The following is a 54,931-nucleotide window of genomic DNA, read 5'->3' as shown; positions in this document are numbered from 1 at the left end:
ATGGACCACGAAACCGTCCGCCGCGAGGGTGTCGAGCAGGTGGTACGTCGTCGAGCGCGGCAGGCCCACGTCGCGGCTGATGGCGGCGGCGGGGACGGGAGCCGCCTGCCGCGCCAGATAGCGCAGCACGGCGAGGACCTGCGCGGCGGCCGGGACGATACCCATGGGACGAGAGTAGACCAGCGGTGCCGACCTCTCCCTGTCTGGTATCCCAGACAGTCGACCGCGGAACATCTGGGATACCAGACACCGACGGCGTCACTCCCCTCGCGGACCCGCACCTGCCCGCGGCTTCATTGATCCATGACCGTTGTTGTTGGTGTCGGCCCGCTCTCCGCCGACGAAGTCGTGTCCGTCGCCCGTCTCGGCACCCCGGTGGCCCTCGCCCCCGACGCGCTGGCGGAGATCGCCCGCAGCCGCGAGGTCGTCCGGGCCCTCGCCGACGACGCCAAGCCCCACTACGGCGTCTCGACCGGCTTCGGCGCGCTGGCCACCCGCCACATCCCCACCGAACTCCGCGCCCAGCTCCAGCGCAGCCTGGTGCGCTCGCACGCGGCGGGCTCGGGACCCGAGGTCGAGCGCGAGGTCGTCCGCGCGCTGATGCTGCTGCGGCTCTCCACGCTGGCCACGGGCCGCACCGGCGTACGGACGGAGACCGCGCAGGCGTACGCCGCGCTGCTGAACGCCGGCATCACCCCGGTCGTCCACGAGTACGGCTCGCTCGGCTGCTCCGGCGACCTCGCCCCCCTCGCGCACTGCGCGCTCGCCGTCATGGGCGAGGGCGAGGTCCGCACCGCCGACGGGGTGCGCAAGCCCGCCGCCGAGGCGCTCGCCGAGGCGGGCATCGCCCCGGTCGCGCTGGAGGAGAAGGAGGGCCTCGCCCTCATCAACGGCACCGACGGCATGCTCGGCATGCTCGTCCTGGCCGCCCACGACCTGCGCCGCCTGCTCCGCACGGCCGACATCGCCGCCGCGATGAGCGTCGAGGGCCAGCTCGGCACCGCCGCCGTGTTCGCCGCCGACCTCCAGGCGCTCCGCCCGCACCCGGGGCAGGCGGACAGCGCCGGCAACCTGCGCTCCCTGCTCGCCGGCTCGGACATCGTCGCCAGCCACGCCGGCCCGGACTGCGTCTATGTGCAGGACGCCTACTCGCTGCGCTGCACCCCGCAGGTGCACGGCACGGCCCGCGACACCCTCGCCCACGCCGAGCTGGTGGCCTCCCGGGAGCTGGCGAGCGCCGTGGACAACCCCGTCGTCACCCTTGACGGCCGGGTGGAGAGCAACGGCAACTTCCACGGCGCCCCGGTCGCCGCCGTGCTCGACTTCCTGGCCATCTCGGTCGCCGACGTCGCCTCGATCTCCGAGCGCCGCACGGACCGCTTCCTCGACCCCGCCCGCAACCGCGGACTCAACGCCTTCCTCGCCGACGACCCCGGTGTCGACTCCGGGCACATGATCGCGCAGTACACGCAGGCCGCGATCGTCTCCGAGCTGAAGCGGCTCGCCGCCCCCGCCTCCGTCGACTCGATCCCCTCCAGCGCGATGCAGGAGGACCACGTGTCGATGGGCTGGTCGGCCGCCCGCAAGCTGCGCCGCGCCCTCGACGGCCTGGGCCGGGTCCTCGCGGTGGAGCTGTGCACCGCCGCCCGCGCCCTCGACCTGCGCGCCCCGCTGACCCCGGGGCCGGCCACGGCGGCGGTGCGCGACGGGCTGCGCGAGACGGTCCCCGGCCCCGGCACGGACCGCTGGCTCGCCCCCGAGATCGAGGAGAGCGTGCGGTACGTCGTCTCCGGCCGCGCCCTGGCCGCCGCCGAGTCGGCCGCCGGCCCGCTGCGCTGACCCCTCGCGGGGGCCGCTCGGCAGGCCCCCGCGTCACACGCCCCGCGTGCGGACCAGTTCCACGAGGGCCGAGGCGGCGGGCCCCGAGGAGGCCGGGTTCTGCCCGGTGATCAGCAGGCCGTCCCGGACGACGTACGGCTGCCAGTCGTCGGTCTTGGTGTAGGTGCCGCCGAGGCGCTTGAGCTCGTCCTCGACCAGGAAGGGCACGATGTCGGTGAGGGCGACGCCGTCCTCCTCGGAGTTGGCGAACCCGGTGACGTCCCGGCCCCGGACGAGGGGCGTGCCGTCCTCGTTCACGGCGTGGCGCAGGACGCCGGGGGCGTGGCAGACCAGGGCGAGCGGCTTGCCCGCGCGCAGGGTGGACTCGATGAGCCGGACGGAGTCGGCGTCCTCGGCGAGGTCCCAGAGCGGGCCGTGGCCGCCGGGGTAGAAGACCGTGTCGAAGTCGTCGGCGGAGACGCCGTCGAGGCGGACGGTGTGGGCGAGGGCGGCCACGGCCTCCTGGTCGGCCTCGAAGCGGCGGGTCTCCTCGGTCCGGAAGCCGGGCTCGTTGCTCTTGGGGTCCAGCGGGGGACGGCCGCCCTCGGGGGAGGCCAGGGTGATGTCCCAGCCGGCCTCCTTGAAGCGGTAGTAGGGAGCGGCCAGTTCCTCCAGCCAGAAGCCGGTCTTCCGGCCGGTGTCGCCGAGCCGGTCGTGCGAGGTGAGGACGATGAGGACCTTCATGGTGGTGTCCTTCCGGTGAGCCAGTAGACCGGTCGTCTCTGGCTGGGTGGGCGGAAGCCCGAGCCGTGGGTCACGGCCGGGCGGGAACTGCCGGACTCAGAGGTGGAGCAGGTGCCGGGTGACGGTCAGGGCGGTGTCGAGGGGTGCCGGACCGCGGTGGATCTTGGCCATGACGCTCGCGCCGAGCCACATGTCGTACAGGGCCTGCGCGGTGCCGCGGGGATCGCCGTCCACCGTGATCGAACCGTCGGCGAGGCCGCCGGTGATGGCGCGCTCGAGCCGGTCGACTATGGCGTCGGTGCCCGTCTTCATGGCCAGCCGCATCGGCTCCGACAGGTCGGCCACCTCGGCGCCGAGCTTCACGGCGAGGCACTTTCCCTGGCACTCGTCGACGCTCTGCGTCTCCCGCCACTGCCGCCAGTAGGCCATGAGCCGCTCGGCGGCCGGTGTGCCGGGCCGCGCCAGGAGCCGGTCCATGTCGGAGACGTACTCGTCGAAGTACCGCTTCAGCAGGGCCTCGCCGAAGGCGTCCTTGGAGGCGAAGTAGTGGTAGAAGGACCCCTTCGGTACGCCGGCCTCCGCGAGCACCTCGTTGATGCCCACCCCGGAGTAGCCCTTGCGGGCCATGATCCGCTGAGCGGCGTCGAGGATGCCGCGACGGGTGGCGGCGCTGCGCGTGGTGGTGGGCATGACGGAAACGTAGCACGGCATTAGACCGGTCGTCTAGTAACCGCTGACCGCCGGGGGCTTCCGGCGTGCCCTCTCCTCGCCCTCCTCGCCGCCGGTGAACTGCGCCCCCAGGTCGCCGCGCACGTCCCGCTCACCGAGGTCGCCGAAGCCGTACGGCTGGCGGAGTCCGGCGCGGTGGTCGGCAAGGTCGTCCTCTGCCGTAGACCGGCGAGCCCGTGCCGGACGCACGGCAGTGGCCGTCCCTCTCGCCCGTGCCGGACACACGCGACCGCCGCCCCTCTCCTCCGGCAGGAGGGCGGCGGCGGCCACGCGCACCGGGCCCGGCCCCTACGGCCGCGGCTCCGACCGCCGGGACGCGAACGCCGTCGGTACGCAGGCGTCCAGCAGGTGTTCCTCGATCCGCTCCGCCGTGCGGAAGCCGCGGGGTCGGCCAGCTCGGCCGGGTCGCGGGCGGGGTCCTCGTACACCGTGCGCGCCAGGGTCACCGCCGGCGGCGAGCGCAGGGCTCGCGCCGGCCGGGCCGGCGGCGCCTCCGGCACCCGTGCCCAGGCACCGCCGCGCCCCGTGGCGCGCGTCAGGTACGCGCGTACGGCGGCGAGGTCCAGCGACCGCAGCCGTACCGCACGGGCGCCGGGCAGCACGCCGCCCCGCCGCACCGCGTCCGCCCAGGCGGCGGTGCGGCAGGTGAGCAGGCCGGAGTCGAGTTCGCGGGTGAGGGCGTGCAGCGCGGCCGGGCGCGCGGCCGGCGGGAGTTCGTCGAAGCCGTCGAGCACGGGCAGGACCGGACCGGCGTCCACCAACTACCGGGCGGGCGTACGGCCGGCCTCCGTCGCGGCGGCCGGTGAACCGCAGTCGGCGGCCAGCCAGCCAGCCGCGTCCCGTCCGGCACCCCGCCCGTCACCGCTTGAAGTCCCGCTCCTCCAGCCGCGTCTGCACGGTCCGCCCGCTCTCCCAGGAGTTGGCGCCCGGCGCCACGTCCGGCATCGGGATACCGGCGCGCTGCTCCCGCTTGCGGGACGAGGACACGCCGAGCCGCCGGTCGCGGTCCTCGACCAGCGCCTCGTCGATCTGCCCGTCCTCGGTGAGGCCCATCATCAGCTGCGGGATGCCGTAGGGGAAGTCGTCACGGTCGTACTGCCAGGTGTGGAAGGTCTTCCCGTACGTCGACACCAGGTCGGTGAAGTAGGCGTGCTCGGCCAGGTCGGGGATGCCCGGGGCGGTCAGGGTGCCGGACTTCACCTCGTAGTGGTGGCTGTGCCAGAGCCGTTTCTCGTCCTCGGGCAGGGCCCGGAAGCGCTCCTCGCCGATGATGTACTCGATGCCGATGAGCCGCGCGTCGGGCGCGTTCCGGTCGAAGATCACGCACTGGTGCAGGTCGTGCCGGAGGTGGACGCAGAAATGCGTGGCCTCGACCTGCCGGCCCATGTCGTCGGCGTACATGTGGAAGCCGTTGAGGTACGTGCTCATCGCGTCGAGCGGGTACTTCGGCTGGAGGGCGGCGGCGGCCAGGTCGAGCGCCCGGTGCTTGAGGGGGTGCCCCTTGCCGGTCCTGGCGAGGGCCAGTGCCTTGCGGGCGAGCAGCATGCCGCCGGCGGCGACCGCGCCGGCGGCGGCACCGACGGCGACCGGGCCGGCCGGCTTCCGGGCGGAGCGGTGGGTGAGCTTCATGGGCTCCGGGTCACCGGGCCTCGCGTTCCGAAACAGCGGCCCCCGGCGGCCGTCGCATCCCGTGGTCCGGGATGCGAGAACGGCCGGGTTCTCCTTGACGGCCCCGGCCGGGCGCTGTCAGCATCGAACCATGACCATGCGACTGGACCTCACGCGGCGACGCCATGTCGACCTCGCGCGTGTCTCCAGCGCCGCCTGTCGCTCCGCGGCCTGATCCCCGTATCCGCCGCCCCTTCTCCCGCGTCCCGCCCGTAGCCGCCCGGCCGTGTGCCGGCCCGTGTCCGGGCGCGCGGTGACGTCCCGTCGTTCCGCGACAGGGGTTCTCGTGTCCGTCCCGGACGGGTCCGCCACCGTGCCGGTCCGGCCCCCGGACCCTCCCCGCCCGTCTCCCTCCCCCTTCGGAAGAGGACCTCATGGCCACCGTCCTGTCCGTCTCCGGCAGCCCCTCCGCCACCTCCCGCACCCAGCGCCTGCTGCGCCACCTGGACCGGCGGCTCCTCGCCCAGGGCCACCGGGTGATACCGCTCGACGTCCGTACGATTCCCGCCGAGGCACTGCTCGGCGCGGACTTCCGGCACCCGGCGATCGTCGAGGCGACGGAGCTGTTCGCCCGCGCCGACGGCGTGGTCGTGGGCACCCCGGTCTACAAGGCCGCGTACTCCGGTGTGCTGAAGGCGCTCCTGGACCTGCTGCCGCAGTACGCCCTCACCGGGAAGACCGTGCTGCCGCTGGCCACCGGGGGCAGCACCGCGCACGTCCTCGCCCTCGACTACGCGCTGCGGCCCGTCCTGAACTCGATGGGCGCCGCGCACATCGTCCAGGGCTGGTTCACCCTCGACAAGGAACTGACGGTGCGTGAGGACGGCTCCCTCACCGTCGCGCCGGCCGCCGACGAGGCGCTCGGCCAGGTCGTCGACCAGTTCTCGGCAGCGCTCGGCCGGACCCCGCTGCTGGCCGCCGCGGGCTGACCGGGATGCCCGCCGGGCGCCCGGCCGCGGCCCGCTCCCGCCTCACCGACGGCACGGCCGCCGAGGTGTCCGTCGCGCCGGCCGCCGCCGATGCGCGGGCGGCGCGGGCGACCGGGGAGGTGTCCAGCGCCCTGTTCGAGGTGGCGGGCACCCGGTCCGCCCTCGCCTCCCCCGACCCGCACCGGCACGGGCGCGACGCCCCCGCCCCGCACGCCCCGGCCCGTCGGCAGATCCAGCACCTCGGCCGGTACGTCCTCGACGGCACCCGGCCGCCCCGCCACGGCCTGCTCCAGCCCTCCAGCCGCACCTTCCGGGAGACCCGCCATGCCCGCCCTCACGTTCCACTGGTTCCTGCCCACGACCGGTGACAGCCGGCACGTCGTGGGCGGCGGTCACGGGGCCGCCCCCGGTTCCGCCGCCGGGGACCGCCCGGCCTCGGTCGAGTACCTCGGCCAGATCGCCCGCACCGCCGAGCAGCTCGGCTTCGTCGGGGCGCTGACCCCGACCGGCGCCTGGTGCGAGGACGCCTGGCTGACCACGGCGATGCTCACCCAGGTCACCGAGCGGCTGAAGTTCCTCGTCGCCTTCCGCCCCGGCCAGATCGGCCCCACCCTGTCGGCGCAGATGGCCGCGACCTACCAGCGCCAGTCGCACGGCCGGCTGCTGCTCAACGTCGTCACCGGCGGCGAGTCCGCCGAGCAGCGCGCGTACGGCGACTTCCTCGACAAGGACCAGCGGTACGCCCGTACCGGGGAGTTCCTCGACATCGTGCGGCGGCTGTGGACCGGCGAGACGGTCGACCACCACGGCGCGCACCTGCGGGTCGAGGGCGCCCGGCTGAACCGGCTGCCCGAGCCCGCGCCCCTGATCTACTTCGGCGGCTCCTCGCCCGCGGCCGTCGAGGTGGCCGCCCGCCACACGGACGTCTACCTCACCTGGGGCGAGCCGCCGCGGCAGGTGAAGCAGAAGATGGACGAGGTACGGTCGCGGGCCGCCGCGCTGGGCCGCGAGGTGCGGTTCGGCATCCGGCTGCACACCATCAGCCGGGACACCTCGGCGCAGGCGTGGGCCGAGGCCGAGCGGCTGCTGGCGGCGATGGACCCCGACCGCGTCAAGGCGGTGCAGGAGGGCCTGGCGACCAGCGAGTCCGAGGGGCAGCGGCGGATGCGGGAACTGCACCGCGGCGGCGACACCTCGGACCTGGAGATCCACCCCAACCTGTGGGCCGGCGTCGGCCTGGTCCGCGGCGGCGCCGGCACCGCGCTGGTGGGCAGCCACACCGAGGTCGCCGACCTGATCGAGGAGTACCACCGCCTCGGCATCGAGGAGTTCGTGCTGTCCGGGGTGCCGCACCTGGAGGAGGCGTACTGGTTCGGCGAGGGCGTCCTGCCGGTGCTTCAGCGGCGCGGGCTGTGGGCCCACCCGGCGGCACCGCGCGCCCCGGAGGCGGGCACCGTCCCGTTCGCCGCCCCGGTGGAGGCCCGTCCGTGACCGGCTCCATGGCGAAGATCACCGAGTTAGCTTAGCCTTACCTTTCATGAGTTCCCGTACGCGCGCGGAGCGACGCGACCCGCGCCTGTTCCCCGCCACCGTCGTGTCCGGCACGCGCCTCACCCCGAACATGCAGCGCGTGACCGTTCGCGGCGAGGCGCTCGGCGCGTTCCCGTACCGCGGTTACGACCACTGGTTCCGGCTGTTCTTCCGGTGCCCGCACCAGGAGCGCTTCCACCCGCCCGAGGTGGCGGCCGAGACCTGGTGGAAGCCGTACCTCGCGATGCCCGACGAGACCCGGCCGTACTGCGCCAACTACACCGTCGCCGACTTCCGCGCCGGCGCCGGCGAACTCGACATCGACGTCGTCGTGCACCGGGGCGCCGACGGCTCGGTCGAGGGCGGTACGGCGATCTGGGCCTGCTCGGCGGAGCCGGGCGAGGAACTGGCCCTGCTCGACCAGGGCGTGCTGTACGAGGCGCCCGAGGACGCCTCCAGCGTGCTGCTCGTCGCCGACGAGAGCGGCCTGCCGGCCGTCGCGGGCATCCTGCGCTCGCTCCCCGCGGACACCGTCGGCCGGGTGCTCCAGGAGGTGCCGTCCGCCGCCGACCGCCGGGAGCCGGCCGGGCCGCCCGGGGTGCGGGTGGAGTGGATCGTGCGCGAGGACCCGCACGCCGTCCCCGGCACCGCCGCGCTCGCCGCGCTGCGCGGCCTGACCGACACCGACCCGGGCGGGTACGCCTTCGTGGTCGGCGAGCAGCGGCTCGCGACGGAGGGCCGCCGCCACCTGGTCGCCACCGGGATGCCGAAGGACCGCATCACCTTCTCGGGCTTCTGGAAGGCCGACCGCCCCTGACGCCCGCCGCCGCCCCTGACGCCCGCCGGGGCGGCGGGTCAGTCCGCCGGGCGGTGCGCCGCCGCCGCGCCGAGGTGGGAGCTGAGCAGGTGCGCGTCGAGCAGCGCGACGTCCGCGGTGCGGTCCGCCCGCGCGTAACCGGTCAGCATGCGCTTGGTCAGTACCAGCGCCTCCGGGGCGCGCCGGGCCAGCGCCCGCGTCCAGCCGTCGACGGCCCGGTCCAGCTCGCCCGCGGGCACGGCCTTGTGCAGCACGCCCAGCCGGTGGGCCGTCGCCGCGTCGAACACCTCGCAGGTCAGCATGAGTTCCCGGATACGGGCGACCCCCACCTCGGAGACCAGCCGGCCCATCGCCCCGCCCCAGGCCGGCGGCAGCCCCAGCCCGACCTCCGGCATCCGGAACCGGCAGGTGTCCGCGCCGGCCCGCAGGTCGCAGTAGGCGGCGAGGGCCAGCCCCGCGCCGATGACCTTGCCGTGCAGCCGGGCCACGGTGACGGCGTGGCACTCCTCCAGCGCCCGGCACAGCCGTTGCGCCTTGTCCAGCAGCCGCCGCAGCCCGGCCGCGCCGGCCGGGTCGCCGGAGAGGGCGGCCAGGTACTCCGTGCGGTCCGCGCCGGTGCAGAAGTCCGCGCCGCCCGAGGCGAGGACGAGGACGCGGATGTCGGGTCTCTCCCGCAGGCCGTCGAGCAGGGCGGTGAGATCGTCGACGACCGGGGTGCTCAGGGTGGGGTCCGTGCCGTCGGGGTCGAGCAGGACCCGCAGGACGGGGCCGTCCTGGGTGACGCGTACGGCCTTGAAGCCGGTGTGCGGGGCGAGGGTCGCTATGTCGTTCATGCGCGTATGTCCATCATGCGTAGGAGACGTCCAGGCTCAGCAGGCGGCGGAAGACCACGCGGGGCGCCATCGGGGGGCGCCGCACGAGGGCCAGGCGGGGGAGGCGGGTGACGAGGTGCCGCAGGAGGGTCTGGGCCTCCAGGCGGGCGAGCGGGGCGCCGAGGCAGTAGTGGGCCCCCGCGCTGAAGGCGAGGTGCTGGGTGGTGTCCCGGCCGGGGTCGAACCGGTCGGGGTCGGGGTACCTGGCCGGGTCGCGGTGGGCCGCGCCGACCATCAGGTGGACCATCTCGTCCGCGCGGACCTCGTAGCCGCCCAGCGTCAGGTCCTTTCCGGCCACCCGGCTGATCACATGGGTGGGAGGGTCGTAGCGCAACGTTTCTTCCACGAAGGCGGGCACCAGGTCGGGGCGTGCGGTGAGCAGGTCCCACCGCTCGGGTCTCTCCACCAGCAGCAGGGCCATGGTGGAGAGCAGGGTGGACGTGGTCTCCAGGGCCGCGAGGAGGACGAACAGGGCCAGGAAGTAGACGCCCTCGTCGGCCTGTTCGCGGTCGGGTTCCATCGCGTCCCAGGTGCGTATCCACCGGGAGACGGGATCGTCGCCCAGACGGTTACGGCGGTGCCGGATCAGGTCCATGAAGTACGTCCGCAGCTCCGCCATGGCCGCGTCGGAGCGGGCGAGCTGGCTGGCGGAGGGCAGCAACTCCTGGGTGAACACCTGCTCGTGCGTCAGGTCCCGCAGCCGCGCCCAGTCCGCCCGCGGCAGGGCCAGCCAGCTCCCGATGGTGGCGATCGGCAGCCGTTCGCTCACCAGGTCGGCGAAGTCGGCCTCCCCGTCGCGCAGCCGCTCGGCGAGCGTGTCGAGGAGGCCGTCCACGATCCCGCTCACCGTCCGGCCCAGCTCCTGGATGCTGGAGCGGTCGAAGGAACCGGCCGCCCGGCGCACCCGGGTGTGCTCCGGCGCGTTGAGCGCGGGCAGCGTGTTGCCTATCTCCCGCGCGGACGGGGCGTTCCAGCGGGTGCCTGACCCCTGCCGGGCCCGCCAGCCCCGGTCCGGCTCAAGCCAGTCCCCGCAGCGCAGCACCCCGGCGCAGAGGTCGTGGCCGGTGACGAGGTAACCGCCCCAGGGCGCCGGGGTGACCGCGCCCCTGGAGCGGAGCCGGGCGTACAGCGGGAAAGGATCGGCCTGGCCCTGCGGGGTACGCAGGCGGGAGAAGAGGGCGACCGCGGCGCGGCGGTCGGTGACGGGGGTGGTGGTGCTCCCCACGATGGCGGCTCCTTTCTCAGCAGCAGCCGCCATACGTACCCGAAAGTTGAATGCAGCATCCAATAACTCTGCGTTCTCAGGACGTTACTTACGTCACTCGCCCTTGATCCACGCGACGAAGCTGCTGAAAAGCCCCGATTTGCGCTGCGGGGCCGCCGAAGCCGCAGGTCGGTGCGGGGACGCGCCCGTGCGCGGCGCCGCTCCCGACGGCCGCGTCTCGGTGCGCGCCGGGCCGGCGGCGGTGGGCGCCGGACGTGGGGTGAACCGCACCGGCAGGGTCACCAGGGACCGGCTCCACGGCGCCGGGACCCAGGGCAGCTCCGCGAAGGGGACGCGCAGTTCGACGTCGGGCAGCCGGTTCAGCAGGGCCTCGACGGCGGTCACCGTCATCTGGAACGCCGGGTCCTTGGCGGGGCAGGCGTGCGGCCCGGCGCCGAAGGCCAGGTGCGCCTTGCTGAGCTGCTCGCGGTGGCGCTTCAGCTTGGGGTCGGTGTTGGCCGCGGCGAACGAGATCAGGATCGGGTCGCCGGCCCGCAGCGTCCGCCCGGCCAGCTCCACGTCGTGCGTCGGGTAGTGCCCGGCGTAGTTGGCGATCGGCGCGTAGTCCCACAGCGTCTGCACCACCGCGTCCTCCACCGGCAGGCCCGAGCGCCACTCCTCGCTGAGGTACAGCGCGGCACTGGTGCCGATGGCCGCCGTCAGGGGGGCGGTGCCGCCGGAGAGCAGCGTGACGAGCTGGTGCAGCACCTCCTCGTCCGACAGCTCGGCGGAATGCTGCATCAGACGGGTCGTCAGGTCGTCGCCGGGCTGGCGGTGCTTGAGGGCGATCAGCTCGGTCAGGGCGCCGGCCAGCACCTCGTCGGCACCGGCGGTGCCGTCGAAGATGCCGCTGATGCCGACGATGACCCGGTCGCCGATCTCGGGCGGGCAGCCGAACAGGTCGCTGAAGACGAGCAGCGGCAGCGGCTGGGCGTAGTCGGCCATCAGGTCCGCCTGGCCGCGCGGCAGCGCGCCGAAGCGGCCGATCAGGTAGTCGGCGGACTGCTGGGTCTGCCGGACGAACTGCAGCTCGTCGATGGTGGCCAGACTGTCGGTCACCGCCCGCCGCAGCCGGGCGTGCGCGGCGCCGTCGCTGAACAGCGCGTTGGGGCGGTAGCCCATCATCGGCAGGGCCGGGCTGTCCTCGGGGACGCGGCCCTCGTTCAGCGCGTTCCAGCGGCGCGCGTCGCGCACGAACCAGGCCGGGTTCTGGAGGAAGTACAGGGCCTCGTCGTAGCCGGTGACCAGCTCTACCTGGACGCCCGGCGCGATGTCGACGGGTGCGCTGGGTCCCATCGAGCGCAGGAGGTCGTAGTGGCGCTCGGGGTCGGAGCCGAACTCGTTGCCGAACAGCTCGATGTTTCCGTGTGCGGGGCAGCCGGGGGGTATGTCTCGGGGGGTGTTGGACTGCTGCATGCCGTGGCTCCTAGCCGAAATGGGTCATGAGGTGTTCCACGAGGGCGATGAGCGCCTTGGCCGACGACTGGCTGTCGCGGACGTCGCACTCCACGACCGGCGTCTCCACGGGCAGGTTCAGCGCCTCGCGCACCTCGTCGAGCGGGTAGCTGGCGGTGCCGTCGAAGCGGTTGACCGCGATGGCGTACGTCAGGCCGAACCGCTCGACCAGGTCGAGGACCGCGAAGCTCTGGTCGAGGCGGGAGGGGTCGACGATGACCAGCGCGCCGAGCGCGCCCCGGGACAGCGCCTCCCACATCTCCTTGAAACGCTCCTGGCCGGGCGTACCGAAGAGGTACAGGACGAGCGTGTTGCTGAGCGTGCGGCGGCCGAAGTCCATGGCCACCGTGGTGGTGGTCTTGTCGGGCAGGCCCGACAGGTCGTCGAAGCCCTCGCTGGCCTCGGTGATGGTCTCCTCGGTCCGCAGCGGCTCGATCTCGGAGATGCTGCCGATGTAGGTGGTCTTGCCGACCCCGAAGTGCCCCACCACGAGCACCTTCACCGAGTGGGAGACATCCGGGTTCAGGTACTCGGGTGAGTGCGGGGAACGGGAGACGGCAGCGGGTTGCAGGTTCACGGGTCACGCTCCGAATTGGTTTCTCAGGCCGTCCAGCACCGCGCTGAGCAGTTCGCGGTCGACCCGTTCGGCGCGCGGGATGGGCTTCCTCACGAGGAGGAGACCGTCGTTGTCGAGCTGGGCCACCAGGATGCGCACGATGCCCAGCGGCAGCCGGGTGTGGGCCGACACCTCGGCCAGGGACAGGAAACCGTCCGCGACCAGGTCGGTGACCTTGCGCGCCTCCGGGGAGAGCGTGCGGGCCGCGACGGCCGGGGCGTTCTGCGCGGTCACCAGGGTGGTGTGGTCGTACTCGTGGTCCGGGGGCAGCGCACGCCCCTCGGTGATCACGAAGAGGGGGACTAACGACCCCGTCAGCTCCGGTCCCTCGTCCGGTCCCTCAGACATGGCCCCGCCCCTCCGCGTACGTTCCCGCGCCCGTGGTCAGCGCGGGCACGGCCTCCGCCAGTCGTGCGGTGAAGTGGTCGATGTCGCAGTCGGGCGCGGCCGAGGCGGCCAGGAAGGCGCCGTCGCCGGCCGCGATCAGGAAGATCCACCCGTGTGCGAACTCGATGACCGTCTGCCGCCACTCGAAGTCCGGGTCGCCTACGAACTGGGCGGTGGCCCGGCTGTAGGCCTGGATGCCGGTCATGGCCGCCGAGATGGTGTCGGCGAGGTCCTGTCCCATGCCGGAGGTGGCGCCGCGCGGCAGCCCGTGCGAGCCGAGCAGCACCGCGTGCCGGGCGCCGGGGACCTCGGCGATCACCTTGTCCAGCTCCGGCAGCACGAAGCCCGCCGGGGGCGCGCCCGCCGGCGCCGACGCGCCGCCGTCGCCCTCCTCGGCGTACTCGCCGCTGACCCGCGGCGGCGCCGTGAGGTTCTCGCCCAGCCGGGCGACGAGGCGGTGCATCCGGAAGGAGATCTGCTGGAGGTCGACGTCGGGGTCGGCGGCGGCGGCCAGGTAGGCGCCCTGCCCGGCGCCGATCAGGAAGGCCCAGCCCTCCGAGAACTCCACCACCGTCTGGTTCCAGCGCCGTTCGGCCGCGGGGCCGGCGAAGTGGGCGGTGGCCTTGGACAGCGCCTGCATGCCGGACATGGCGGCGGAGATGGTCCGCACGTCCTTCTCGGCCAGGCCCTCGGTGGCACCCCGGGGAATGCCGTCGGCGGACAGCACCACGGCGTGCCGCGCTCCCGGCACGTTGTCCACGATGTCCCGGACCATCCACGACATGTCAGTGTTCACGCCTCTTCAGACCCTTCGGGCGTCGGTGCTGCGAGGTCCCGGCCGCGGAGCGTGCCGCGCTGGAGTCCGCCCAGGCCGCGACGGGGTGCCCGGATGGGCGTGATCGGGCCGCCGCTCTCGGCGGGCTGGACGCTCTCCACCGGGGCCTGGCGGGCGCCGCGCTTGGGCAGGCCGTGCGCGGTCCGCGCGGCGGCGTCGTCGTGGTCCTCGACGCGCCGGATTCTGCGGACCGGAGCCTCCTCGGTGGGCGGCGGTGCGATCTCCTCCATGGTCCACAGCTCCTCGGGCAGCAGGACGACGGCCCGGACACCGCCGTAGCGGGAGACGCCGGTGACATCCACCTTGAATCCGTAGTGACGCGCGATCAGGCCGATCACCGGGAAGCCGAACTTGGGCTGGGTGCCGAGCTGGGAGAGCTGCGGGGGAGTGTCACCGGACAGCAGCGCGGTCGCCTTCTGGCGCTCTTCGTCGCTCATGCTGACGCCGGCGTCGTCGATGATGATGCACAGGTTCTTCTGGACCTGCTGGAACGTCACCTCGATCGGCGCGTCCGCCTGGGAGAAGCTGGCGGCGTTGTCCAGCAGTTCGGCGACGGCCAGGGCGACCGGCGCGACGGCGGACGCCTTCAGCGCCATGCCGTTGTGCTGCATGACCGTGACCCGCGAATAGTTGCGGATCTGGCCCTGGGCGCTGCGGACCACGTCGTAGACGCTGGCCGGTTGGGTGCGGCGGCCCAGCGGGGCGCCGCACATCACCGCGATGCCCTGGGACTTGCGGGCCATCTGGGCGTTGGCGTGGTGCACTTCCAGCAGGTCGGCGAGGACGGGGTGCCCGCCGTACTTCTGCTGGATGCCCTCCAGGATCATGGTGGCCTCGGCCGTGAGGCTCTGCAGCAGCCGGGCGGCGCCCTTGAGCACCACCTTGGTGTTCTCCTCGGCCGTCCGCTCGGCCTCACGGATGGCGGTGTCCTGGTGGGCGAGGACCCGGTGCAGCTCGGCCTCGCTGTGACCGAGGCGGGCCTGGGTCTCGCCCAGCTGCCGCCTGGCCTCGGCCAGCTCCGCCTCGACCCGCCGCTTCCTGGCGTGCAGGGCTCTGCTGCGGATCATCAGTACTGCGGCCGCGGCGGCGGCTATGACCGCTACCGCAACCAGGCACCATATGAGCACGTCTCGATTCATGGAAACCTTCCCGGCGCGTGGCATGCGGCTCCGGCGGACAGGCCCCGGGGGAATCCGCGTCACATCCGCTGGGAGCTGCATACCGCTGTCGCGCGATGCGCAGGCCGACCTCTCATCAGCACCTGGCCGAGTCGATCAAGGTCGTGAACGCCGGAAGGCTATCACCGCGAGCCGCCTTGCAGACGGGCGCCCGCTATGCCCAATAAGGGTCCAACGCGCGGGACACGCGGGAATGGTGGGACATGTTTCGGCCACCCGATGGCCGGTAACCACCCGTCGGACAAGCCGCCCCGCATATGACATGTGAATCTTCACAAGAGGGACAGGAAACCCCCGTCGACGCATGCGCGGTACGCCGCTTTCGCCTCGTTTCCGTCCTGTTCCGACCCCGCTGTTCCCGCCCCCGTCGAGCTGTGCCCCTACGGCCCCCCGGACTGTCCCTCAGGGGCAGCCCGGCACCGGGGAGGCACCCGGTTCAGAGCTGGGAACCACCACCGTCCACGGCGAGTTCGGCACCGGTGGTGAAGGTCGCCTCGAAGGCGAGGAACAGCACGGCCCTGGCGACCTCCTCGGGCCGCCCCACCCGGCCCATGGGATTCTCCGCGGCCATCCGCGCCTTCGTCCGCTCGGCCGCCTCCCTCGGCATGGTCCTCTCCAGAATCCCGGAGTCGATCGGACCGGGGCTGACCGCGTTCACCCGGACCCCGCGCGGCAGCAGCTCCCGGGCGAAGCTGCGGGTCATCGACCGCACCGCCGCCTTGCCGGCCGCGTAGGCGCTGAGCGCGGGCAGCCCCAGGACATTCGCGACCGACGTGGTGAAGACCACGCCGCCGCCCTCGGCCAGCAGCGGGGCGAGCTTCTGCACCGTGAAGTACGCGCCCTTGGCGTTGACCGCCATCAGCCGGTCGAACAGCTCCTCGCTCGTCTCCTCGAACGGCGCGAAGCCGTTGATCCCGGCGTTGGCGAACAACGCGTCCACCGTGCCGAACTCGGCCTTCACCCGGTCGGCCAGCGCATCGATCTCGGCCGGCTCCGCCACGTCGGCGCGGACGGTGACCGCACCGTCGCCGAGCTGCCGCGCGGCGGCGTCCAGGGCGTCCCGGTCCCGCCCGGTGACCAGCACCCGCGCCCCCTCCGCCACCAGCAGCCGGGCGGTGGCCAGCCCCAACCCGCTGCTGCCGACGGTGATCACGACCTTCTTGCCTTCGTACTCGCCCATGACAGGCCACACCCTTCCCAGGGAACAGGCTTCCACTTCCGTGCCCGACGGGCGCTCCCCGCCGGGCACCACCGAGTCAACAACCGCCCTGTCAGGGGCGTCCAAGACCTGTTCCGCACGTCGTCATGCGGGGGCGGTATGACGTGTTGCGGGCGTGCAGGTGCGTGCAGGTGCGTGCAGGTGACGTACGGAGGCGGGGTGCCGGGACGGACGTGGGGTGCCGTACGGGCGGGGGGCGACGTACGGACGAGGGGCGACGTACGGACGTAAGGTGAGGAGATGCCCGACAGCGCTCCGCTCCCGGACCTGGACCTGCGGCTGGTCCGGTACTTCACCGTCGTCGCCGAGCACCTCAACTACGGCCGCGCCGCCGAGGCGTTGCGCGTCGCCCAGCCGTCCCTCAGCCGCCAGGTCCAGCGGCTGGAGAAGACCCTCGGGGTACGTCTGCTGGAGCGCACCACCCAGGGCAGCACTCTCACCGCGGCCGGCGCCGCCTTCCTCCCCCGGGCCCAGGAACTGCTCCACGCCGCCGGGCGGGCGACCCTGGCCGCCCGCTCCGCCGCCCCGGCCCGCACCGTCACCATCGGCTACGTCGAGGACCTCGTCATCACCCCCGCCGTCCGCGACCTGCGGCGCCGCCGCCCCGACGCCCACGTCCGCACCCTGCACCTCGACTGGGACGAGGTCGGCGCCCTGCCCGACGGCCGGGTCGACGCGGTCGTCGCCCGCACGCCGCTGCCGATCCCGGCCGACGGCCTGGAGACGACCGTCCTGTACGAGGAGGGCCGGGTGCTCCTCGTCCCCGCCGACCACCGCCTCGCCGGCAAGGAGTCCGTCACGCCGCAGGACTTCGCCGACGAACCCCTCGTCGCCTGTGCGGGCATGGCCTCGGTCTGGACCGGTTTCTGGCGCCTCGAACCCCGGCCGGACGGCACGCCGGCGCCGCTGGGCCCCCTCCTGGTCGACACCTTCGAGGACAAACTCGAAGCCGTCGCCGACGGCCGCGCCCTCGCCCTCGTCCCCGCCGGCGACCGCCGCGTCGCCCTCCACGCCGACCTGACCACGGTCCCCGTGACGGGCATCGAACCCTGCGAGGTGGTGGTCGCCGTACGGCGGGGGGAGGGCGACGGGTTGGTGCGGGAGTTCCTGGAGTCGGCGGGGACGTTGCTCGACGGGGGCGTGTGAGGCGGGGGAGGGGACCGCCCGGTGGCCGGATGCTTTCCGGCCCGGCCGGAAACCGGCGAGCGTACGGCCACTCGATCATGTGATGATCCCTCCGGCGCGCCGGACCGCCGGCGTGCCAGAAGCGTCACCACACCCTTGGGGGGTAGCGATGAGACTGTTCTCCACCGGACGTCCGGTACGTCTCAGAACCGGTGCGGCGGCCGCGGCGGTGGCGGCCGGTCTGCTGACCGCCGGCCTCGCCGGGCCCGCGTCGGCCGACGAAGAGCCGCAGCAGACCGACCAGTTGTGGATCAACCCGCCGTACGAGCAGACGCTGCCGCTCGGCGTCGACGGCGGCCCGCCGCAGACCCGCACCCTCGGCATCGGCCTCTACCACGACAACGACAACTTCACGGTGACCGACGGCAGGCTCACCGTCGACATCTCCGGCCTCGCCGGAGTGGCCGAGGTGACCTGGCCCGACACCTGCGCGCCGAGCGGCACGACCGCGGTGTGCGAGATCCCCGTCGTGCCCTCGATCGGCGCCGACTACGAGGACCAGGTGCACCTGTCGGTGCGCGCGGCCGACGGCGCCGAGGCCGGCGCACAGGGCAGGATCACCTACGAGGCGACGGCCACCGGCGGCCCCGAGGGCACGCTCACCGCGCCGCACGAGAGCTTCGACACCACACTCACCGTCGGCTCCGGACCCGACCTCGCCATCGAGCCGGTCGGCGACATCGAGGACGGCGGCCCCGGTGACGAGCGGACGATCCCGCTGAAGATCACCAACCACGGCAACGAGAGCGCCCACGGGGTCGGCGTCAAGCTGTACGCCTCGTACGGCCTGACGGACCTGACCCGGTACGACGCCTGCGCCTACGAGACGACGGGCGGCACCGACTACGCCCCGTCGAACAAGGCGGTCTGCACCTTCGACCGGGAACTGGCGCCGGGCGACTCCTTCGAACTGCCCGAGCCCCTGAGGGTCCGCCTGGCCCCGCACGCGCTGGCCGAACGCCTCGACATCGACGTCGAACCGGGCGACGGCGCCCAGGACATCGACTCCGACAACGACTACACGGTGCTCCCGATCAGGGCGGAGAACACCGCCGACTTCTCGGTGACCGGTGACACGGTCTCCGGCGCGGCCGGCGAGACCGCCACGGCCGAGCTGACGTTCACCAACAACGGGCCCGGCTGGCTGGGCAACATCGGCTCCGGCGACCCGGTCGCCAAGGTTCGCCTGATCGTCCCCCAGGGCACCACCGTCACCGGCGTGCCGTCCGACTGCTCCCCGCGCACCCTGGCGGGCACCTACTACCCGAAGCGGACGGGCGCCCCGCGCTACGACTGCAACCTGCCCTACTGGGTCCTGGAGGACACCCGGCACACCTTCGCCTTCTCCCTGCGCGTCGACACCGTGGTGCCCGGCGCCACCGGCGCGGTGACCCTCCAGCCGGCCTACGGCGAGCTGGACGACTTCCCCTTCACCTTCGACCCGGACGCCACGAACAACACGGCCGCGCTGACCGTCAACTGACCAGACCGGACGGTATCGCCGAGCAGTGGCGCGAAGCACTGCTCGGCGACCGGTTTATGCCGGAGCTCGTACATCGCGCCGCCGTACTCACGCCGCCTAGAGATCGAATCCCTTCGCTCGCAAACGATCAACGACCGGGGTCTGCCCAGGTGGGCGTAGCCAAAATTTATTCTGACGAACATCGAAACTGGAGACATGCACTTGCAAGGTTCTGCCGACTTCGTATTGGTCGCTGTCATCGATGTATAGCGCGTCGACGAAGCCGACGTGAGGAAGTCCGAGATTAATGATCGCACCCCATCGAAATACGGCTTCGACTGCACCCTCGACCGTTTGACCGACGACTGCTTTCTCTGCATCCGTGAGGTACTTTTCTTCGCTTTCCATCAGTCTCCAAGGATTGATCGCGGGTACTTGTTCAGTTGCTCGAACTTTGTCTTCGGGATGATTGCTTGCGCCCCTGGGATGCCATCGTACTTGGCTACATCCTCTGCGAAATGCTTATCGAAGTCTGCTTTGGGTATTCTGATTTGCACCACATTCGAGTCCCAGTAGCCGCGGCTTGCGTAATCTAGTGCGATTTCCTTTCCTTTTTCTTCGACTCCGAAGTAAGCGCTTCCGTCCGGGTAATCTCCGGGAGTCCCGGGGAAATCTTCGGGGTCGAATCCATCTTTCATGATCTTTTCGGTCATGCCTTTGCCGGGTGCTTTGTAGAGTGAAACGTCTGATTCGGCGCCCCCTGTTGCGGAGCTGTCTACTCGAGCTTCATTGAGAGCCTTGTTGATTCCCTTTCCGATATTGTTCGCTCCGGCTACCGCCGTGTATCCGCCACCGGCTATTGCGGTAGCTCCAAGGGCGGCTGCGGGCGCACCGATGACGCAGAGGACTCCGGTGGCACAGACGGCTACGCCTGATTCGGCGAGCATGCCTCCGCCGACCATCATGCCCAGGCCGACTACGGTTTCGGCAGTGCTCCACCATACGTCGGGTTCGGTGAATATGGCGACGCTGTAGTTGATGACCGTATGGGTGACGCTTGACAGCCAGTTCGATCCGGATCCGTCGTTTCCGGAGTTACCGCTGTTGTTGCTTTTTCCGCTGGTCCCGTTGCTGGTGCCACCGCACGTGTAGTAGCAGCCGTCAGGGCCGGTGCCGCCTCGGGGGACGCCTACGTTCGAGCCGGGGTTGCCGCCGCCGCGCGGTTCGCTGTGGCCGGTGCCGTCGTCGAGCCACAGGCCGGTGGGGTCGCTTGCGGTGACGGGGTTGTTGTCGGCGTAGGTGTAACCGTTGAGGGACTGGGCGTCGGTCGTGTCGAGGACGGGGTCGACGCTGATGAACCGGCCGGTGTTCGGGTCGTATTGGCGTGCGCCGATGTAGGTGAGGCCGCTGGTGGTGTCGGTGGTCTTGCCGAGGAAGGTCTTGTCGTCGGGCCAGGGGCCGATGCCGCCGGTGCGGGTGCCGCCGAAGGGAGTCAGGTAGCGCTTGGTGACGGCCTGGGTGGTGGCGTCGAGGCTGAGGGTGGACGTTCCGTGGGGGTCACCGGACAGGTAGGAGAGGGTCTGGGCGCCGCTCTTGTTGGTGCGCAGGGCGATGGTGGTGGTGCCGGCGCTGTAGTAGCGCTGGGCCCAGTATTTGGCGGTGGTGGTGGAGGTGTCGAGGTGTACCTCGGTGGAGCCGAGGTAGAGGACGGTCTCACCGCTGGTGTTGCGGCGGATGAGGAGGTTGCCGTCCGCGACGACGAGCGCTGACCCGGAGGCGCCCGGTGAACCGGCCCCGCCATGGTGGGTGGTGGTGGGTCGGGGAGAATCGGGCTTCTCGCGCGGAGCGCCGCGCTCGGGCAAGGGGAGAACGTGAGACATATGCCGTATCCGGTACGGGCATCGGTGTCGGGCAAGAGGGGGAAGGCCGCCGTCGGCGCGCTGCTCGTGGGCGTGCTGCTCAGCGCGTGCGGGGGTGGCGGGGAGGGCAAGGCCGCCGACCCGAAGTCGTCGGCGAGCCGGGCTGGTTCGGCCGTACCGGCCGAGTCGCCCGAGCCCTCGGCGTCCACGGCGCCCGGCCCCGTCCAGAAACTGGCCGACGCCGACGGCGACGGCCGGCCGGCCGAGCACTACGAGCAGGTGCTGGCCGCGTTGGCGCCGCGTTGCGAGGAGGGCGTCCCGGAGTTGGTGAACGTCGTCGACGCGACGCTGAAGAGCCTGAAGAAGAAGGGCGTGGACGGCGAGACCGAGTTCAGCGTGCTGCAACATCTGGAGCACTGGGTGCCCGCCGGCCGGCCCGCCACCGCGTGCGCCGCCTTGGCGGAGGAGTACGTCGGCTCCCGCGACGCGACGTGAGGAGCCGCCATGTGATGGTCTGAGAGCCCGCGGCGCCGCGGTACCCGAGGGTCCCCGGCGCCGAGGCTCACTCCGTCGAGACACGCGACGCGGAATCCCCCCGCACCGGTCCCGCATCTTGACGTGTCCCTGGCGTAAATGGCTTCATGGGAGCGCTCCCATTCCCCGCCGCCCCGCTTCCCGCCTCACTCCAGGAGCCGCAGTGAGCACAGTGAGCACACCAAGAAGCAGAACGACCGCCGGCACCGCCTTATGGGCAGCCCTCGTCATCCTCCTCGGCCTGCTCGCCCTCGCCCCCACCCCGGCCCACGCCGCCCCCGGCGCCTCCTCGCCGCCCGCCGCCGCCGCCACCGGCCTGCACATCGACAACGGCCGCCTCCTCGAAGGCAACGGGAACGACTTCGTGATGCGCGGCGTCAATCACGCGCACACCTGGTACCCGGGGGAGACCCAGTCCCTCGCCGACATCAAGGCACTCGGCGCCAACACCGTCCGGGTCGTCCTCTCCGACGGGCACCGCTGGTCACGGAACAGCCCCGAGGACGTCGCCGCCGTCATCGCCAGCTGCAAGGCCAACCGCCTGATCTGCGTCCTGGAGGTGCACGACACCACCGGGTACGGCGAGGACGCCGCCGCCGGCACGCTCGACCACGCCGCCGACTACTGGATCAGCCTCAAGGACGTCCTCGCCGGCCAGGAGGACTACGTCATCGTCAACATCGGCAACGAGCCCTGGGGCAACACCGACCCGGCCGGCTGGACCGCCCCGACGACCGCCGCGATCCAGAAGCTCCGCGCCGCCGGCCTCCAGCACACGATCATGATCGACGCTCCCAACTGGGGCCAGGACTGGCAGCAGGTCATGCGCACCAACGCGCAGACCGTGTACGACGCCGACCCCACCGGCAACCTGCTCTTCTCCATCCACATGTACAGCGTCTTCGACACGGCCGCCGAGATCACCGACTATCTCAACGCCTTCGTCGACGCCGGACTGCCCATCGTCATCGGCGAGTTCGGCGGCCCCGCCGACGCCTACGGCGACCCCGACGAGGACACCATGATGGCCACCGCCGAGCAGCTCGACCTCGGCTACCTCGCCTGGTCCTGGAGCGGCAACACCGACCCGATCCTGGACCTCGCCATCGACTTCGACCCGGCGCGGCTCAGCTCCTGGGGCGAGCGCATCTTCCACGGCGTGAACGGCATCGCCGCCACCGCCGAGGAGGCCACGGTCTTCGGCGGCACCACCCCCGACACCCAGGCCCCGACCGCCCCCGGCACCCCCACGGCCTCCGGTGTCTCGCCCACCTCGGTCACCCTCACCTGGCCCGCCGCCACCGACAACACCGCCGTCACCGGCTACGAGGTGGTCCGTGTCAGCGGTACGACGGAGACCGCGGTCGCGTCCGCCACGGGTACCTCGGTCACCGTCTCCGCGCTGTCCCCGGGCACGGCGTACACCTTCGCCGTCTACGCCAAGGACGCCGCCGGCAACCGCTCCGCCCGCTCGGCCACGGTCACCGTGACGACCGAGCGGGACACCGGCACCCCGGGCGCCGGCTGCGCGGTCGGCTACCGCGTCGTCGGCGAGTGGCCCGGCGGCTTCCAGGGCGAGATCACCGTCCGCAACACCGGCACGGCGGCGGTGAGCGGCTGGACGCTGGGCTTTGCCTTCCCGGCGGGGCAGACCATCACCAACATGTGGGGCGGTACGCCGGCCCAGAGCGGTTCCTCGGTGACGGTCGCCGCCGCGTCGTACACGGCGTCGATCCCTGTGAACGGCGTTGTCACGGTGGGCTTCACGGGCACCAAGCTCACCACCAACCCGGCGCCCACGGCGTTCACCCTCAACGGCAAGGGCTGCACGACCGGGTCCAGTTGACGCCGACGATCAGCCGGCCGCCATCTCGGTGAACGCCGCCCACGCGTCAGGGGACACGGCCAGGGGCTGCCTGGCCGTGTCCTTCGAGTCCCGGACGAGGACGACACCGGGGCGGGGGGAGACCTCCACGCAGTTGTCGCCACCGCCACCGCTGTAGCTGCTCTTGAACCAGGCGTAGATCCCGGGACATACGGCGACTTCCACGCAGTTCCCTCCGCCGCCTCCGCTGTGGCTGCTCTTGAACCAGGCTGGCCCGTTGGTGTTCATAGCGCTCCTCGCATCTGTTCCAGCAGGATCGTCGTGGCCTGATGGCTCAGAGCCTGCGAGCGCAGTTTGCCATAGCGCTGGAGCATTTGACTGGCGTCTTTGGGGCCGCTGATGAGCATGCTGGTGCCGTGCCCCTCGACATAGCCGACCCAGCGGTGATCAGTTGTCTCGGCGAGGTACATCTCGCCCTCAAAACCCGCGTGTTCCTCCTGCATGAGTGGCATGACCTGTAGCTCGACGTTACGGTGTGCGCCCACTGCGATCAGGTGCTCAAGTAGCCCTCGCGTCACCGGCACGCCTCCCATGCGGCGATCCAGGAGCGCCTGCTCGATCACAAAACTGAAGGCAGTGTTGGGACGCTCGACGATAAGTCGTTGTCTGGCCAGACGTGCCGCCACCTGCTGTTCGGCCTGTTCCTCAGTGAGCGGAGGGAGATGCCGGTCGAACAGAGCCCGGATGTACGGTTCGGGTTGCAACAAACCCGGGATGACTCGGCTCTCGTACGTGTACAACGACACCGCCTCCTCCTCGATCCCCGCCCACTGCCGGAACCAGGAGGCCAGCCCCGCCTTCCGGGTCAGGCTCCGTGCCGCCGCCTTCAGCACCTTCGCCGCGGCCGTGCCCAGCACCGCCTCCGACCGCTCCAGCAGGCCCCCCGGAGGGAACCGCTTGCCCTGTTCGATCTTCGCCACGTACGCGACCGAGTACCGCACCCGGGGCGCGAACTGCTCCTGCGTCAGGCCGGCCTCTTCCCGCAGGGCCTTGAGTACCGCGCCGAACGTCCTCAGACTGTCCGACAGTTCCGGCTCGCAGCCGTTGTCCGCCGTCATCGCAGCCGCCTTCCTGTGCCGAGCGCTCGCGGTCGTCATCGTCACGTACCGCGACCGACCCGGTCCAGCGAGTCAACCCATACAGTGCGATCTGTATCGGCGCCGGACCTGCCGGTGAGACCTCCGCACCGGCACCTTGTCCCCCATGAACCAACGCTTTTCCGCCACCCGGCGCGGTGCGCGCCTCGCCCGGCTGCTGGCGGCGCACCAGCTCACCGCGTGGGGGTACCCGCACGGCACCGAGGGGCACGACACCGTCGTCCTGGTCGTCGCGGAACTCGCCGCGAACGCGGCCCTGCACGGCCGCGTCCCCGGCCGGGATTTCGCCCTGTCGCTGGCGCACGACCCGGACCGGGGCGTCGTGCGGATCGAGGTGTCCGACACCCACCCCGCCCTCCCCGCACGCCTCGCCCCCGCCCCGGACCAGGCCGGTGGCCGTGGACTGCTGCTCGTGGAGGCGCTGGCCGTCGACTGGGGGGTCCGGGACCGGCTCGGGCCGGGCAAGACCGTGTGGGCCGAGTGTGCCGTGTCCGTGCGGTGCCCCGTACAGTGCGAGGTCGTCGCCCCGCACCGCCAGACTCAAGGAACCGAGCCGTGAACGCCGTCCCCGCCCCGCCGCCCGTGACCGTCGTAGGGATCGGAGCGGACGGCTGGGGCGGCCTCCCCGACGCCTCCCGTGCCGTCCTCCGCGACGCCGAGGTCGTCCTCGGCGGGCCGCGTCAGCTCGATCTGCTGCCGCCCGGGTGCGCGGGGGAGCGCGTCGCCTGGCCCTCCCCGCTGCGTCCCGCCGTCCCCGGGTTGCTCGCCGCGCACAGCGGGCGCCGGATCGCCGTGCTGGCCAGCGGCGATCCGATGTTCTACGGCATCGGGCGGGCGCTCACCGAGGTGCTGGGCGCCGGTGCCGTGCGCGTCCTGCCGCACCCCTCCTCCGTCTCCTACGCCGCCGCCCGGCTCGGCTGGCCGCTGGAGGACGTCGAGGTGGTCACCCTCGTCGGCCGGCCCGCGCCCCGGCTGGCCGCCGCCCTGCACCACGGCCGCCGGCTCCTCGTCCTCAGCGCCGACGCCGCCACCCCGGCCACCGTCGCGGAGCTGCTGCGCGACCGGGGCTTCGGACCGAGCCCGATGCGGGTGCTGGAACGGCTCGGCGCTCCCGAGGAGCACACCACCGACCCGGTCACCGCCGACGACTGGGCGCGACCGCCCGGCGACCCCCTCAACCTCGTCGCCGTCGAGTGCCGCCGCGCCCCGGACGCCCCGCACCTCGGTGCCGTACCGGGGCTGCCGGACGACGCCTACGAGCACGACGGGCAGCTCACCAAGCGGCACGTCCGCGCCGCCACCCTCGGCGTGCTCGCCCCCGCCCCCGGTGAACTGCTGTGGGACATCGGCGGCGGCTCCGGGTCCGTCGCTATCGAGTGGATGCGCGTCCACCCGTCCTGCCGTGCCGTCACCGTCGAACGGGACCCGGAACGGGCCGCCCGCATCGCCCGCAACGCCGACCGGCTCGGCGTGCCGGGGCTCCGGGTCGTCACCGGTGACGCGACGGAGGTGATTGATCGACTGCCCGCGCCGGACGCCGTGTTCGTCGGGGGCGGGCTCACCGCGCCCGGTCTGCTCGACGTCTGCTGGGAGGCGCTCCCCGCCGGGGGCCGGCTGGTCGCCAACACCGTCACCCTGGAGTCGGAGGCCCTGCTCGCCGACGCCCGCCGCCGCCACGGCGGTGAGCTGGTCCGGCTCTCCGTCGCGCACGCCGTCGCGGTGGGCGGGTTCACCGGGTGGCGGCAGGCCATGCCCGTGACACAGTGGGCGGTACGGAAGGGCTGACGTGCACGTACTCGTCCTCGGCGGGACCGCCGAGGCCCGCCGGCTCGCCGAGCTGCTCGCGGCGCGGCTCCCGGAGGCGCGCGTGACCACCTCCCTCGCCGGACGGGTCGCCGCGCCCCGGACGCCCCCCGGCGAGCTGCGCGTCGGCGGGTTCGGCGGCGCCGGGGGGCTGGCGGACTGGCTGCGGGCGCACGCCGTGGACGCGGTGGTCGACGCCACCCACCCCTTCGCCGGCACCATCACCGGCCACGCGGCCCGCGCCGCCGCCCTGACCGGCGTACCGCTGCTCGTGCTGCGGCGGCCCGGCTGGCGACCGGTGGCGGGGGACGACTGGCACGAGGCCGGATCCCTGGCGGAAGCCGCCGCGCTGCTGCCCGGCCTCGGCGGGCGGGTCTTCCTCACCACCGGGCGGACGGGGCTCGCCGCCTTCGCGGACGCACCGGACGACCTGTGGTTCCTCGTGCGGTCCGTCGAGCCGCCCGAGCCCCCGTACCCGGCCCGGACGGAGACGCTGCTCGACCGGGGTCCGTTCACCCTCGACGGCGAACGGGACGTCCTGGCCCGGCACCGGATCGACGTGCTCGTCACCAAGGACAGCGGGGGAGCGGCCACCGCGCCGAAGCTGACCGCCGCCCGGGAGGCAGGGCTGCCGGTGGTCGTCGTACGGAGACCGCCGGTGCCGGACGGGGTGGCCGTCGTGGCCGATCCGGAGGCCGCCCTGCGGTGGCTCACCGGAGGGTGAGCCTCACTCCCGTTCGCTCGCCAGCGCGTTGACCGCCGCCGCCGCCATCGCGCTGCCCCCGCGCCGGCCGCGCACCACCAGGTACTCCAGCCCGTACGGGTTCGCTGCCAGGGCGTCCTTGGACTCCGCCGCGCCGACGAAGCCGACCGGTACGCCGATGACGGCGGCGGGGCGCGCGGCGCCGTCCCGGACCATCTCCAGGAGCCGGAACAGCGCGGTCGGCGCGTTGCCGACCGCGACCACCGCGCCGTCCAGCCGGTCCCGCCACAGCTCCAGGGCGGCGGCGCTGCGGGTGGTGCCCAGCCGGTCGGCCAGCCCGGGGACGGCCGGGTCGGCGAGGGCGCACAGCACCTCGTTGCCGGCGGGCAGCCGGGAGCGCGTGATGCCGCTCGCGACCATCCGCACGTCGCACAGGACCGGCGCCCCGGCGCGCAGGGCCTCGCGGGCGCTCTCCGCGACGCCCGGGGAGTACGCGAGGTCCTCGACGAGGTCGACCATCCCGCAGGCGTGGATCATGCGGACCGCCACCCGGCCCACCTCGTCGGGCAGCCCTGTGAGGTCGGCCTCCGCGCGGATGGTGGCGAAGGACCGGCGGTAGATCTCCGCGCCGTCCTTCTCATAGCCGTACACCTGGTCGTACTTGGTCACCGCGCGAGCATATCTACCGGCCGCCGGTGCCCCCGAAGGCGTCCAGGATCTCCTCCGCCGCCCGCGTCGCCGTCACCTCGCCCGCCCTGACCCGCCGCTCCAGGTCCGGGGCGAGCGCGCGGACCGCCGGGTCGGCGTGCAGGCGGCCCAGCAGTTCGTCGCGGACCATCGTCCAGGTCCAGTCGACCTGCTGGTCCCGGCGGCGCTCCGCCAGGCGGCCGGTGGAGTCCAGCAGGGTGCGGTGCTGTTCCAGGCGGTCCCAGACGGTGTCCAGGCCGGTCGCCTCGCGGGCGCTGCAGTGCAGGACCGGCGGGGTCCAGAAGGCGTCCTTGCCGTGCATCAGGCGCAGGGCACCCGCCAGTTCGCGGGCGGCGGCCTTCGCGTCGCGCTCGTGCGGGCCGTCGGCCTTGTTGACGGCGATGACGTCGGCCAGTTCCAGGACGCCCTTCTTGATGCCCTGCAACTGGTCGCCGGTGCGGGCCAGGGTCAGCAGGAGGAAGCTGTCGACCATGTTCGCGACGGCCGTCTCCGACTGGCCCACGCCGACCGTCTCCACCAGGATCACGTCGTAGCCGGCCGCCTCCATCACCACGATGGACTCGCGTGTCGCCTTGGCCACCCCGCCGAGCGTGCCGGCGGTGGGGGAGGGGCGGACGAACGCCGCCGGGTCGACGGCGAGGCGCTCCATCCGCGTCTTGTCACCGAGGATGGAACCACCGGTCCGGCTGGAGGACGGGTCCACCGCGAGGACCGCCACCCGGTGACCCAGGCCCGTCAGCATCGTGCCGAAGGCGTCGATGAACGTCGACTTGCCGACGCCCGGCACCCCGCTGACCCCGATCCGACGGGCCCGGCCGCTGTGCGGGAGCAGCGCGGTCAGCACCTCCTGGGCGAGCGCCCGGTGCTGCGGGCGGGTCGATTCCACGAGGGTGATCGCACGCGCGATCACCGCCCGTTTGCCGTCCAGGACGCCCTTGACGTAACCGTCGGCGTCCAGCATCACAGCTCGCCGTGGCCGAGGTCGGCCGCCAGCTTCGCCACCAGGTCGTACGCGGCGTCCGGGATGACCGTGCCGGGTGGGAAGACGGCCGCCGCGCCCATCTCCCTCAGCACGGGCACGTCCTGCGGCGGGATCACCCCGCCGACCACGATCATGATGTCCTCCCGGCCCTCCTCGGCGAGCCGCTCGCGCAGCGCCGGTACGAGGGTGAGGTGCCCGGCGGCCAGCGACGACACCCCGACGATGTGCACGTCCGCCTCGACCGCCTGCCGGGCCACCTCGGCCGGGGTCTGGAACAGCGGGCCGACGTCCACGTCGAAGCCGAGGTCGGCGAAGGCGGAGGCGATGACCTTCTGCCCCCGGTCGTGGCCGTCCTGGCCCATCTTGGCGACCAGTATCCGCGGCCGGCGGCCCTCGGCCTCGGCGAACGCGTCCACCAGGGTCCGGGTGCGGTCCACGTTCGGCGCCTCCCCTGCCTCGTTGCGGTACACCCCGGAGATCGTACGGATCTGGCCCGCGTGCCGTCCGTAGACCTTCTCCAGCGCGTCGGAGATCTCCCCGACCGTCGCCTTCGCGCGGGCCGCGTCCACCGCCAGCTCCAGCAGGTTGCCGTCGCCCCCGGCGGCCCGGGTCAGCGCGTCCAGCGCGGCCCGGCAGGCACCCTCGTCGCGCTCCGCGCGCAGCCGCCGCAGCTTCTCGATCTGCTGGGCGCGCACGGAGGAGTTGTCGACCTTGAGCACGTCGATCTGCTCGTCGGTGTCGACCCGGTACTTGTTGACGCCGATCACCGGCTGGCGCCCCGAGTCGATCCGGGCCTGGGTGCGGGCGGCGGCCTCCTCGATGCGCAGCTTGGGGATGCCCGCGTCGATGGCGCGCGCCATGCCGCCCGCCGCCTCGACCTCCTGGATGTGCTGCCACGCCTTGCGGGCCAGGTCGTACGTGAGTCTCTCCACGTAGGCGCTGCCGCCCCACGGGTCGATGACCCGGGTGGTGCCCGACTCCTGCTGGATGAGGAGCTGGGTGTTGCGGGCGATGCGCGCGGAGAAGTCGGTGGGCAGCGCGAGCGCCTCGTCGAGGGCGTTGGTGTGCAGCGACTGGGTGTGGCCCTGCGTGGCGGCCATCGCCTCCACGCACGTCCGCGTGACGTTGTTGAACACGTCCTGCGCGGTCAGCGACCAGCCCGACGTCTGCGAATGGGTGCGCAGCGACAGCGACTTGGGGTTCTGCGGGTCGAACTGCCTCACCAGCTTCGCCCAGAGCAGCCGGGCCGCGCGGAGCTTGGCGATCTCCATGAAGAAGTTCATGCCGATCGCCCAGAAGAACGACAGGCGCGGCGCGAACGCGTCCACGTCCAGGCCCGCCTCCCGGCCCGCCCGGATGTACTCGACCCCGTCCGCGAGGGTGTACGCCAGCTCCAGGTCGGCCGTCGCGCCCGCCTCCTGGATGTGGTAGCCGGAGATGGAGATCGAGTTGTAGCGGGGCATCCGCCGCGAGGTGTACGCGAAGATGTCGGAGATGATCCGCATCGACGGCTTCGGCGGATAGATGTACGTGTTGCGGACCATGAACTCCTTGAGGATGTCGTTCTGGATGGTCCCGGCGAGCTTCTCCGGCGGCACGCCCTGCTCCTCCGCCGCCACGATGTACAGCGCCAGCACCGGCAGCACCGCGCCGTTCATCGTCATCGACACCGTCATCCGGTCCAGCGGGATGCCGTCGAAGAGCTGCCGCATGTCGAGGATCGAGTCGATCGCCACGCCCGCCATGCCGACGTCCCCGGTGACGCGGGGGTGGTCGCTGTCGTAACCCCGGTGGGTGGGCAGGTCGAAGGCGACGGAGAGGCCCTTCTGCCCGGCGGCCAGGTTGCGGCGGTAGAAGGCGTTGGACTCCTCCGCCGTGGAGAACCCCGCGTACTGCCGGATCGTCCAGGGCTGGTTGACGTACATCGTCGGGTACGGGCCGCGCAGGTACGGGGCGATGCCCGGGTAGGTGCCGAGGAAGTCCAGGCCCTCCACGTCCTGCCCGGTGTACAGCGGCTTGACGGTGATGCCCTCCGGGGTCTCCCAGCGCAGGTCGGACCCGTCGGCGGCGTTCTTCACCGCCGCCCGCCACTCGTCGGGCCCGGCGTCGGCGGACGGGGTGCCCAGCGCGATCGCCGAGAAGTCGGGGACGGACATCAGGACACTCCCATGCGGTCGAGGGTGGCGGAGAGCACGGCGACGGCGTCACAGCCCGCGAACACGTAGGTGTCCACGCCCGCGTACGGGCCCGGACGGCCCGCGAGGAACACGTGACCGGCGCCCCGCTCCCGCAACGCGGCGGCGGCGGACTCGGCCTGCTCCCCGTACACCGCGTCGCTGGAGCACAGGCACGCCTCCCTCGCTCCGCTCTCCTCGAAGGGGCCCTCGGTGACGGTCTCGATGCCGCCGGCCTGGAAGAGGTTGGCGGCGAAGGAGAGCCGGGCGGTGTGCGCGGCGGCCGGACCGAGGGCCGCGAGGTGGATCCGGGGCCGGGCGCCGGTCGCGGCGAGGTGGGCGTCGCTGCGGGCCCGCAGCGCCTCGAACGCCTCGTCCCGCCGCACCCGGGGCAGCCCGCCCGACGGCGGCCGGGGAGCGGGATCGCGGACCACCGGCTGCTCGGCGAGGTGCGGGAACTCGCTGACGCCGGTCACCGGCTCCCGCCGGGTGGCGAGCTTCTTCGACCGCTCGGCCCAGGTCGCGGCCAGCCGGTCGCCGACCAGACCGGACCGCAGGGCCGCCGCCTGGCCGCCGGACCGCTCGATCTCCTGGAAGAACTCCCAGGCGGCGTGCGCCAGTTCGTCCGTCAGCCGCTCCACGTACCAGGAGCCGCCCGCCGGGTCGATCACCCGGGCCAGGTGCGACTCCTCGATGAGGATGGTGGAGGTGTTGCGGGCGATCCGGCGCGCGAACGCGTCCGGCAGGCCCAGCGCGTGGTCGAAGGGGAGCACCGTCACGGCGTCCGCGCCGCCGACCCCGGCGGCCAGCGCGGCGACGGTGGTGCGCAGCATGTTCACCCACGGGTCGCGGCGGGCCATCATCACCGGCGAGGTCACCACGTGCTGGAGCTGCGCGCCCGCCCCGGGCGCCCCGCAGACCTCGGCCACCCGCGCCCACAGCCGCCGCGCCGCCCGCAGCTTGGCGATGGTCAGGAACTGGTCGGCGGTGGCCGCGTACCGGAACTCCAGCTGTCCGAGGGCCTGTCCGGCGCTCAGCCCGGCCGCCGTCAGCTCCCGCAGGTAGGCCACCCCGGTCGCCAGCGCGCAGCCCAGCTCCTGCGCCGCCGAGCCGCCGGCCTCGTGGTACGGCAGCGCGTCCACGGTCATCGCGCGCAGCCCCGGATACGCGTCCGCGCACCGCAGGACCTCCTGGGCGACGGCGGCGAAGGCGTACGGCTCACCCGTGCGGGCCCCGTGGCCCAGCGGGTCGGCGCCCAGGGTGCCGCGCACCGCGCCGGCGGCGACGCCGCGCTCCTCGTACAGGGCGAACAGGGCGCGCGCGGCCGGCCCGGTCTCCGCGCCGGCGTCCAGGGCGACCGGTGCCAGGTCCAGGAGGACGCCGTCGAGGGCGTGGCCGAGCGAGGCGACGGGGAAGCCGCCGCCGGCGCCGACGGCCAGCCACAGGGAGCCGACGCCGTTCTCCAGGTCGGCGAGGACCGCGGCCGGGTCCGCGACCGTGTGCCGCTGGCGCACGTCCCAGCCGCCCGGGGTGTGCCCCGCGGCCCGGCCGCCGCGCACGAACGGCGCGAAGCCCGGCAGCCCGGGGTCGGGCGCGGCGTCGCGCGCGGTGTACAGGGGCCGGACGCGCAGCCCGTCTTCCAGCGCGGTGGACAGGGTCTGCTCCGCCTCGGCGTCCGAGACCTCCTTGCCGGACTTGCGCAGGACACCCGCCACGAGGTGCTGCCACTGCTCATGTGTCGCGTCAGGGAACTCGGCCGCCAGCGGAAGCCTGTCGTCAGGCAGGACCGTCATGCTCGGATGCTAGGGCAGGAGGGCGGACGGGCAGCAGAGGGCGCACTTGTGACCTTGTTCTCTCCGGTGCTGTGACGTGCGACGCTCGCCCGTCCGGCCGAGCGGAATGTGACACGCGTCACCAGCTCGGCGACAGGGGTGCGTGGGACGCGTGGGACGCCCCGGGGACAGCGGCCCCCGGGTTCCTACGCCGTCCCCGGCGGCCCGACCACCGCCGCCAGCTCCTCCGCCGTGCGCGGACCCGGTGCCGTCTCCGCCAGCAGCCCCTGCGCGCGCAGCAGCCCGGCCACCGCGACGCCCCACGGCAGCCGCAGTCCCGCCCGCCGCAGCAGATCGGGGCGGGCCAGCGTCACGGCGGCCGGGCCGGTGTGCGCGCCCTCCGGGGTGAGCAGCGCGGCGTCGTCCGCCCAGCGCAGGGCCAGGTCCACGTCATGGGTGGCCAGCACCACCGTCGTACCGGCGGCCCGGAGGCCGTCCAGCGTGGCCAGCAGCCGTTCCTGGCCGTCCGGGTCGAGCCCGGCGGTCGGCTCGTCCAGGATCAGCACCCTCGGCCGCATCGCGACCGCCCCCGCGATCGCGGCCCGTTTGCGCTGCCCGTACGAGAGCAGATGGGTGGGCCGGTCGGCCAGCGACGCGATGTCCAGCGCGGCCAGCGCCTCGCCGACCCGCGCCCGCACCTCCGGGTCGGGCAGGCCGAGGTTGAGCGGCCCGAACGACACGTCCTGCGCGACGGATGCCGCGAAGAGCTGGTCATCCGGGTCCTGCACGACCAGTTGCACGGTGGTCCGCAGCCGGGTCAGCCCCGCCCGCCCGTACGTCACCGGCTCCCCGTCGACCGTCAGCCGCCCGGCGTCCGGCCGCAGTCCGCCGCTGAGCAGCCGCAGCAGCGTCGTCTTGCCGCTGCCGTTGCGGCCCAGCAGCGCCAGCGCCCGCCCGGCGCGCACCTCGAAGTCCAGGCCGTCCAGGACGACGGGACCGTCCTCGTAGGCGAAGGACGCGCCCCGCAGGGCGAGCGGTACCGGTTCGCTCATGTCAGCGGCCCCCGCAGCGCGAAGGCCAGGGCGGCCAGCAGGCCGAGGAGCGCGACGCTGCCCGCCGTGAACCGCGCGGACACGGCCGCCTGCGGCACCAGCACCCGCAGGGTGCCGTCGTAACCGCGTCCGGCGAGGCCGGTCTGCAGCCGCGCCGCCCGGTCGAAGGCCCGCACGAACGCGGTCGCGCCCAGCCCGCCCAGCGAACGCCACGCCGCCGCCCGTGTGGTGTGGCCGAGCCGCGCCGCCTGCGCGGCCCGCACCCGGCGCACGGAGTCCAGCAGCAGGAAACTCATCCGGTACGTCACCAGCGCGACGTCCACGACCGGCGCCGGCACCCCGGCCCGCACCAGCCGGGGCAGCAGATCGGACAGGGGGGTGGTGAACGCGAACAGCAGCACCCCGAGGGAGGCCGCCGAGGTCCGCAGCAGCAGCTCGCCGGCGTGCGCCGGTCCGCCGGGCGCCCACCCCGCGAACCCGTCCCCGCCACCGACCCGCACCAGCAGCGGCAGCGCGCCCGTCACGGAGAACCCCAGCGGCACCCGGTACGCCCGCCACAGCCGCCGCGCCGGCACCCGCGCCGGGCCGAGCAGCACCACGAGCGCCGTCACCAGCACCAGGGCGGCGCCCGGCCAGGCGGGCAGGCCGACGGCGAGCACGGTCAGGCCCAGCCCGAGCACGGCCTTGTCCACGGGATGCCGGCGGCGCCACGCGCTGGCGTGCGCCGCCGCGTCGATCGGCAGCACTCAGTCCCCTTCGCCCGCGGTCCGCGCCGCCCCGGCCCGTTCCGCCCCTTGCCGCCGGCCCCGCCGCAGCCCGAAGTAGTAGGCCAGCACCCCCGCGCCGAGCGCCGCCTGCACGGCGAACAGCGCCGACTCGATCTCGCCGGACGGCGGTTCGTACAGCGGCGAGAACCACGGCTCGTAGTCCGGGTCGATCTCCGTGATCGCCGTCTCCGCCTCGGCGTCGGCCCCGGCGAACGGCTCCTCCTTGTGGTCGCCGAGCCCGAACACCAGCGGGGCCACCGCGAGGACGGCCACCGCCAGCAGCAACAGCACATTGATCCGTGTGTTCCGCTTCACCGTGCCACCGCCGCCCGCTCGCCGGTACGGGCCACCAGCACGCCCAGCCGGGTCAGTTCGCCCTCACTGGACCGCACCAGCAGCCGCATCACCAGCACCGTCAGCAGGCCCTCGCTGACCGCCAGCGGAACCTGCGTGACCGCGAAGATCGACCCGAACTTGCCCAGCGCGCCCCAGAACCCGCTGCCCGGGTCGGGGAAGGCCAGCGCGAGCTGGACGCTGGTCACGCAGTACGTGGCGAGGTCGGCGACGAACGCGCCGCAGAACACCGTGACCATCAGCGGCACGTCCAGGCGGCGCAGCAGCCGGTAGACGCCGTAGCCGGCCCACGGCCCGGCGATCGCCATGGAGAAGACGTTGGCGCCGAGCGTGGTCAGCCCGCCGTGTGCGAGCAGCAGCGCCTGGAACAGCAGCGTGATCGTGCCGAGCACCGCCATGACCGGCGGCCGGAACAGGACGGCCCCGAGCCCGGTGCCGGTGGGATGGGAGCAACTCCCGGTCACCGAGGGCAGTTTCAGGGCGGACAGGACGAACGTGAAGGCCCCGGCGGCACCGAGGAGCAGGGTGCTCTCGGGATGCTCGCGGACCTCACGGGTGAGGGAACGTACTCCGTGGACGACGAACGGCGCGGACGCGACACCCCAGGCGATCGCGTGCGCCGGAGGCAGAAAGCCCTCGGCTATGTGCATGACTCGGCAGACCCTCTCCAGCACCTCGTGGATGGACGACGCGCCTTGGCCGGTCTCCTGGCTGGCGGGTACCACCGCCCGCACTCCGCCTTCCCGGGTCCGAGGACCCAGTGGCTGCCCCCTGGCGAGGGGCCGGAGCCGGACTTCCCGATCACAGTGGCGAGGGCCGCACCGGTTTCGCACCGATTTCCCGTTCACCAAGGCGTGACGACCGTAGTGCTCCGGCCGGTACGGTGACAAGCGCGCCCGGCGTGGTCACCGTCGGTCACGGACCGCCATCCGGCCCGGTCCGTCAGCCGCGGCCGCCCGTCCGGCCGAGGACCACACTGCGCACCCGCTGGGACAGCGCGGTCGCGGCGGCCGTCAGGAAGACGAACGTGTAGCCGATCTGCACGACGGTCACCACCCGCGCCGCCTGCCCCCGCGGGGTGATGTCCCCGTAGCCGACGGTGGCCAGCGTGACCACGGTGAAGTACAGGCCGTCCACGCGGGTGCGCAGCCCGGAGAACTCGCCGGGCTGTCTGGCGAGGGCGTAGTACGCGGCGGCGAAGACGTGCACGGACAGGACCATCAGCAGCGCGATGGCCAGCCCCGGCCGGGTCCCGGGGCGCTCGGTCAGGACGTGGCGGACCTGGCGCAGCAGCAGCCCCGCCACACAGGTGAGCAGCAGCCCGAACACCGTCCAGCTGAGCACCGGCCGCCCCGGCCCCAGATGGTCGAGCGGCAGCACGAAGTACGCCGTGACGACGACCGCCGCGACGGCCGTCCGCGTCACCCAGGGACGGGCCGTCCGCCACCCGGTCACCGCGCCGCCTCCTCCGGGGGCGGGGGCCGCCGTACGAGCTGCGCGACCAGGAACGAGACGACCGACGCCGTCACGATCAGCGGCATCTGGCCGTGGGCGTCCTTCCCGGTCAGCAGCACCGCGAGCACCGCGCTGGCCAGCGGCAGCCCGGTCACCGCCGCCCCGGCCGCCGCGATGCCGAGCGCGAGCGCCGGGGCCGTGCCGAATCCGGGCAGCCCGGCGCAGGCCAGCGCCGTCGCCGTGCCGAGCAGCACCGCCGGGAAGACGGGGCCGCCGCGCAGCGCGCCGAGCGCCACGCCCCAGGCCAGCCCCTTGCACACCACCAGCGCGACCAGCGCGCCCACCGGCCAGGTGTGCGGACGCGCGGCCAGGTCGGCGAGGGCGGCCTGTCCGGACAGCGCGGCCTCGGCCGGGGAACGCCCGGTGACCAGGGCGTACGCGCTGAGGCACACCCCGACGAACACCGCGCACAGCACCGTCCGCACGGCCGTGCGCCGGCGCGTCCAGGAGACCGTGCGACGGCCCAGCGCCCGCCCCAGCGTGATCAGGGCGCCGATCAGCGCCGCGACCGGCAGCCCCCACAGGAAGTCCGCCGCGTCCGGACCGGCCGGCGGCGGTACGCCGGGCAGGGCGAGCGCGCCGATCCTCAGCCCGGTCCAGTCGCCGAAGCCGGTGAAGACCAGCGCCCCCGCCGCGCTGGCCAGCAGACACGGCAGCAGCAGCGCGACCATCCGGGTGCCGCCGAGTCCGGCGCCCTCGATGAGCAGCACCGCCGCGACCACCGGACCGCCGAGGATCGTGGAGATGGCGGCCGTGGAACCCGCCGTCGCGAGGACCGCGCGCGCTGCCGGACCGGGCCGGGCCGTCCGGGAGACCGCCAGCAGGGCCAGCCCGCTGCCGACCGCCATCAGCGGGGCCTCCGGGCCGAGGACCACCCCGAGCGGCAGCGTCGCCAGCGCGGCCAGCACCGCTCCGGGCAGCGCCCTCGGGCCCACGGGCGCGCCGCCCAGCCCGTCGACCGGCAGATGGCCCCCGCCGCCCGGCATCCGGGTCACCACCGGGGCCAGCAGCAGCCCCGCGAGGAGCAGTGCGGGCAGCGGCCACCACCAGGGCGGGCGGTCGTACCCGGCCGCCTCGGGCAGCGCCGTCCACACCCAGTGCTGGAGCTGGTGCTGGAGGCCGACGAAGAAGAAGCAGGCGAGCGCGATCGGCACGCCCAGCAGCACGCACAGCAGCAACAGCCGCAGATAGCCGCGGTCGAGCACGGTCTGCCGCAGCGACCGCCCGGCCGGGGGCCCGGCCGCGTCCGCGGGCGTGGTCATGGGGTCCTCCGCCGCGTTCCGCCTGTGTGTGCGGCCAGTCAAGGCGACACCGGGCCCGGCCGCACGTTCTGCGCCATAAACCCCCCTTCGCTCCGTTCACCCGTTCGGCGTCCCCCGCGTGGTCCCCGGGCCCGGCCCGCCGGACGCTCGGAGCAACCGCGAGGAAAGGACCCGCCCATGACCCAGCACGCCGCACCGTCCCCCGCCCGCACCTCCGGCCGGCACCGAGGCTGGGTGACCGGGGGCGTCGTCTTCGCGGGTGTCCTGATGCTGGTCAACGGCGCCCTCGCCGTGCTCCAGGGCATCGCCGCGATCGCCGAGGACGACGTGTACGCCCGCATCGGCACCTACGTGTACGAGATGAACCTCACCGGCTGGGGCGTCGTCCACGTCGTCCTCGGCGCGCTGCTCCTGGTGACCGGCTACGGCCTGCTCAAGGACATGGCCTGGGCGCGCTTCGCGGGCATCGCGCTGGCCTCGCTCAGCCTCGTCGCCCAGTTCCTGTTCCTGCCGTACGCCCCCGTCTGGTCGGTGATCCAGATCGCCATCGACGTCTTCGTGATCTGGGCGCTGGCCAGCCGTCAGGACGAGGCCGACCGCACGGTCTGAGGCGGACCCGGGCCGTGGCGCGGGCCGGCGGCACGGCCGGCGCCACGGCCCGGCCGGCGCCGCCCTACGATGCTCCTTCACGCCCGGCATGTGCGCGAGGGGCGTCGCGGTCCGTGTCGCTGTTGGGCCGAACGGGTGACTTGGCGTAAGAATTGGCTGGTGCAGGCATTGAAGGCGAGTCGGAGCGGGGGGAGCCGGTGAACGGTCACGACGTCACCGATGAACAATGGGAGGGGCTCGCCCAGGTCGTTCCGTTGCGTGGACGCGACGCCTGGCCGTCCTCGGTGGGCCATCGCGCCCTGCCGGAGGCGGAGACCGAGGCCCGGCGGCGTTTCGTGGTGATGCGGGTCAATGTGTTCGCGGACGCCCGCGAGGTCGCCGAGACGCTGATGGCGGGCATCCCGGTGCTGCTGGACCTGACGGGCGCGGAGACCGATGTCGCCAAGCGCGTCCTGGACTTCAGCACGGGGGTCGTCTTCGGCCTCGCCAGCGGCATGCACCGGGTCGACCGGAACGTGTTCCTGCTCACACCGGCCGGCACCGAGGTCACCGGTCTGATGGAGAGCGCCGGGATGTGACGGACCGGTGAGCGGCGACCCCCAGGACGTGCCCCCGGCCGTCCCCTCGGACTCTCCCGCGGACGTTCCCCCGGACGTGACGGCGCTGCGGCGCCGCCTCGCCGAGTTCGCCGCCGCGCGGAACTGGCAGCCGTACCACACCCCGAAGAACCTCGTCGCCGCGCTCAGCGTGGAGGCGGCCGAACTCGTGGAGATCTTCCAGTGGCTGACACCCGAGGAGTCGGCCCGGGTGATGGACGACCCCGGCACCGCGCACCGTGTGCGGGACGAGGTCGCCGACGTGCTGGCGTATCTGCTGCAGTTCTGCGAGGTGCTGGACATCGACCCGCTGGCCGCGCTGGCGGCGAAGATCGACCGCAACGAACAGCGGTTCCCGGCACCGGACCCGCCCGCTCCGTAATCACTCAACGTGAAGGAAGGGCCGCCCGAAACCGAATTGTTGTCCAGAGATTTCCGTCTTCCTCTGGCTTTTCGCGACCCTTGCCCTCACTCTGGGTAGTGGACAACGGGGTAAGTGGACAACGGAGTTCGGGCGGACGCGTGACGAGCGCGTCGGGACAGACGGGGACGGCCCATGGACGCGGTGCGGCTCATCGTGGCGAGCAGACGTGCCCTGACCGCCGGCGGCGATGTGCCGCACATGCTGGCGGAGGTATGGCAGGCGCAGGCCCTGGCCCAGGCCATAGGGAGCCGCCTGGCGGTCCTCGGGCCGGCCGCGCTGCGCGGCGAGGCGCTGGGACTGACCGAGCTGGCGGGGCGCGGCTGCGGTGTGCTCGGTACCCCCGAGCTGCCCGCGGGTGAGCTGCGCGCCGCCCAGCTCACCGAACTGGGCGACGCCCGCCAGACCCTGGTGCGCCTGGGCACCCTCCTCGCGGAGACCGGCATAGCCCTGGTCGCCATCGCCTGCGCGGTGGACGACGAGGGCACCTACTGGCAGTGTGTGGAGGCCATCGACGCGGCCGACGAGTCCCGGGACCGGGTCCTGCACATGCTGGGCCGGCTGGCGGAGGAGGACGGCGTCCCGGCCCGGGAGGCGGGCTGACGGCGGGGCACGGGCCGTCCCTGCGCACCGGGCGGCGGCGGAGCGTGCAGGATGGAAGGCATGGATCTCCGCATCTTCACCGAGCCCCAGCAGGGGGCCACCTATGACACCTTGCTCACCGTCGCCAAGGCCACCGAGGACCTCGGCTTCGACGCCTTCTTCCGCAGCGACCACTATCTGAAGATGGGGTCCGCGGACGGACTCCCCGGCCCCACCGACGCGTGGATCACCCTGGCCGGGCTCGCCCGCGAGACCAAGCGCATCCGCCTCGGCACGCTGATGACCGCCGGCACCTTCCGGCTGCCCGGCGTACTCGCCATCCAGGTCGCGCAGGTCGACCAGATGTCCGGCGGCCGGGTCGAACTCGGCCTCGGCGCGGGCTGGTTCGAGGAGGAGCACAAGGCGTACGGCATCCCCTTCCCCAAGGAGAAGTTCGGCCGCCTCGAGGAGCAGCTCGCCATCGTCACCGGCCTGTGGGCGACGGAGGCCGGCCAGACCTTCGACTTCCACGGGAAGTTCTACGACCTGACCGGTTCGCCCGCGCTGCCCAAGCCGGCCCAGTCCAGGGTCCCCGTCCTCATCGGCGGCCACGGCGCCACCCGCACCCCGCGCCTCGCCGCCCGGTACGCGGACGAGTTCAACATCCCGTTCGCCTCGATCGAGGACACCGAGCGCCAGTTCGCGCGGGTCCGGGCCGCCGCCGAGGAGGCCGGGCGCGGCGCCGACGCGCTGACCTACTCCAATGCCCTCGTGGTCTGCGTCGGCAAGGACGACGCCGAGGTCGCCCGCCGGGCCGCCGTCATCGGCCGCGAGGTGGACGAGCTGAAGGCCAACGGCCTGGCCGGCTCCCCGGCCGAGGTCGTCGACAAGATCGGCCGCTATGCCGAGGCGGGCTCCCAGCGCGTCTACCTCCAGGTCCTCGACCTGCACGACCTGGACCACCTGGAGCTGATCTCCGCGCAGGTCCAGTCCCAGCTCGCGTGACCGCCCGGCCGGGGCGGCCCGCCGCGGCGGGCCGCCCCGGCCCGGAAACCAACTGGTCACCCGCACCGCCGCCCCGAAGACTCGGGCCCATGTTCCTGACCGTCACCACCACCGGCACCCCCGGACGCCCCGCCACCGACCTCGGTTTCCTGCCGCACAAGCACCCCGAGAAGGCGCAGGCGTTCGCCACCTCCTCCGGCACGGCCCACGTGTTCCACCCGGAGGCGGACCAGCAGCGCTGCACGGCCGCGCTGCTGCTGGAGGCGGACGCCGTGGCCCTGGTCCGGCGGGGCAGGGGCAAGGGTCGCGGCGGCGCCCCCGACGCGGCGCTCGCGCAGTACGTCAACGACCGCCCCTACGCGGCCTCCTCCCTCCTCGCCGTCGCCCTGAGCGCCGCCTTCTCCAGCGCCCCGCGCGGCGTCTGCGCGGCCCGCCCGGAGCGCGCGGCCGAGCCGCTGCCGCTGCGCGCCCCGTACGCGGCGGTCGGCGCCGCCTCGGGAGCCGTCTTCCCGGGCGCGCTGGCCGCGCTGGAGGGCGCCGCCGCGCGGGGCGTGGACGCCACCGGCCTGCTGGAGCGGCAGCGCGGGCGGGCCGCCGACGCCGCCGCGTTCACCGACGCCTACCGCCGCTACTGCTGGCCGACCCGGGGCCTGGACGGCGTACGGCTCGCGCCGTTCCAGCTCCTCGCCGTCCAGGGCCGCGGCCTGGCCGCGCTGCCGCACGACGAACAGCTCGCGCTCATCGACCGCGTGGTAGAGCACGACGGCAGCGGCCCGCCGCACACCACCCGTCGCCTGTACGCCGACACCGGCGACCCCGGGTCGGGGCGGGCCGGTGTCGACTGGTGGCGGGAGATGACCGGCCGGGGCGGCGAGGGCATGGTCGTCAAGCCGGTCGGCGCCCTCGTCCGCGACGAGCGGGGGCGGCTCGTCCAGCCCGGCGTGAAGTGCCGGGGCCGTGAGTACCTGCGGATCGTCTACGGCCCCGAGTACACCCGCCCGGAGAACCTCGCCCGGCTGCGGCAGCGGTCCCTGCACCACAAGCGGTCGCTGGCGGCCCGCGAGTACGCCCTCGGTCTGGAGGCCCTGGACCGGCTCGCGGACGGGGAGCCGCTGTGGCGGGTGCACGAGGCGGTCTTCGGCGTCCTCGCGCTGGAGCCGGAGCCGGTCGACCCGCGCCTCGGAGCCGCGGCGGCCCGGCCGGCGCCGTGCTCGTGCGGCCCGGCCGGCCCCGGCTCCGGCTCCGGTCAGCCCGGCCGGCGCTGGTCGCCGAGCCGGGCGGCCGCCGTCGCCGCCGCTTCGTCGGGCCGCCGCCGGGGCGGTGGCGGCGCGGCGGCGCGGTCGTGGGCGGCCAGCCGCTCGGTCAGCCGCAGCAGCGGCTGGGTGAGCAGCGTCGTGGCGAGCGCCATCAGGACCAGCACCGTGTAGAGGGGGCCGCTGAGCAGACCGGCCTGGCGGCCCGCCTCCAGGGCGATCAGCTCGGTCAGGCCCCGGGCGCTGAGCAGCACCCCCACGGTCCGCGCGTCGTGCCGGCCGAGGCCGCCCAGCCGGGCGGCGACCGTCCCGCTGCCGACCTTGGTGACCACCGCCAGCACCGTCACCACCAGCAGCGCGACCCAGCCGGTGGCGCCGAGGCCGCCGACGGTCACCGCCTGCCCGGAGACCACGAAGAAGAACGGCAGCAGCAGCGAGCCCACGTCGTGCAGCGGACGCAGCAGGTCCGGATCGAGGGTGCCGTCGTCCTCGCGGGGCGTCACCACCCCGGCGAGCAGCGCACCGAAGATCACGTGCAGCCCGAGGGAGTGCGTCACCCACGCCGACGCCAGGGCGAAACCGAGGAGCAGCGCAAGCCGCAGCGAGGGCTCCAGCCGGGTCCGCCACAGCAGCCGCCGCAGCACCGGCCGGGCCGCGCACCCCATCACCGTGACGAAGGCGACGGCGAGCGCCACCCGCCAGGGCCAGCCGAGCCCCGGCGCGCCGCCGCCGCTGTCCAGCATCGCCCCGGCCAGCACGGTCCAGCCGATCACGTCCAGCACCCCGGCCGCCGAGACCGCGACCACGCCCGGCACCGACCGGGACAGGCCGTTCTCCCGCACGATGGCGGTCAGCACCGGCACCGCCGTTATCGACAGCGCCACCCCCGCGAAGACCACGGCGGCGGGGGAGAGGTCCCGGGGCATCCCCAGGGTGTGCAACTGGTCCCCGAAGAGCAGGGCGCAGCCGCCGCCCACCGCCATGGGCACCGTGAACGAGGCCAGCGCCACCGTCACCGAGGTCCGCGCCCGGTCGCCGAGCACCTTCAGATCCAGCTCGTAGCCCACCCCGAACAGGAACACCACCAGGGCGAGCTGCGCGAGACCGGTCAGCGCCGGGCCGACGGCGGCCGGGAAGAGCGCCGCGTACGCGCCGGGGGCCAGGCCGCCCAGCAGCGACGGGCCGAGCGCGATGCCCGCGGCGAGCTGGCCCACGATGTAGGGCTGGCGCAGCCGCCGGGCCAGCCAGCCGGCCGCGTGCGCGGCCACCAGGATCAGTGCCGAGGCCCCGGTGAAGTGCGCGATCAAGGCGTCATGACTCACTGGCGTCCCCCTGGTTCCGTTCCTGGCCGACCTCCCCAGACTGCGGCCCGCCCACGGTCGCACCGCAGGTCGTACGCCCCCTTCACGCCCGAGCGGCGGGAGCACGGCCCGGGGCCGGGCGGCGGCCGTGCGCCCGCCCGGCGGCGCGGTGGTCCTCCCTGCGCCCGAGGGGCGCCCCCGGGGTGCCGCGTCGGCCGGGCGCTCGCCGCCTGCGAGGAGGAGCGGCGTCCCGCTCGGAGAACCCGCGCGGAGAATCACCGGAGGCGGGATGAACACCCGTCGGACCGGTCAGGATGGAGACATGGCATTCCACGTCGACTCCGAGGCCGGGCGGCTCGGCCGCGTCATCCTGCACCGGCCGGACCTGGAGCTGAAACGGCTCACGCCCAGCAACAAGGACGCCCTCCTCTTCGACGACGTGCTCTGGGTGCGCCGGGCGCGCGCCGAGCACGACGGGTTCGCCGACGTGCTCCGCGACCGCGGGGTCACCGTGCACCTCTTCGGTGACCTGCTCACCGAGACCCTCGACGTCCCGGCCGCCCGGGAGCTGATCCTGGACCGGGTCTTCGACGAGAAGGAGTACGGCGTCCTGGCCACCGACCACCTCCGGGCCGCCGTGGAGCACCTGCCCGCGCCCGAGCTGGCGGAGCTGCTGGTCGGCGGCATGACCAAGCGGGAGTTCCTGGACGCCCACCCCGAACCGGTCTCGGTCCGCTTCCACGCCATGGAGCTGGACGACTTCCTGCTCGGCCCGCTGCCCAACCACCTGTTCACCCGGGACACCTCCGCCTGGATCTACGACGGTGTCTCCATCAACGCGATGCGCTGGCCGGCGCGGCAGCGCGAGACGGTCCACTTCGAGGCGATCTACCGCCACCACCCGCTCTTCCGCGACGAGCGGTTCACCCTCTGGTCCGAGGGGCAGGCCGACTACCCGTCGACCATCGAGGGCGGGGACGTTCTGGTCATCGGCAACGGGGCGGTGCTGATCGGGATGAGCGAGCGCACCACCCCGCAGGCGGTGGAGATGCTCGCCCACAAGCTGTTCGCGGCCGGCTCGGCCCGCACCATCGTCGCCCTCGACCTGCCGAAACGCCGGGCCTTCATGCATCTGGACACCGTGATGACCATGGTCGACGGCGACACCTTCACCCAGTACGCCGGGCTCGGCATGCTGCGCTCCTACACCATCGAGCCGGGCGTCGGCGACAAGGAGCTGAAGGTCACCGACCATCCGCCGGAGCACATGCACCGCGCGATCGCCGCCGCGCTGGGCCTGAGCGAGATCCGGGTGCTGACCGCGACGCAGGACGTGCACGCCGCCGAACGGGAGCAGTGGGACGACGGCTGCAACGTGCTGGCCGTCGAGCCGGGCGTGGTCGTCGCCTACGAACGCAACGTCACGACCAACACCCACCTGCGCAAGCAGGGCATCGAGGTGATCGAGATCCCGGGCAGCGAGCTGGGCCGGGGCCGGGGCGGTCCGCGCTGCATGAGCTGCCCGGTGGAGCGGGACGCCGTATGACTCCGGGGGCCGGACCCCGTACCGCCCGGACCGGACGCATGAACCGTATAAGAATTCAGTACGTCGTATAGTATTCCGTAGTTCCCCGTTCCCGCACCCCCTGGAGCGCCCCCATGGCGACTGTCCCGACCGCCCTCGCCGGCCGCCCCTTCCTCAAGGAGCTGGACTTCACCGCCGAGGAGTTCCGCGGCCTGGTCGAGCTGGCCGCCGAGCTGAAGGCCGCGAAGCGCGCCGGGGCCGAGACGCGCCACCTGACCGGCAAGAACATCGCGCTGATCTTCGAGAAGACCTCGACCCGCACCCGCTGCGCCTTCGAGGTCGCCGCCGCCGACCAGGGCGCCTCCACCACCTATCTGGACCCCTCCGGCTCGCAGATCGGCCACAAGGAGTCCGTCCGGGACACCGCGCGGGTGCTGGGCCGGATGTACGACGGCATCGAGTACCGCGGCGACAGCCAGGCCAAGGTCGAGGAGCTGGCCGCCTTCGCCGGCGTACCCGTCTTCAACGGCCTCACCGACGACTGGCACCCCACCCAGATGCTCGCCGACGTGCTCACCATGACCGAGCACAGCGACAAGCCCCTGGACCAAATCGCCTTCGCCTACCTCGGCGACGCCCGCTTCAACATGGGCAATTCCTACCTCGTCACCGGCGCCCTGCTCGGCATGGACGTCCGGATCGTCGCCCCGAAGTCCTACTGGCCCGCCCAGGAGATCGTCGACAGGGCGCAGGAGCTGGCCGGCGCCAGCGGCGCCCGGATCACCCTCACCGAGACCCTGGCCGAGGGCGTGCGCGGCGCCGACTTCGTCGCCACCGACGTCTGGGTCTCCATGGGCGAGCCCAAGGAGGTCTGGGCCGAGCGCATCGCCGCCCTCGCCCCGTACGCGGTGACCATGGACGTGCTGCGTGCCACCGGCAACCCGGACGTCAAGTTCCTGCACTGCCTGCCCGCCTTCCACGACCTGGGCACCAAGGTCGGCCAGGAGATCTACGACGCCCACGGCCTGGACAGCCTGGAGGTCACCGACGAGGTCTTCGAGTCGGCGCACTCGGTCGTCTTCGACGAGGCCGAGAACCGGCTGCACACCATCAAGGCCGTCCTCGTCGCCACCCTGGCCTGAACCGTCCCGCTATCCTGACCGGCGATCCGGAGCCACCCCTTCCGGTGCCGCCGCGCGCGTCACCCCCGCGCCCCCGCACCACCAGAAACGAGCACCACCCGCATGCCCCGCATCAAGTCCCCCCACCTCCTGGTGGCCGAGTCCGGCGCCGACCGGGCCGGCCACGGCCTGAAGCGCACGATGGGGCTGTTCCAGCTCGTCTGCTTCGGCGTCGGCGCGATCGTCGGCACCGGCATCTTCGTCGGCCTCTCCGACTCGGTCGGCGAGGCCGGCCCCGCCGTCGTGATCTCCTTCGTCCTCGCCGCGATCACCTGCGTGCTCACCGCGTTCGCCTTCGCGGAACTGGGCGGCGCCATCCCGGTCTCCGGCTCCTCGTACTCCTTCGCGTACGCCGGGCTCGGCGAGACCACGGCCTTCCTGGTCGGCTGGTGCCTGCTCCTGGAGTACGGCGTCTCGGTCTCCGCGGTCGCGGTCGGCTGGAGCCAGTACGTCAACGAACTGCTCGACGGCGTCCTCGGTGTCCAGCTCCCCGACGCCCTGTCCGCGGGCCCCGGCGACGGCGGCGTGATCAACCTCCCCGCCGTCGTCGTCATCGCCCTGGCCTGCGTCCTCCTGGTTCGCGGCGTACGGGAGAGCGCCCGCGCCACCGCCGCGATGGCCGTGCTCAAGCTGGCCGTCCTGGTCGCCTTCTGCGCCATCGGCTACACCGCGTTCGAGGACGGCAACCTCACCCCGTTCTCCCCGGCGGGCCTCGGCGGCATCGGCGCCGGCACCACCGCCGCGTTCTTCTCGTACATCGGCTTCGACGCGATCACCACCGCCGGTGAGGAGGCGAAGAACCCGCGCCGGGACATCCCCGTCGCCATCCTGGTCTGCATCGGCCTGGTCACGCTGCTGTACTGCGCGGTCGCCCTCGCCGCGATCGGCGCCATCGGCGGCGACGCGGTCGGCGACCGCCCCGCCGCCCTCTCCTACGTCGTCGACGAGGTCACCGGCTCCTCGGTGGGCGGCACCGTCGTCGCCTTCGGCGCGGTGGTCGCCATCGCCTCCGTCGTCCTCGCCGTGATGTACGGCCAGACCCGCATCCTGATGTCCATGTCCCGGGACGGCCTGATCCCGCGCGTCTTCGAGAAGGTCTCCCCGCGCACCGCCACCCCGGTCGCCGGCACCTGGATCGTGGGCCTGGTCTTCGCCCTGCCGGCCGCGTTCGCCTCGCTGGACTCGGTGGTCAACCTGTGCACCATCGGCACCCTCGCCACCATGGCCGTGGTCAATGTGGCGGTCCTCGCGCTGCGCCGCCGCGAGCCGGGCCTGGCCCGCCCCTTCCGGGTCCCCCTGTACCCGGTGACGCCGCTGCTGGGCATCGCCTTCTGCCTCTACCTGATCTACGAGACGGGCGCCGAGACCTGGCTCCAGTTCGGCGTGTTCCTGGTGGCGGGCCTGCTGGTGTACGCCGCCTACGGGCGCCGCACCTCGCGGCTCGGCCGGGGCGGGGTCACGCCGTCGGACGACGCTGGGCGGGCACCGCGGGGAGCCTGAACCAGACCGCCTTGCCGGAGCCGGTGGGGCGGTGTCCGCAGGACGAGCTGAGGGCGCGGATCAGCAGCAGCCCACGCCCGCCCTCCTGCAACGGGTCGGGCTCGGGCAGCGACGGCACGGTGAGGTCGGCGGGCGGCGCCGGGTCGGGGTCGTGCACCTCGACCTGGCAGCCGGTCGGCAGCAGCTCCACCACCAGCTCGATCGGGGTCTCGCCCGAGGTGTGCTCGACGGCGTTGGCGACCAGCTCGGCCGTCAGCAGCTCCGCGGTGTCGCAGTCGGCGGCGTGCTCCAGCTCGGCCAGTGCCGTACGGACCAGGGCACGGGCCACCGGCACGGCCGCGGCGGTGTGCGGCAGCGCGATGCGCCAGGAGGCGGGGAAGGGAAGGGGATCGTGCACGGCGGTTTCCGTTCGTGGAGCAGGCGGTCCTGTCCTGCTTTCAACTTTATGAATGGTACGGCGCCGCCCGGCAGAGTCCTTCGACGGGCACGGGACGGGACCTTCGGCGGATGTGTAACGCCCTCGTGACGCCAGTCACACTTCGGTGATAACTTCGGCAGGGCCGAGGCCGCTCCGCCCGAGGAGGCCCGCCATGAGTCCCTTCACCGGCTCCGCCGCCCCCACCCCCGCCTGGCGGCACCTGCGCGTCGACCGCGCCGACGGCGTCGCCACCGTCACCCTCGCCCGCCCCGAGAAGCTCAACGCGCTCACCTTCGGCGCCTACGCCGACCTGCGCGACCTGCTCGCCGAACTGTCCCGGGAGAAGTCCGTCCGCGCGCTGGTGCTGGCCGGCGAGGGCCGCGGCTTCTGCTCCGGTGGCGACGTCGACGAGATCATCGGCGCGACCCTGTCCCTGGACACCGCCGGCCTCCTCGACTTCAACCGGATGACCGGCCAGGTCGTCCGCGCGCTGCGGGAGTGCCCGTTCCCGGTGATCGCCGCCGTCCACGGCGTCGCGGCGGGCGCGGGCGCGGTCCTCGCGCTGGCCGCCGACTTCCGGGTCGCCGACCCCGGCGCCCGCTTCGTGTTCCTCTTCACCCGCGTCGGCCTCTCCGGCGGCGACATGGGCGCCGCGTACCTGCTGCCCCGCGTGGTCGGCCTCGGCCACGCCACGCGGCTGCTGATGCTCGGCGACCCCGTGCGCGCCCCGGAGGCCGAGCGGATCGGCCTGGTCAGCGAAGTCGCCGAGGAGGGCCGCGCCGACGAGACCGCCCACGCCCTGGCCCACCGCCTCGCCGACGGGCCCGCCCTCGCCCACGCCCAGACCAAGGCCCTCCTCACGGCCGAACTGGACATGCCCCTGTCCGCCGCGATCGAACTGGACGCGACGACCCAGGCACTGCTGATGACGGGAGGCGATTACGCCGAGTTCCACGCGTCGTTCGCGGAGCGGCGCCCGCCACAGTGGAACCGACGGTGACCGGCACGCCGCCAGGGGCGCGGGACCGTTTCGACGCGCGGCCCCGCCGCGGGGCGCGACCGGCCACCACGCACCCGCGGAGAACCGCGGTCATCGGCGGCGGCCCCGCCGGCCTCTGCGCCGCGGCCCTGCTGAAGCACCGCTTCCCCGCCCACGAGGTCACCCTCTGGGAACGCAACCCCAGGTCGGAGACGTTCGGCTTCGGCGTCGTCCTCTCCGACGAGACCCTCGGCGGCATCGAACACGCCGCCCCGGAGATCCACGAGGCCCTGCGCGGCGAGTTCGTCCACTGGGACGCCATCGACATCGTCCACCGGGGCATCCGGCAGCGCAGCGGCGGCCACGCCTTCGCCGCCCTGGAGCGCCGCCGCCTCCTGCACGTCCTCCGCACCCGCTGCCAGACCCTCGGCGTGGACCTCCGCTTCCGCACCGAGGCCCCGCCCGCCTCCCGGCTGGCCGAGACGCACGACCTCGTCATCGCCGCCGACGGCGTCCACAGCGCCACCCGCGCCGCGTTCGCCGACGTCCTCCGGCCCCGCGTCACCCCTCACCGCTGCCGCTACATCTGGCTGGCGGCCGACATCGCCTTCGACGCCTTCCGCTTCGAGTTCGCCGAGACCGAGCACGGCGTGATGCAGCTGCACGGCTACCCGTACGCCCCCGGCGCCTCCACGGTCGTCATCGAGATGCGGGAGGACGTCTGGCGCCGGGCCGGTTTCGACGCGGCCGACCCGCGCCCGTCCATCGACCGGTGCGCCGGGATCTTCGCGGACGCGCTCGGTGGCCGGCCCCTGCGGACCGACCGCTCCGCCTGGACCGCCTTCCGCACCGTCGTCACCGACCGCTGGTCGCACGGCAACGTCGTCCTCGTCGGCGACGCCGCCCACACCGCCCACTTCTCCATCGGCTCCGGTACCAAGCTCGCCGTCGAGGACGCCGTCGCCCTCACCGCCCACCTGGCGGAGCAGCCCACGACCGAGCGGGCGCTCGCCGCCTACGAGGAGGAGCGGCGTCCCGCCGTCGCCTCCGCGCAGCGCGCCGCCCGCGCCAGCCTGGAGTGGTTCGAGGACGCGGCCCGCCACCTCGCCCGGCCGCCCCGCCGGTTCGCCTTCGGCCTGCTCACCCGCAGCCGCCGCGTCACCCACGCCACCCTGCGGCTGCGCGACCCCGCCTTCACCGGGGCCGTGGAGCGGGAGTTCGGCTGCCCGCCCGGCACCCCGCCGATGTTCACCCCGTTCCGGCTGCGCGGACTCACCCTGCGCAACCGGGTCGTCGTCTCCCCGACGGACCTGTACTCCGCCGTCGACGGCGTCCCCGGCGACTTCCACCTCGTCCACCTCGGCGCCCGCGCCCTCGGCGGCGCCGGCCTGGTGATGACCGAGATGGTCTGCGTCAGCCCCGAGGGCCGGATCACGCCCGGCTGCACCGGCCTGTACACCCCGGCGCAGGCCGAGGCGTGGCGGCGGATCGTGCGCTTCGTCCACACTCGGGCACCGGGCACCGCGATCGGCGTGCAGCTCGGGCACAGCGGGCGCAAGGGCTCGACCCGCCTGATGTGGGAGGGCATGGACGAACCCCTGCCCCACGGCAACTGGCCGCTGGTGGCCGCCTCCCCGCTGCCGTACACCCCGCGCAGCCAGACCCCGCGCTGCCTCGGACGCGCTCAACTGACCGACGTGCGGGAGCAGTTCACGGCCGCCGCGCGCCGGGCCGCGCGGGCCGGGTTCGACCTGCTCGAACTGCACTGCGCGCACGGCTATCTGCTGTCCGGGTTCCTCTCCCCGCTGACCAACCACCGCACCGACGCCTACGGCGGCACCCTGGAGAAACGGCTCCGCTTCCCGCTGGAGGTCTTCGACGCCGTACGCGCGGTGTGGCCCGAGGAACGGCCCATGACGGTACGGATCTCCGCCACCGACTGGGCCGAGGGCGGCACCACGGCCGACGACGCCGTGGTGATCGCCCGGGCCTTCGCCGCGCACGGCGCCGACGCGATCGACGTGTCGACGGGGCAGGTGGTGGCCGACGAACGCCCGGAGTTCGGACGGTCGTACCAGACGCCGTACGCCGAACGGGTCCGCCACGACGCCCGCGTCCCGGTGATCGCGGTCGGCGCCCTCTCCTCCTGGGACGACGTCAACACCGTGGTGCTGGCCGGCCGGGCCGACCTCTGCGCACTGGCCCGTCCGCACCTGTACGACCCGCACTGGACGCTGCACGCCGCCGCCGAGCAGGGCTACACCGGTCCGGGCGCCGGCTGGCCCGCCCCCTACCGGGCCGGCAGCCGGCCGCCGCCGACCGGGCGCGCGGACCGGTTCACGCCGGGGCGTCGAGCGTGACCATCCCGGCGGTGAGCGTCGCCCCGTCGGCCGGATCGACCAGCAGGAACGCGCCGGTGCGCCGGGAGACGGCGTAGTCGTCCAGCGGCAGCGGCTCGGCGGTGCGCAGGGTGATCCGGCCCAGGTCGTTGGCGGCCAGCTCCCCGGCGCCCGCGAGGTCCTCGACGATCGCCCGGACCGTCCGGGTGGTGTGCCGCAGCAGTACCCGGTCCCCGGTACGCAGCGGCCGGTCGGCGAGGTGGCAGACGGCGGCCCGGACGTCCTGGGTGAGCGCCGGCGCGTCCACCCCCGCGGTGATCATGTCGCCGCGGGAGACGTCCCGCTGGTCGGCGAGGCGCAGGCTGACCGACTGCGGGGCGTACGCCGCCCCGGCCGGGGTGCCGAGCACGTCGATGCCGGTGATCGTGGAGGTCTCCCCGGAGGGGTGCACGGTCACCCGGTCGCCGACGCGCAGCGCGCCCGAGGCAAGCTGGCCCGCGTAGTGGCGGTCCTCGCCGTGCCGGATCACGTACTGCACGGGGAAACGGGCCGGTGCCGCGGCCGGCCCGGTGGCGACCGGCACGCTCTCCAGGAACTCCAGCAGGGACGGCCCCCGGTACCAGTCCATGTGCGCCGAGCGGTCCACGACGTTGTCCCCGGCGAGCGCGGAGACCGGGACCGGCGTGCAGGACGGCAGGCCCAGCTCGGTCGCGTACGCCGTGAACTCCTCGGCTATGGCGGCGAACACGGACTCCTGGTAGCCGACGAGGTCCATCTTGTTGACGGCGAGGACGGCGTGCGGGACGCGGAGGAGGGCGGCGATGGCGGCGTGGCGGCGGGTCTGTTCGACGACGCCGTTGCGGGCGTCGACGAGGATGACGGTGAGTTCGGCGGTGGAGGCGCCGGTGACCATGTTGCGGGTGTACTGCACGTGGCCGGGGGTGTCGGCGAGGATGAAGCGGCGCCGGGGGGTGGCGAAGTAGCGGTAGGCCACGTCGATGGTGATGCCCTGCTCGCGTTCGGCCCGCAGGCCGTCGGTGAGCAGCGCCAGGTCGGGGGTGTCCTGGCCGCGGCTGGCGGAGACGCGCTGCACGGCCTCCAGCTGGTCGGTGAGGACCGACTTGGAGTCGTGCAGCAGCCGGCCCACCAGGGTGGACTTGCCGTCGTCGACCGAACCGGCGGTCGCGAACCGCAGCAGGGTGGTCTCCCGGAGGACCTCGGGCGTGGTGCTGGTCATGTCTAGAAGTACCCCTCGCGCTTGCGGTCTTCCATGGCGGCCTCGGAGAGTTTGTCGTCGGCGCGGGTGGCGCCGCGTTCGGTGAGGCGGGAGGCGGCGATCTCGGCGATGACCTTCTCGATGGTGTCGGCGTCGGAGTCGACGGCGCCGGTGCAGGACATGTCGCCGACGGTGCGGTAGCGGACCTGTCGTTTCTCGACGGTCTCGCCGTCGCCGGGTCCGCCCCAGTCGCCGGGGGTGAGCCACATGCCGGCGCGCTGGAAGACCTCGCGTTCGTGGGCGTAGTAGATCGCAGGGAGGTGGATGTCCTCGCGGGCGATGTACTGCCAGACGTCGAGTTCGGTCCAGTTGGAGAGGGGGAAGACGCGGACGTGTTCGCCGGGGGCGTGGCGGCCGTTGTAGAGGTTCCACAGTTCGGGGCGCTGGCGGCGGGGGTCCCACTGGGAGAACTCGTCGCGCAGGGAGAAGACGCGTTCCTTGGCGCGTGCTTTCTCCTCGTCGCGGCGTCCGCCGCCGAAGACGGCGTCGAAGTTGTGGTGCCGGATCGTGTCGGTGAGGGGGAGGGTCTGGAGGGGGTTGCGGGTGCCGTCGGGGCGTTCCTTGAGCACGCCGCGGTCGATGTAGTCCTGGACGGAGGCGATGTGCAGGCGCAGGCGGTGTTCGGCGGCGGTGCGGTCGCGGTACTCCAGGACCTCGGGGAAGTTGTGGCCGGTGTCGACGTGCAGGAGGGCGAAGGGGACGGGGGCGGGGGCGAAGGCCTTGAGGGCGAGGTGGAGCATGACGATGGAGTCCTTGCCGCCGGAGAAGAGGATCACCGGCCGTTCGAACTCGCCCGCCACCTCGCGGAAGATGTGCACCGCCTCCGACTCCAGCGCGTCCAGATGCGACAGGGCGAAGTCGTTCACACCAGCCCCCGCTCCGCCAGCACCGCGTACACCGCGGCGGCCGACTCCTCGGGCGTCTGCTCCTGCGTCCGCAGCACCAGCGCCGGGTCCTCCGGCGGCTCGTACGGGTCGTCGACCCCGGTCAGCCCGGACAGAGCACCCGCCGCCTGCCGGGCGTACAGCCCCTTCACGTCCCGCTCGCTGCACACCTCGACCGGCGTCGCCACATGCACCTCGACGTACGGCGTCCCGCTCAGCTCGTGCCGCCTGCGGACCGCCTCCCGGCTGTCCGCGTAGGGGGCGATGACGGGGACCACGGACAGCACGCCGTTGCGGGCGAGCACCTCCGAGACCAGGCCGATGCGCTGCACATTGGTGTGCCGGTCCGCCCGGGAGAAGCCGAGGCCCGCCGAGAGGAAACGGCGGATCTCGTCGCCGTCGAGCACCTCCACCCGGCGGCCCTCCGCCGTCAGCCGGTCACCGAGCAGCCGGGCGATGGTCGTCTTGCCCGCGCTCGGCAGCCCGGTGAGCCAGACGGTGGCTCCCGGCGGTCTTGCCGTGGTGGTCATGCGCAACAGTCCTCTTCTCGCTCTCTTCCCCCCGTGGACGACCCCATGGACGGTAGGTAAGAAACTTGAGAGGAGGCACAGAGCGAGCTGAGGGTTGCGTGAGTGACCGCTGCCGTGCCCGGGGTCACACGGGCGGGAGCGGGCCGGGGGACACCCCGGCGAAGACCGCGCCCGCGTCCCGCAGCCGCTCGTGCAGCGCCCGGAAGACCGCCGCCGAGCGCACCCCGGGCCAGTCGCCGGGCAGCAGCCGCGCGGGCAGCCCGGGGTCGGAGTAGGGCAGGCGGCGCCAGGAGTCCAGGGCGAGCAGATAGTCCCGGTAGGCGTCCTCGGGCGGGGTGTCCGGGCGGCGCTCCCACCGGCGCAGGACCGGCTCGTGGCGGCCGAGGAACGCCTCGTGCTCCTTGCCGATCGCCGCCAGGTCCCACCAGCGGGCCACCGCCTCGGCGGTCGGCGCGAACCCCAGGTGCTCGCCGCGGAAGAAGTCCACGTACGTCTCCAGCCGCAGCCGGCCCAGGGCGTGCCGGGTCTCCTCGTAGAGCCGGGCCGGGGCGATCCACACGCCGGGGGCGGCCGTGCCGAAGCCGAGCCGGGCCAGCCGGGAGCGCAGTACGTGGCGCTTCTGCCGCTCCGACTCCGGCACCGAGAACACGGCGAGCACCCAGCCCTCGTCGGTCCAGGGCGCGGCGGCATAGATCCGCCGGTCGCCGTCGTCGAGCAACTCCCGCGCCTCGGCGGACAGTTCGTAACCGGCCGCGCCCAGCGCGGTACGGGCGGGCAGCAGCAGCCCCCGCCGCTTGAGCCGGGAGACCGACGAGCGCACCGACGGCGCGTCCACCCCGACCGCCGCCAGCAGCCGGATCAGCTCGGCGACGGGGACCGGGCCGGGCGCGTGACGGCCGTACGCGCCGTAGAGCGTGACGATGAGGGACCGTGGTGCATGCTGGTCGGACACGTTGATCATCTTAGGTCGTCCATATCCTCGCCGGTCATGACCGGTGTCACGGTGCCGCTCCCGAGGCGCTGCCGCCGGTCGGACAGCAGCCGGAAACGCTGGAGCTTGCCGGTGGCCGTGCGCGGCAGCGCGCCGCGGAACACGATCTCCCGCGGGCACTTGTACGGCGCCAGTTCCGCCCGTACGAACGTCCGCAGCGCCTCGGCGTCCGGTGCGGCGCCCTCGGCCGGCACCACGAAGGCGACCACGCGCTGCCCGCGCTCCGGGTCCGGTTCGCCCACCACCGCCGCCTCGCCCACGTCCGGGTGGCGCAGCAGGGCGTCCTCCACCTCCGGGCCCGCGATGTTGTACCCGGCCGAGACGATCATGTCGTCGGCGCGGGCGACGTACCGGAACCGGCCGTCG

56 protein-coding genes, 1 pseudogene and 1 riboswitch (2 of these 58 running past the window's edge) are annotated in these 54,931 nt (G+C 73.4%); of the genes and pseudogenes, 24 read left to right on the top strand and 33 right to left on the bottom strand.

The annotated features are described in order from the left end of the window. Positions 1–165, bottom strand: partial view of an IclR family transcriptional regulator gene (locus tag Sdagh_RS10745; protein ID WP_189423780.1) — the beginning only. Its footprint begins 603 nt before the window's first position; the window shows 165 of its 768 coding nt (coding positions 1–165); the start codon lies at positions 163–165; the stop codon falls past the left edge of the window. A gap of 138 nt (positions 166–303) precedes the next feature. On the opposite strand from Sdagh_RS10745, the gene hutH reads away from it, so the two are divergent. Further along, a complete protein-coding gene (hutH, locus tag Sdagh_RS10740; protein ID WP_190011926.1) occupies positions 304–1,839 on the top strand; it encodes a histidine ammonia-lyase in 1,536 nt (511 codons plus the stop codon). Between the two features lie 33 nt (positions 1,840–1,872). On the opposite strand, the gene Sdagh_RS10735 is transcribed toward hutH, so the two are convergent. The 3 genes from Sdagh_RS10735 to Sdagh_RS10720 all read right to left on the bottom strand — a co-directional run bounded on the left by Sdagh_RS10735 (position 1,873) and on the right by Sdagh_RS10720 (position 4,920). Then, positions 1,873–2,562: a type 1 glutamine amidotransferase domain-containing protein gene (locus Sdagh_RS10735; RefSeq protein ID WP_190078305.1), complete on the bottom strand. Its 690-nt coding sequence runs from the start codon at positions 2,560–2,562 to the stop codon at positions 1,873–1,875. A gap of 96 nt (positions 2,563–2,658) precedes the next feature. Further along, positions 2,659–3,252 (bottom strand): TetR/AcrR family transcriptional regulator, encoded by a 594-nt coding sequence (locus Sdagh_RS10730; RefSeq protein WP_189423784.1) that lies wholly within the window; start codon positions 3,250–3,252, stop codon positions 2,659–2,661. 897 nt (positions 3,253–4,149) lie between these two features. After that, positions 4,150–4,920, bottom strand: a complete 771-nt coding sequence (locus tag Sdagh_RS10720; protein WP_190078306.1) for an OBAP family protein — start codon at positions 4,918–4,920, stop codon at positions 4,150–4,152. Here Sdagh_RS10720 and Sdagh_RS36950 point away from each other — a divergent pair. The 5 genes from Sdagh_RS36950 (at position 4,835) to Sdagh_RS10700 (ending at position 8,235) form a co-directional block, all read left to right on the top strand. Next, a complete protein-coding gene (locus Sdagh_RS36950; RefSeq protein ID WP_372478435.1) occupies positions 4,835–5,134 on the top strand; it encodes a putative leader peptide in 300 nt (99 codons plus the stop codon). The genes Sdagh_RS10720 and Sdagh_RS36950 overlap by 86 nt on opposite strands. A 199-nt stretch (positions 5,135–5,333) precedes the next feature. Further along, positions 5,334–5,888, top strand: a complete 555-nt coding sequence (gene ssuE / locus Sdagh_RS10715) for an NADPH-dependent FMN reductase (protein WP_189423788.1) — start codon at positions 5,334–5,336, stop codon at positions 5,886–5,888. 5 nt (positions 5,889–5,893) lie between these two features. Further along, on the top strand, positions 5,894–6,256 hold the full coding sequence (locus Sdagh_RS10710; RefSeq protein WP_190011922.1) for an acyl-CoA dehydrogenase family protein: 363 nt from the start codon (positions 5,894–5,896) through the stop codon (positions 6,254–6,256). Beyond that, complete coding sequence (locus Sdagh_RS10705; protein ID WP_190078307.1) at positions 6,213–7,379, top strand: LLM class flavin-dependent oxidoreductase; 1,167 nt, start codon at positions 6,213–6,215, stop codon at positions 7,377–7,379. The genes Sdagh_RS10710 and Sdagh_RS10705 overlap by 44 nt, the downstream gene beginning before the upstream one ends. 46 nt (positions 7,380–7,425) lie before the next feature. Next, entirely contained in the window at positions 7,426–8,235 is an 810-nt protein-coding gene (locus tag Sdagh_RS10700; RefSeq protein WP_189423794.1) for a siderophore-interacting protein, read from the top strand. Between the two features lie 38 nt (positions 8,236–8,273). On the opposite strand, the gene Sdagh_RS10695 is transcribed toward Sdagh_RS10700, so the two are convergent. The 8 genes from Sdagh_RS10695 to Sdagh_RS10660 form a co-directional block, all read right to left on the bottom strand. Next, entirely contained in the window at positions 8,274–9,068 is a 795-nt protein-coding gene (locus tag Sdagh_RS10695; RefSeq protein WP_189423796.1) for an enoyl-CoA hydratase/isomerase family protein, read from the bottom strand. 13 nt (positions 9,069–9,081) lie between these two features. Next, positions 9,082–10,332 carry a cytochrome P450 gene (locus Sdagh_RS10690; protein WP_226535007.1) on the bottom strand — a complete coding sequence of 417 codons (1,251 nt, stop codon included), beginning with the start codon at positions 10,330–10,332 and terminating at the stop codon, positions 9,082–9,084. Positions 10,333–10,425: 93 nt separating this feature from the next. Beyond that, on the bottom strand, positions 10,426–11,787 hold the full coding sequence (locus Sdagh_RS10685; protein WP_190078309.1) for a cytochrome P450 family protein: 1,362 nt from the start codon (positions 11,785–11,787) through the stop codon (positions 10,426–10,428). Positions 11,788–11,797: 10 nt separating this feature from the next. Then, positions 11,798–12,328 (bottom strand): GTP-binding protein, encoded by a 531-nt coding sequence (locus tag Sdagh_RS10680; RefSeq protein WP_189423886.1) that lies wholly within the window; start codon positions 12,326–12,328, stop codon positions 11,798–11,800. Positions 12,329–12,406: 78 nt separating this feature from the next. Then, complete coding sequence (locus tag Sdagh_RS10675; RefSeq protein WP_189423802.1) at positions 12,407–12,790, bottom strand: DUF742 domain-containing protein; 384 nt, start codon at positions 12,788–12,790, stop codon at positions 12,407–12,409. Beyond that, entirely contained in the window at positions 12,783–13,604 is an 822-nt protein-coding gene (locus tag Sdagh_RS10670; RefSeq protein ID WP_189423895.1) for a roadblock/LC7 domain-containing protein, read from the bottom strand. Before Sdagh_RS10670 ends, Sdagh_RS10675 begins: the two co-directional genes overlap by 8 nt. Positions 13,605–13,621: 17 nt before the next feature. Further along, entirely contained in the window at positions 13,622–14,731 is a 1,110-nt protein-coding gene (locus tag Sdagh_RS10665) for an ATP-binding protein (protein WP_189423804.1), read from the bottom strand. Between the two features lie 547 nt (positions 14,732–15,278). After that, the gene (locus Sdagh_RS10660; RefSeq protein WP_190078310.1) at positions 15,279–16,022 is read right to left on the bottom strand and encodes an SDR family oxidoreductase; all 744 of its coding nucleotides are present in this window, start codon (positions 16,020–16,022) and stop codon (positions 15,279–15,281) included. 279 nt (positions 16,023–16,301) lie between these two features. Here Sdagh_RS10660 and Sdagh_RS10655 point away from each other — a divergent pair, with 279 nt between their 5' ends. Then, positions 16,302–17,207 (top strand): LysR family transcriptional regulator, encoded by a 906-nt coding sequence (locus Sdagh_RS10655; RefSeq protein WP_189423808.1) that lies wholly within the window; start codon positions 16,302–16,304, stop codon positions 17,205–17,207. A 148-nt stretch (positions 17,208–17,355) separates the two neighbouring features. Then, positions 17,356–18,729 carry a COG1361 family protein gene (locus Sdagh_RS10650; protein ID WP_189423810.1) on the top strand — a complete coding sequence of 458 codons (1,374 nt, stop codon included), beginning with the start codon at positions 17,356–17,358 and terminating at the stop codon, positions 18,727–18,729. A 96-nt stretch (positions 18,730–18,825) separates the two neighbouring features. Here Sdagh_RS10650 and Sdagh_RS10645 read toward each other — a convergent pair whose 3' ends face one another. Together Sdagh_RS10645 and Sdagh_RS36945 are read right to left on the bottom strand one after the other, a co-directional pair. After that, positions 18,826–19,116: a S1 domain-containing protein gene (locus tag Sdagh_RS10645; protein WP_189423812.1), complete on the bottom strand. Its 291-nt coding sequence runs from the start codon at positions 19,114–19,116 to the stop codon at positions 18,826–18,828. After that, positions 19,116–20,570 (bottom strand): RHS repeat-associated core domain-containing protein, encoded by a 1,455-nt coding sequence (locus Sdagh_RS36945; protein ID WP_370594928.1) that lies wholly within the window; start codon positions 20,568–20,570, stop codon positions 19,116–19,118. The genes Sdagh_RS10645 and Sdagh_RS36945 overlap by 1 nt, the downstream gene beginning before the upstream one ends. A gap of 18 nt (positions 20,571–20,588) precedes the next feature. Between Sdagh_RS36945 and Sdagh_RS10635 the strand changes: the two genes are divergently transcribed. Both Sdagh_RS10635 and Sdagh_RS10630 read left to right on the top strand, forming a co-directional pair. Beyond that, positions 20,589–21,062, top strand: coding sequence for a hypothetical protein (locus tag Sdagh_RS10635; RefSeq protein WP_190078311.1), 474 nt, complete (start codon positions 20,589–20,591; stop codon positions 21,060–21,062). A 211-nt stretch (positions 21,063–21,273) separates the two neighbouring features. Beyond that, entirely contained in the window at positions 21,274–22,947 is a 1,674-nt protein-coding gene (locus Sdagh_RS10630; RefSeq protein WP_190078317.1) for a cellulase family glycosylhydrolase, read from the top strand. A gap of 9 nt (positions 22,948–22,956) precedes the next feature. Here Sdagh_RS10630 and Sdagh_RS10625 read toward each other — a convergent pair whose 3' ends face one another. Both Sdagh_RS10625 and Sdagh_RS10620 read right to left on the bottom strand, forming a co-directional pair. Continuing rightward, complete coding sequence (locus Sdagh_RS10625; RefSeq protein ID WP_190078312.1) at positions 22,957–23,214, bottom strand: DUF397 domain-containing protein; 258 nt, start codon at positions 23,212–23,214, stop codon at positions 22,957–22,959. Further along, on the bottom strand, positions 23,211–24,044 hold the full coding sequence (locus tag Sdagh_RS10620) for a helix-turn-helix domain-containing protein (protein WP_190078313.1): 834 nt from the start codon (positions 24,042–24,044) through the stop codon (positions 23,211–23,213). The genes Sdagh_RS10625 and Sdagh_RS10620 overlap by 4 nt, the downstream gene beginning before the upstream one ends. A 145-nt stretch (positions 24,045–24,189) precedes the next feature. Here Sdagh_RS10620 and Sdagh_RS10615 point away from each other — a divergent pair, with 145 nt between their 5' ends. Genes Sdagh_RS10615 through Sdagh_RS10605 form a run of 3 tightly spaced genes read left to right on the top strand, consistent with a single transcriptional unit; the run spans position 24,190 to position 26,610 of the window. Further along, complete coding sequence (locus Sdagh_RS10615; RefSeq protein WP_189423831.1) at positions 24,190–24,642, top strand: ATP-binding protein; 453 nt, start codon at positions 24,190–24,192, stop codon at positions 24,640–24,642. 23 nt (positions 24,643–24,665) lie between these two features. Next, a complete protein-coding gene (gene cbiE / locus Sdagh_RS10610) occupies positions 24,666–25,868 on the top strand; it encodes a precorrin-6y C5,15-methyltransferase (decarboxylating) subunit CbiE (RefSeq protein WP_190011954.1) in 1,203 nt (400 codons plus the stop codon). Between the two features lies 1 nt (position 25,869). Then, positions 25,870–26,610 (top strand): cobalt-precorrin-6A reductase, encoded by a 741-nt coding sequence (locus tag Sdagh_RS10605; protein WP_190078314.1) that lies wholly within the window; start codon positions 25,870–25,872, stop codon positions 26,608–26,610. Positions 26,611–26,613: 3 nt separating this feature from the next. Here Sdagh_RS10605 and Sdagh_RS10600 read toward each other — a convergent pair whose 3' ends face one another. The 10 genes from Sdagh_RS10600 to Sdagh_RS10555 form a co-directional block, all read right to left on the bottom strand. Next, the gene (locus tag Sdagh_RS10600; protein ID WP_190078318.1) at positions 26,614–27,240 is read right to left on the bottom strand and encodes a precorrin-8X methylmutase; all 627 of its coding nucleotides are present in this window, start codon (positions 27,238–27,240) and stop codon (positions 26,614–26,616) included. A 31-nt stretch (positions 27,241–27,271) separates the two neighbouring features. Next, a complete protein-coding gene (gene meaB / locus Sdagh_RS10595) occupies positions 27,272–28,258 on the bottom strand; it encodes a methylmalonyl Co-A mutase-associated GTPase MeaB (RefSeq protein WP_190078315.1) in 987 nt (328 codons plus the stop codon). Further along, positions 28,258–30,435 carry a methylmalonyl-CoA mutase gene (scpA, locus tag Sdagh_RS10590; protein ID WP_189423836.1) on the bottom strand — a complete coding sequence of 726 codons (2,178 nt, stop codon included), beginning with the start codon at positions 30,433–30,435 and terminating at the stop codon, positions 28,258–28,260. Before scpA ends, meaB begins: the two co-directional genes overlap by 1 nt. Continuing rightward, a complete protein-coding gene (locus Sdagh_RS10585) occupies positions 30,435–32,246 on the bottom strand; it encodes a methylmalonyl-CoA mutase family protein (RefSeq protein WP_189423837.1) in 1,812 nt (603 codons plus the stop codon). The genes scpA and Sdagh_RS10585 overlap by 1 nt, the downstream gene beginning before the upstream one ends. Before the next feature lie 185 nt (positions 32,247–32,431). Continuing rightward, positions 32,432–33,277: an energy-coupling factor ABC transporter ATP-binding protein gene (locus tag Sdagh_RS10580; RefSeq protein WP_189423847.1), complete on the bottom strand. Its 846-nt coding sequence runs from the start codon at positions 33,275–33,277 to the stop codon at positions 32,432–32,434. Continuing rightward, complete coding sequence (gene cbiQ, locus Sdagh_RS10575; RefSeq protein WP_189423849.1) at positions 33,274–34,023, bottom strand: cobalt ECF transporter T component CbiQ; 750 nt, start codon at positions 34,021–34,023, stop codon at positions 33,274–33,276. Before cbiQ ends, Sdagh_RS10580 begins: the two co-directional genes overlap by 4 nt. Next, positions 34,024–34,359 (bottom strand): energy-coupling factor ABC transporter substrate-binding protein, encoded by a 336-nt coding sequence (locus tag Sdagh_RS10570; RefSeq protein WP_190011906.1) that lies wholly within the window; start codon positions 34,357–34,359, stop codon positions 34,024–34,026. It lies immediately after the preceding gene. Further along, entirely contained in the window at positions 34,356–35,048 is a 693-nt protein-coding gene (locus Sdagh_RS10565; protein ID WP_189423853.1) for an energy-coupling factor ABC transporter permease, read from the bottom strand. Before Sdagh_RS10565 ends, Sdagh_RS10570 begins: the two co-directional genes overlap by 4 nt. A 30-nt stretch (positions 35,049–35,078) precedes the next feature. Then, positions 35,079–35,265, bottom strand: a riboswitch (cobalamin riboswitch). 75 nt (positions 35,266–35,340) lie between these two features. Further along, complete coding sequence (locus tag Sdagh_RS10560) at positions 35,341–35,853, bottom strand: potassium channel family protein (RefSeq protein WP_189423855.1); 513 nt, start codon at positions 35,851–35,853, stop codon at positions 35,341–35,343. After that, positions 35,850–37,175, bottom strand: coding sequence for a chloride channel protein (locus Sdagh_RS10555; protein WP_189423857.1), 1,326 nt, complete (start codon positions 37,173–37,175; stop codon positions 35,850–35,852). The genes Sdagh_RS10560 and Sdagh_RS10555 overlap by 4 nt, the downstream gene beginning before the upstream one ends. Positions 37,176–37,352: 177 nt before the next feature. Between Sdagh_RS10555 and Sdagh_RS10550 the strand changes: the two genes are divergently transcribed. The 6 genes and pseudogenes from Sdagh_RS10550 to Sdagh_RS10525 all read left to right on the top strand — a co-directional run. Then, positions 37,353–37,784, top strand: coding sequence for a DUF7144 family membrane protein (locus tag Sdagh_RS10550; RefSeq protein ID WP_189423859.1), 432 nt, complete (start codon positions 37,353–37,355; stop codon positions 37,782–37,784). A gap of 197 nt (positions 37,785–37,981) precedes the next feature. Continuing rightward, positions 37,982–38,362, top strand: coding sequence for a cell division protein SepF (locus Sdagh_RS10545; protein WP_189423861.1), 381 nt, complete (start codon positions 37,982–37,984; stop codon positions 38,360–38,362). Positions 38,363–38,390: 28 nt separating this feature from the next. Then, positions 38,391–38,762, top strand: a complete 372-nt coding sequence (locus Sdagh_RS10540; RefSeq protein WP_190011953.1) for a nucleotide pyrophosphohydrolase — start codon at positions 38,391–38,393, stop codon at positions 38,760–38,762. 174 nt (positions 38,763–38,936) lie between these two features. Beyond that, positions 38,937–39,404, top strand: a complete 468-nt coding sequence (locus Sdagh_RS10535) for a DUF6099 family protein (protein ID WP_189423863.1) — start codon at positions 38,937–38,939, stop codon at positions 39,402–39,404. 60 nt (positions 39,405–39,464) lie between these two features. Next, entirely contained in the window at positions 39,465–40,388 is a 924-nt protein-coding gene (locus Sdagh_RS10530) for an LLM class F420-dependent oxidoreductase (protein WP_189423864.1), read from the top strand. A gap of 62 nt (positions 40,389–40,450) precedes the next feature. Beyond that, positions 40,451–41,569: pseudogene (locus tag Sdagh_RS10525) on the top strand (polynucleotide kinase-phosphatase); the annotation flags it as partial. A gap of 65 nt (positions 41,570–41,634) precedes the next feature. Here Sdagh_RS10525 and Sdagh_RS10520 read toward each other — a convergent pair. Then, entirely contained in the window at positions 41,635–42,963 is a 1,329-nt protein-coding gene (locus Sdagh_RS10520; protein WP_189423866.1) for a cation:proton antiporter, read from the bottom strand. A gap of 301 nt (positions 42,964–43,264) precedes the next feature. Between Sdagh_RS10520 and Sdagh_RS10515 the strand changes: the two genes are divergently transcribed. From Sdagh_RS10515 to Sdagh_RS10505, 3 genes are all read left to right on the top strand, one after another. Continuing rightward, complete coding sequence (locus Sdagh_RS10515; protein ID WP_189423868.1) at positions 43,265–44,488, top strand: arginine deiminase; 1,224 nt, start codon at positions 43,265–43,267, stop codon at positions 44,486–44,488. Between the two features lie 113 nt (positions 44,489–44,601). Then, the gene (gene argF, locus Sdagh_RS10510) at positions 44,602–45,609 is read left to right on the top strand and encodes an ornithine carbamoyltransferase (protein WP_189423870.1); all 1,008 of its coding nucleotides are present in this window, start codon (positions 44,602–44,604) and stop codon (positions 45,607–45,609) included. 102 nt (positions 45,610–45,711) lie between these two features. Further along, positions 45,712–47,148: an amino acid permease gene (locus tag Sdagh_RS10505; protein WP_189423872.1), complete on the top strand. Its 1,437-nt coding sequence runs from the start codon at positions 45,712–45,714 to the stop codon at positions 47,146–47,148. On the opposite strand, the gene Sdagh_RS10500 is transcribed toward Sdagh_RS10505, so the two are convergent. Continuing rightward, on the bottom strand, positions 47,105–47,545 hold the full coding sequence (locus Sdagh_RS10500; RefSeq protein ID WP_189423874.1) for an ATP-binding protein: 441 nt from the start codon (positions 47,543–47,545) through the stop codon (positions 47,105–47,107). The genes Sdagh_RS10505 and Sdagh_RS10500 overlap by 44 nt on opposite strands. A gap of 193 nt (positions 47,546–47,738) precedes the next feature. Here Sdagh_RS10500 and Sdagh_RS10495 point away from each other — a divergent pair, with 193 nt between their 5' ends. Together Sdagh_RS10495 and Sdagh_RS10490 are read left to right on the top strand one after the other, a co-directional pair. Further along, a complete protein-coding gene (locus tag Sdagh_RS10495; RefSeq protein ID WP_190011900.1) occupies positions 47,739–48,566 on the top strand; it encodes an enoyl-CoA hydratase family protein in 828 nt (275 codons plus the stop codon). Further along, positions 48,563–50,905: a bifunctional salicylyl-CoA 5-hydroxylase/oxidoreductase gene (locus Sdagh_RS10490; RefSeq protein WP_370594929.1), complete on the top strand. Its 2,343-nt coding sequence runs from the start codon at positions 48,563–48,565 to the stop codon at positions 50,903–50,905. The genes Sdagh_RS10495 and Sdagh_RS10490 overlap by 4 nt, the downstream gene beginning before the upstream one ends. Here Sdagh_RS10490 and Sdagh_RS10485 read toward each other — a convergent pair. From Sdagh_RS10485 to Sdagh_RS10465, 5 genes are all read right to left on the bottom strand, one after another. Then, positions 50,883–52,121 (bottom strand): sulfate adenylyltransferase subunit 1, encoded by a 1,239-nt coding sequence (locus tag Sdagh_RS10485; protein ID WP_226535005.1) that lies wholly within the window; start codon positions 52,119–52,121, stop codon positions 50,883–50,885. The genes Sdagh_RS10490 and Sdagh_RS10485 overlap by 23 nt on opposite strands. Before the next feature lie 2 nt (positions 52,122–52,123). Next, complete coding sequence (gene cysD, locus Sdagh_RS10480; RefSeq protein ID WP_226535003.1) at positions 52,124–53,026, bottom strand: sulfate adenylyltransferase subunit CysD; 903 nt, start codon at positions 53,024–53,026, stop codon at positions 52,124–52,126. Continuing rightward, complete coding sequence (gene cysC / locus Sdagh_RS10475) at positions 53,023–53,574, bottom strand: adenylyl-sulfate kinase (protein WP_190077791.1); 552 nt, start codon at positions 53,572–53,574, stop codon at positions 53,023–53,025. Before cysC ends, cysD begins: the two co-directional genes overlap by 4 nt. A gap of 124 nt (positions 53,575–53,698) precedes the next feature. Continuing rightward, a complete protein-coding gene (locus Sdagh_RS10470; protein ID WP_189421052.1) occupies positions 53,699–54,535 on the bottom strand; it encodes a PaaX family transcriptional regulator in 837 nt (278 codons plus the stop codon). Continuing rightward, positions 54,532–54,931, bottom strand: partial view of an AMP-binding protein gene (locus Sdagh_RS10465; protein WP_190077790.1) — the end only. The gene runs 1,262 nt beyond the window's last position; 400 of the gene's 1,662 nt are visible here — the last part of the coding sequence; its start codon lies beyond the right edge, outside the window — the gene reads right to left on this strand; its stop codon occupies positions 54,532–54,534. Before Sdagh_RS10465 ends, Sdagh_RS10470 begins: the two co-directional genes overlap by 4 nt.

It is taken from the genome of Streptomyces daghestanicus, assembly GCF_020521275.1.
In the GTDB taxonomy this organism is placed as follows: Bacteria; Actinomycetota; Actinomycetes; order Streptomycetales; family Streptomycetaceae; genus Streptomyces; species Streptomyces griseoviridis.
The sequence above is the reverse complement of the archived record's forward strand: the minus strand, read 5'-3'. Positions and strand labels throughout refer to the sequence as shown.

Excerpts from the sequence above, each read along its gene's own strand:
- hutH (WP_190011926.1), top strand. The coding sequence starts at position 304 with ATGACCGTTGTTGTTGGTGTCGGCCCGCTCTCCGCCGACGAAGTCGTG.
- Sdagh_RS10735 (WP_190078305.1), bottom strand. The coding sequence starts at position 2,562 with ATGAAGGTCCTCATCGTCCTCACCTCGCACGACCGGCTCGGCGACACC.
- Sdagh_RS10730 (WP_189423784.1), bottom strand. The coding sequence starts at position 3,252 with ATGCCCACCACCACGCGCAGCGCCGCCACCCGTCGCGGCATCCTCGAC.
- Sdagh_RS36950 (WP_372478435.1), top strand. The coding sequence starts at position 4,835 with ATGCCGCCGGCGGCGACCGCGCCGGCGGCGGCACCGACGGCGACCGGG.
- Sdagh_RS10720 (WP_190078306.1), bottom strand. The coding sequence starts at position 4,920 with ATGAAGCTCACCCACCGCTCCGCCCGGAAGCCGGCCGGCCCGGTCGCC.
- ssuE (WP_189423788.1), top strand. The coding sequence starts at position 5,334 with ATGGCCACCGTCCTGTCCGTCTCCGGCAGCCCCTCCGCCACCTCCCGC.
- Sdagh_RS10710 (WP_190011922.1), top strand. The coding sequence starts at position 5,894 with ATGCCCGCCGGGCGCCCGGCCGCGGCCCGCTCCCGCCTCACCGACGGC.
- Sdagh_RS10705 (WP_190078307.1), top strand. The coding sequence starts at position 6,213 with ATGCCCGCCCTCACGTTCCACTGGTTCCTGCCCACGACCGGTGACAGC.
- Sdagh_RS10700 (WP_189423794.1), top strand. The coding sequence starts at position 7,426 with ATGAGTTCCCGTACGCGCGCGGAGCGACGCGACCCGCGCCTGTTCCCC.
- Sdagh_RS10695 (WP_189423796.1), bottom strand. The coding sequence starts at position 9,068 with ATGAACGACATAGCGACCCTCGCCCCGCACACCGGCTTCAAGGCCGTA.
- Sdagh_RS10685 (WP_190078309.1), bottom strand. The coding sequence starts at position 11,787 with ATGCAGCAGTCCAACACCCCCCGAGACATACCCCCCGGCTGCCCCGCA.
- Sdagh_RS10675 (WP_189423802.1), bottom strand. The coding sequence starts at position 12,790 with ATGTCTGAGGGACCGGACGAGGGACCGGAGCTGACGGGGTCGTTAGTC.
- Sdagh_RS10670 (WP_189423895.1), bottom strand. The coding sequence starts at position 13,604 with ATGGTCCGGGACATCGTGGACAACGTGCCGGGAGCGCGGCACGCCGTG.
- Sdagh_RS10665 (WP_189423804.1), bottom strand. The coding sequence starts at position 14,731 with ATGATCCGCAGCAGAGCCCTGCACGCCAGGAAGCGGCGGGTCGAGGCG.
- Sdagh_RS10660 (WP_190078310.1), bottom strand. The coding sequence starts at position 16,022 with ATGGGCGAGTACGAAGGCAAGAAGGTCGTGATCACCGTCGGCAGCAGC.
- Sdagh_RS10655 (WP_189423808.1), top strand. The coding sequence starts at position 16,302 with ATGCCCGACAGCGCTCCGCTCCCGGACCTGGACCTGCGGCTGGTCCGG.
- Sdagh_RS10650 (WP_189423810.1), top strand. The coding sequence starts at position 17,356 with ATGAGACTGTTCTCCACCGGACGTCCGGTACGTCTCAGAACCGGTGCG.
- Sdagh_RS10645 (WP_189423812.1), bottom strand. The coding sequence starts at position 19,116 with ATGGAAAGCGAAGAAAAGTACCTCACGGATGCAGAGAAAGCAGTCGTC.
- Sdagh_RS10635 (WP_190078311.1), top strand. The coding sequence starts at position 20,589 with ATGCCGTATCCGGTACGGGCATCGGTGTCGGGCAAGAGGGGGAAGGCC.
- Sdagh_RS10625 (WP_190078312.1), bottom strand. The coding sequence starts at position 23,214 with ATGAACACCAACGGGCCAGCCTGGTTCAAGAGCAGCCACAGCGGAGGC.
- Sdagh_RS10620 (WP_190078313.1), bottom strand. The coding sequence starts at position 24,044 with ATGACGGCGGACAACGGCTGCGAGCCGGAACTGTCGGACAGTCTGAGG.
- Sdagh_RS10615 (WP_189423831.1), top strand. The coding sequence starts at position 24,190 with ATGAACCAACGCTTTTCCGCCACCCGGCGCGGTGCGCGCCTCGCCCGG.
- meaB (WP_190078315.1), bottom strand. The coding sequence starts at position 28,258 with ATGCTGGACGCCGACGGTTACGTCAAGGGCGTCCTGGACGGCAAACGG.
- scpA (WP_189423836.1), bottom strand. The coding sequence starts at position 30,435 with ATGTCCGTCCCCGACTTCTCGGCGATCGCGCTGGGCACCCCGTCCGCC.
- Sdagh_RS10585 (WP_189423837.1), bottom strand. The coding sequence starts at position 32,246 with ATGACGGTCCTGCCTGACGACAGGCTTCCGCTGGCGGCCGAGTTCCCT.
- Sdagh_RS10580 (WP_189423847.1), bottom strand. The coding sequence starts at position 33,277 with ATGAGCGAACCGGTACCGCTCGCCCTGCGGGGCGCGTCCTTCGCCTAC.
- Sdagh_RS10565 (WP_189423853.1), bottom strand. The coding sequence starts at position 35,048 with ATGCACATAGCCGAGGGCTTTCTGCCTCCGGCGCACGCGATCGCCTGG.
- Sdagh_RS10555 (WP_189423857.1), bottom strand. The coding sequence starts at position 37,175 with ATGACCACGCCCGCGGACGCGGCCGGGCCCCCGGCCGGGCGGTCGCTG.
- Sdagh_RS10550 (WP_189423859.1), top strand. The coding sequence starts at position 37,353 with ATGACCCAGCACGCCGCACCGTCCCCCGCCCGCACCTCCGGCCGGCAC.
- Sdagh_RS10535 (WP_189423863.1), top strand. The coding sequence starts at position 38,937 with ATGGACGCGGTGCGGCTCATCGTGGCGAGCAGACGTGCCCTGACCGCC.
- Sdagh_RS10530 (WP_189423864.1), top strand. The coding sequence starts at position 39,465 with ATGGATCTCCGCATCTTCACCGAGCCCCAGCAGGGGGCCACCTATGAC.
- Sdagh_RS10515 (WP_189423868.1), top strand. The coding sequence starts at position 43,265 with ATGGCATTCCACGTCGACTCCGAGGCCGGGCGGCTCGGCCGCGTCATC.
- argF (WP_189423870.1), top strand. The coding sequence starts at position 44,602 with ATGGCGACTGTCCCGACCGCCCTCGCCGGCCGCCCCTTCCTCAAGGAG.
- Sdagh_RS10505 (WP_189423872.1), top strand. The coding sequence starts at position 45,712 with ATGCCCCGCATCAAGTCCCCCCACCTCCTGGTGGCCGAGTCCGGCGCC.
- Sdagh_RS10495 (WP_190011900.1), top strand. The coding sequence starts at position 47,739 with ATGAGTCCCTTCACCGGCTCCGCCGCCCCCACCCCCGCCTGGCGGCAC.
- Sdagh_RS10485 (WP_226535005.1), bottom strand. The coding sequence starts at position 52,121 with ATGACCAGCACCACGCCCGAGGTCCTCCGGGAGACCACCCTGCTGCGG.
- cysC (WP_190077791.1), bottom strand. The coding sequence starts at position 53,574 with ATGACCACCACGGCAAGACCGCCGGGAGCCACCGTCTGGCTCACCGGG.
- Sdagh_RS10470 (WP_189421052.1), bottom strand. The coding sequence starts at position 54,535 with ATGATCAACGTGTCCGACCAGCATGCACCACGGTCCCTCATCGTCACG.